This window comes from Bacillus siamensis KCTC 13613 (genome assembly GCF_000262045.1).
GTDB lineage: Bacteria > Bacillota > Bacilli > Bacillales > Bacillaceae > Bacillus > Bacillus siamensis.
Genome location: NZ_AJVF01000013.1, coordinates 403,344 through 461,014, shown reverse-complemented (window position 1 = coordinate 461,014; position 57,671 = coordinate 403,344). Strand labels below are relative to the sequence as shown.

Genomic DNA, 57,671 nt, shown 5'->3' with positions numbered 1-57,671 from the left:
AAAGCTTGTATGATAATGAAAAGAATTCGCACGTCAGATTCCCTCCTTAATGCTTTCATTTCTTTTATTGTTGAATTAACCTTCTATCTTTATTCACCAAATCATATATTTTAGCAGGCATCCCCGTTTTTCACGAAAAGAGAAGCACACGCTGGGCTTTGATCCTTATTTTTCAGGAGGCTGAGACTTGAGTAAAATTTATGTGTTAGATACGAATGTACTTTTGCAGGATCCTAACGCCATTTTTTCTTTTGAAGAAAACGAAGTTGTCATCCCCGCCGTCGTGCTGGAAGAGGTCGATTCAAAAAAGCGGTATATGGACGAGGTCGGGAGGAATGCGAGGCACGTATCTAAGCTGATAGACGGGCTCAGGGAGAAAGGAAGGCTGCACGAAAAGGTTCCGCTTGAAAGCGGAGGAACGATCAGAATTGAACTGAACCACCGGTCATTTCATCAGCTTCAGGAAATTTTTATCGAAAAAACAAATGATAACCGCATTTTGGCGGTGGCAAAAAATTTAAGCCTTGAGGAGGAAACGAAAGAAAACGGCCGCCCCGTCATCCTGGTCAGTAAGGATGTGCTGGTCAGGGTAAAGGCGGATGCCATCGGGCTTTTGGCGGAGGACTTTTTAAACGACAGAGTCGTTGACCATGATGAGATATACAGTGGGTACAAGGATATATTTATGAATAAAGAGCGGTTTGACTTGTTTTATAAAAACAAACAAATTTCAGTCAAGGAGCTTCAGCAGCATCAGGTTTATCCGAATCAATTTGTGCTGATGAAAGATGAATTAGGAGGATCTTCTTCTGCGGTCGGCATGACAGATAAGAAAGGGGAGACCGTAAAAAGACTCGTCTTTGATGATGAGCACGTATGGGGCATCAGGCCGAAAAACGTCCAGCAGACAATGGCGCTTGAACTCCTGCTGAGAGAAGATATCCCGCTTGTCACCCTGATCGGAAAAGCGGGAACAGGAAAAACCTTGCTAGCTCTCGCAGCGGGGCTTCTGCAGACTGAGGATCTCGGTATTTATAAAAAACTGATCGTCGCACGTCCCATCGTCCCGGTGGGCAAGGATATCGGATATTTGCCGGGTGAAAAAGAGGAGAAGCTCAAGCCGTGGATGCAGCCGATCTTTGATAATCTTGAATTTTTGTTCAATGCGAAAAAGCCGGGTGAACTTGAAGCGATTTTAGCGGGCATCGGATCAATTCAGGTTGAGGCGCTGACATACATTCGGGGAAGAAGCATTCCGGATCAGTTTATTATTATCGATGAGGCTCAGAATTTGACGAGGCACGAGGTCAAGACGCTTTTGACACGGGTGGGAGAAGGCAGCAAAATTGTCCTGATGGGTGACCCGGAGCAAATAGATCACCCATATTTAGACAGTTTAAATAACGGACTTGCTTATGTCGTAGAGCGGTTTAAAGGACAAACCGTCTCCGGCAGCGTGAAGCTTATGAAAGGCGAAAGATCCGGCCTTGCACAGCTTGCGGCCGATTTGTTATAGAACTTCGATTTCTGTGACGCCTGTTATCGGTTTTTCAAAGTTTCCGTTCACGTAAAAATGGACCGGACCGCCGTCTTGAAGAGGCTTCCCTGACTCACAGAAATGGGCGATTGCGTCCATCGCCTTTTCAAGCGGCACCTCGGTTCTTTCAGATCCTGAAATAAATACGCAAAGGACAGCGCTTTCTTTCGGCTCGGCATTTGCTAAGACAGCACCGAGCTTCATGGCGAAACTGCCGTTCATTAATCTTTCTTTTTCAAAACGTTTTTCGCTTTTTAAAGTCGGCGGCGAAATGCGCCCTTCTCTGATCACCCGTTCCGGATCGAGTGTATGCTCCTTAGTTTCTGCCGAGCCGTCTGAGTGAACGGGCTGATTGTTTTCAAACGGAAACTTGCGGTCATCGAAAATCCAGACACTCGGATCAATTGTAATCGGGTATGTAACATTGCCTTTAACTTGAATAACGCTCATGGTGAAGCCCCCCTTTACTTAAAGTATAAAAGTTTTCGCATGAATTGTCACTTTGCGTCGCAAATTAGACGTAACCAACGGCAGCAAAGTGAGGGGATCGAAATGGTATGCCGGCATTACCAGGAGCTGGACGCACTCGTTCAAGAAGCGAAAAAAAAGACCGGAGAAGGCAAAGTGGCAGACTATATTCCGGCTTTGGCAGAATCGGGTCAAGACAGCCTTTCAGTCACGATTTATCATGCGGAAAATACATGTCTGACGGCAGGAGACGCTGACCGGACATTTACGCTGCAGAGCATTTCGAAGGTGCTTTCTCTGGCACTCGTCCTGATGGATTACGGAAAGGAAAAGATATTCAGCTGCGTAGGGCAGGAGCCGACCGGCGACCCGTTTAATTCCATTGTGAAGCTTGAGACGGTGAACCCGGGCAAGCCTTTAAATCCGATGATTAATGCGGGCGCTCTCGTCGTTACAAGTTTTATTAAAGGGCATACGCCGAAAGACCGTCTGGATTATCTGCTCGGATTTATCAGAAGGCTTGCGAATAATCAGGAAATTACATATTGCAGACATGTCGCAGCATCAGAATTCGGTTCCTCCATGATCAATCGGGCAATGTGTTATTACATGAAGCAGTATGACATTTTTAAAGGCGATGTTGAAGAGGTCATGGATTTGTATACAAAGCAGTGCGCGATTAAGATGAGCAGTCTGGATTTAGCCAAAATCGGCTGCGTATTCGCACTTGACGGCAAGCATCCGGAGACCGGGGAACAGGTCATAAAAAAAGATGTGGCGAGAATCTGCAAGACGTTTATGGTGACATGCGGCATGTACAATGCGAGCGGGGAATTCGCGATCAAGGTCGGCATTCCCGCCAAAAGCGGGGTTTCGGGAGGAATCATGGGCATTTCGCCATACAATTTCGGAATCGGTATATTCGGCCCGGCGCTTGATGAAAAAGGCAACAGCATCGCGGGTGTGAAGCTTCTGGAAATCATGTCTGAGAAATACAGGCTGAGTATTTTTTGAAACACTTTTTATCATGACATCTGCTTAAATCCTCTTGCAATTTCACCTGATACCCTTTATGATAAATAGAAGAATTAGGTACTCGCCTGGGGAACGGAGGGATACTTTTGGCTTCAGAGATTATAGTTGACCATCAGCAGAAAGCATTCGAACTGTTGAAGTCAGATGCTGAGAAGATTTTGAAGCTGATCCGAGTACAAATGGATAACTTAACGATGCCTCAATGTCCTCTGTACGAAGAGGTCTTGGATACTCAGATGTTCGGACTGTCGAGGGAAATCGATTTTGCTGTCCGCCTGGGATTAGTTGATGAAAACGACGGAAAAGAGCTGCTGGACAGACTTGAAAGAGAACTGTCTGCACTGCATGACGCGTTTACAGGAAAATAAATGATCAAACTCAAACTATTCAACGGTTTGGGTTTTTTTATAACCGTAAACCGTTTTTTTGCATCTTCTTTTCGTGAGACGGTCTATTAATCTGCATTTCATCCGAAAAACTATAAAGAAACTGCGTAAATTGTTTATGAATTATAGTAAAATATAATACGCAATAGGTATTAAACGTAAGCTTTAAGCAGGAAAGAGGATGTTATGTTTAAAAGAATGTTAAAATCTTACGATTATTCATTGATAAGCGCTATTATTCTGCTGTGCAGTTTCGGATTGGTAATGGTATACAGTTCAAGTATGATTACCGCCGTTATGCGTTACGGCGTGAGCAGCGACTATTTTTTTAAACGGCAGCTGTTCGCCGTCATTGCAGGGCTCGTGCTGTTTATCATCGCGGCCGTTTTCCCGTACAAAGTGCTCGCCCATCAGAAGGTCCAGAAAATATTACTGCTTGCGTCAGTGGCTGCGCTTTGCGCGCTGTTTGTTTTCGGACATGTTGCCGGAAACGCGCAAAGCTGGTTTAAAATCGGCGGAATGGCCATTCAGCCGGGGGAATTTGTCAAGCTGACCCTGATTCTGTATCTTGCCGCGGTGTACGCGAAAAAACAAAGCTATATCGATCAGCTTTTGACAGGAGTTGCTCCGCCGGTGATCGTCACCGTAGTCATTTGTGCGCTTATCGCCATTCAGCCTGACTTCGGAACGGCGATGATTATCGGTCTGATCGCGTTTTGCGTCATTATGTGTTCGGGATTCAGCGGAAAGACGCTGCTCAGGCTGGTGATCATGGCGGGAATCGTATTACTTCTTGTCAGCCCGATCATTTATTTGAAATGGGACGATATTTTAACGCCTGGGCGCATGAGCCGGTTTGAAAGCCTTGAAAACCCGTTTAAATATGCCGGCACATCAGGCCTGCAGATTATAAATTCGTATTATGCGATCGGCTCAGGCGGTTTTTTCGGCCTCGGTCTCGGAGAAAGCATTCAAAAATACGGATATCTGCCGGAATCGCATACAGACTTTATCATGGCGGTTATTTCAGAGGAGCTCGGCATTTTCGGCGTCCTGTTCGTCATTGTGCTGCTTGCTTTTGTTGTGTTAAAAGGTTTTTATATTGCGAGAAAATGTGAAGATCCGTTCGGCAGTCTCCTGGCAATCGGGATATCCAGTATGATTGCGATTCAGACCTTCATCAATCTCGGCGGTGTCAGCGGTTTAATTCCCATTACGGGTGTTCCGCTGCCGTTTATCAGCTACGGAGGCTCATCCATGTTTTTATTATTGACGAGCGCCGGTATATTGGTGAACGTCAGTATGCATGTCAAGTACTCAGAAAAGAAGAAAAAGAGGGAACCCGTTCCGTCTAAGGGGGTAAAAAGACGGCAGACGGAAAAATCTGTGTATCTGTAAAAAACAAATGTATACACAGGACGGATATTCCTTTATTATAAACTACATATTTACTAGGCCAAGGGGGAGAGAAATTTGTCACAACAATCCATCCAAAAAGTGTTAGTAGCAAACAGGGGAGAAATTGCGATCCGGATTTTCCGGGCGTGCACAGAATTGAACATCAGAACGGTAGCCGTTTATTCAAAAGAAGATTCGGGTTCCTACCACCGCTATAAAGCGGATGAAGCCTATCTTGTCGGAGAAGGCAAAAAACCGATAGACGCGTATCTTGATATTGAAGGGATTATTGAGATTGCGAAAAGAAACGGCGTTGACGCCATCCATCCGGGTTACGGATTTCTGTCTGAAAATATCCAATTTGCGAGACGCTGTGAAGAAGAGGGCATCGTATTTATCGGACCGACGTCAGCGCATTTGGATATGTTCGGAGATAAGGTCAAGGCCAGAGAGCAGGCTGAAAAAGCCGGCATCCCCGTTATCCCGGGGAGTGACGGGTCTGCTGAAACATTAAAAGATGTCGAACAATTCGCAAAAGTTCACGGGTATCCGTTTATTATTAAAGCGTCGCTCGGAGGCGGCGGCCGGGGGATGAGAATCGTCAGAAGCGAGGGCGAATTGAAAGATTCGTTTGAGCGGGCTAAATCAGAAGCGAAAGCCGCATTCGGAAACGACGAAGTGTATGTTGAAAAACTGATCGAAAATCCTAAGCATATTGAAGTTCAGGTGATCGGAGATAAAGAAGGCAATGTCGTCCATCTGTATGAGCGGGACTGTTCCGTTCAGAGACGCCATCAAAAGGTCATTGAGGTGGCGCCGAGTGTATCCTTACAGCCTGAATTAAGGGACGAGATCTGTGAAGCGGCTGTCGCCCTTGCGAAAAATGTCGGCTATATCAACGCGGGAACCGTGGAATTTCTCGTAGCGGATGGTGAGTTTTACTTTATTGAAGTGAATCCCCGCGTACAAGTGGAGCATACGATTACGGAAATGATTACGGGGGTTGATATCGTACAGACGCAGATTCTCGTTGCGCAGGGCCACGGACTCCACAGCCGTGCCGTCAATATTCCTCAGCAAAAAGACATTTTTACAATCGGGTATGCGATACAATCACGTGTGACCACTGAAGATCCGCTGAATGACTTTATGCCTGACACGGGTAAAATTATGGCTTACCGCTCAGGCGGCGGCTTCGGCGTCCGTCTTGATACAGGGAACAGCTTCCAGGGCGCGGTTATCACGCCTTATTACGATTCACTGCTCGTCAAACTGTCGACATGGGCGCTGACGTTTGAGCAGGCATCGGCAAAAATGGTCCGCAACCTGCAGGAATTCAGAATCAGGGGCATTAAGACCAATATCCCGTTTCTTGAAAACGTGGCAAAGCATGAAAAATTCCTGACCGGGCAATATGATACATCGTTTATCGACACAACGCCCGAACTGTTTGTTTTTCCTAAACAGAAGGACCGCGGAACAAAAATGCTTTCTTACATCGGCAATGTAACGGTAAACGGTTTTCCGGGAATCGGGAAAAAAGAAAAACCTGCGTTTGATAAGCCTCAGGCTATTACGTTAGGTATCGGAGAAAAGCCGGTAAACGGCACGAAACAGATTCTCGATGAAAGAGGCGCTGAAGGGCTTGCTGACTGGGTGAAAGAGCAAAAGTCCGTACTCCTGACTGATACAACGTTCAGGGATGCCCACCAGTCTCTGCTTGCGACCAGAATCAGAACAAATGATTTGAAAAAAATCGCGAACCCCACGGCTGTCCTGTGGCCTGAACTGTTCAGCCTTGAAATGTGGGGAGGCGCGACATTTGATGTAGCGTACCGTTTCTTAAAAGAAGATCCTTGGAAACGCCTTGAAGATCTCCGCAAGGAAGTGCCGAACACATTGTTCCAGATGCTGCTTCGTTCATCAAATGCCGTCGGTTATACCAACTATCCGGACAATGTCATCCAAAAATTTGTCCGGCAGTCAGCAGAGTCAGGTATTGATGTATTCCGGATCTTTGACAGCCTGAACTGGGTGAAAGGGATGACGCTGGCCATCGATGCCGTCCGTGAAACCGGAAAAGTGGCAGAGGCTGCGATTTGTTATACGGGAGATATTCTTGATAAGAGCCGGACGAAGTATGATTTGAAATATTATCTTTCCATGGCGAAAGAACTTGAGGCATCTGGTGCGCACATTCTCGGCATTAAAGACATGGCAGGTCTTTTGAAACCGCAGGCCGCATATGAACTTGTCTCCGCGCTGAAGGAAACGATTGATATTCCCGTTCATCTTCACACGCATGACACGAGCGGCAACGGCGTCTTTCTCTATGCCAAAGCTGTTGAAGCGGGTGTGGATATCGTGGATGTCGCCGTCAGCTCAATGGCGGGGCTGACTTCACAGCCGAGCGCAAGCGGATTTTACCATGCGCTTGAAGGGAACAGCCGCCGTCCTGAAATGGATGTCCGGCAGGTTGAAAGACTGTCACAATACTGGGAATCTGTCCGTCAATATTACAGTGAATTTGAAAGCGGGATGAAGTCTCCGCACACTGAGATTTATAATCACGAGATGCCGGGCGGGCAGTACAGCAATTTGCAGCAGCAGGCAAAAGGCGTCGGCCTGGGTGACCGCTGGAATGAGGTGAAAGAGATGTACAGCGTCGTCAACCGCATGTTCGGCGACGTCGTTAAAGTAACACCTTCTTCCAAAGTCGTCGGAGATATGGCGCTTTACATGGTGCAAAACAATTTAACAGAACAAGATGTTTATGATAAAGGCGAAACGCTTGATTTTCCGGATTCTGTCGTTGAGCTTTTTAAAGGGCAGATCGGCCAGCCGCACGGCGGATTTCCGGAAAAACTGCAAAAGCTCGTGCTGAAAGGGCAGACGCCGATTACGGTAAGACCCGGTGAGCTGCTCGAACCGGTATCTTTCGAAGGCATTAAAGAAGAATGGAAAGAAACGCATCAGATGGAATTGAGTGACCAGGACGCAATCGCGTATGCGCTTTATCCGAAGGTTTTCACTGAATATGTACAAACGGCTGAACGCTTCGGTGATATTTCCGTATTGGACACACCGACTTTCTTCTACGGCATGACGCTCGGTGAAGAAATCGAAGTGGAAATCGAGCGCGGAAAAACGCTGATCGTGAAACTTGTATCTATCGGTGAACCGCAGCCGGACGCGACACGGGTCGTTTATTTCGAATTGAACGGCCAGCCGCGTGAGGTAGTCATTAAAGATGAAAGCATTAAATCGTCCGTACAGGAAAAATTAAAAGCCGATCGGACAAACCCAAGCCACATTGCAGCATCAATGCCGGGAACAGTTATTAAATTGTTAACTGAAACCGGCGCGAAGGTGAACAAGGGCGATCATCTGATGATTAATGAAGCGATGAAAATGGAGACGACGGTGCAGGCGCCGTTCTCCGGGACGATTCAGCAGATCCATGTGAAAAACGGAGAACCGATTCAGACAGGCGATTTACTGATCGAGATTGAAAAAGCGTAAAAGAATGAACATTAAAAAACCTGATCCATGTTTGATCAGGTTTTTTGTATGTAAAAAGACCGAAGCTCTGATGCTTCGGCCTTTTCATGTGCCTCAAATGTTCCGCTGTTTTGATTCATAACGGAAGCGGGCGATTAATAATAAGAAATAGCATAGAACACCGAACAGCCCGGCAATAAAGAGTGAATGGGCAAGTGCAAAACCGGTGGCCATTTCTGAATAAACAACCATGATTCCGGAGAGCGCCTGTAATAAAACAAAGACAAGAGCCGCCGTCCAGCCACCAAGAATCTGTTTTTGGTCTTTGTAGGAGCGCACCGCATGCACGAAAGCGATAAGGACCCATATGAACAGAAGCAGCGCTGCCGTTCTGTGGCCCATCTGCACCCACTCCTGAAATTGGGACGGAAGCCCGTGGTGCAGTCTGCTGCAAAGCGGAACATCAGGACAGGCAAGGCTTGATTGCGTATGGCGTACATAAGCCCCCGTATAAACGACGATATACGTGTAAATCGAAAGGCCGATCATATGAAACTGCATTTTCCTGCCGATTCTGAGCGGCTTGACGAGCTTTTTGTCTGATTTATCCGCTTCAAATATGAGCAGCGTCAAAATCAGAACAGAAGCGAAAGAAATCAGCGATATGCCGAAATGAAGCGCCATAACAAGCGCATTTGATCCGAAAACAACCGCTAATGCGCCGAGAAGCGCTTGTAAAAATAAAAAGATAATGGACATAATGGCGAGAAAGGTTGTTTCACGGAAAACAGGCGTGACTTTTCTCCATGCCCAAAACGCGAGGCTCAGCACGAGAACGATTGAGACACCGCTTGCGAGTCTGTGGCTCCATTCAATGATAGAAGCGGCATTAAGCTCCGGGAAAAAGCGGCCGTGGCAAAGCGGCCACTGTCTTCCGCATCCTAGACCCGACCCTGTCTTTGTGACAAGAGCGCCGCCGATCAGCACGACGAGCATGACGAATGTCGTCAGCACACCGAGTGCTTTTAAAGCTTTATTCATTTTACATTCACCTTCTTAACAAACTGGACAAAATGATATACGTACCAAGTGTAAGCGAATATGTGTTTTGTGGCAATTCTCAATTCTGTTTGTTCACAAAAATATAATAGAATCAGGACTTCTTAGATAATGGGGTTGATTATTCCAGATGGGTCTGATAGAAATAAAGTAACCGCTTTATTATGCAATCGGCGGATGTGGTAAAATTCATAAAACGTTCACAAATAAATTCCTGTTTCTCGTTTAATATTTAAGAGGATGTTTTTTTACAGGTCATTATCTTGTATGATAGAGTTGCAGGTCTTAAAAAACCTGCTTTAGGTTTGTAAGGGAGGTTTACGTTATGGCTAATTCCAGAATTTTAAACGATACAGCTATAGACGGACAGATTGAAGAGACGACGGCATGGAAGGATTTCCTTTCGCTTATTAAAATAGGAATCGTCAATTCGAATTTAATTACGACTTTTACCGGCATGTGGCTTGCGTTACATATATCCGGTCTGAGTTTTTTAGGCAATTTAAACACCGTGCTTCTTACATTAATAGGATCTTCACTGATCATCGCCGGTTCTTGTGCGGTTAATAACTATTATGACCGTGATATTGATCATTTAATGGAACGCACGAAAGTAAGACCGACGGTTACCGGAAAGATTCAGCCGAATCAAGCGCTGTGGTCAGGAATTTTACTCATTGCTTTAGGACTTATCATGCTTTTAATGACCACCGTAATGGCGGCAGTCATCGGTTTTATCGGGGTGTTTACGTACGTTGTTCTTTATACAATGTGGACGAAACGCCGCTATACGATTAATACGGTTGTCGGAAGTGTATCGGGCGCTGTTCCGCCGTTAATCGGCTGGACAGCGGTTGAAGGGCACATCGGTGTTGTCGCATGGGTATTATTCATGATTTTATTCATCTGGCAGATTCCGCACTTTTTAGCGCTTGCGATTAAGAAGACGGAAGATTACAGAGCAGCGAACATTCCGATGCTTCCGGTAGTGCACGGCTTTGAGGTGACGAAAAGACAGATTATCGTCTGGGTCGCATGCCTGCTGCCGCTTCCGTTTTTCCTCGGCAGTCTCGGTCTTCCGATCGTCATTCTCGGCACTCTGCTGAATATAGGATGGCTTGTTCTCGGATTGATGGGTTTCCGTATGAAAAACATTATGAAGTGGGCAACTCTTATGTTTGTCTATTCGCTTAATTACATGACCATTTATTTCGTAGCAATGGTGGTCTTCACGCTGTTTTAATTGAATAATGAGCTTGTTTGATCGCCAAAACAAACAATGACAACTAGTAAACGCCGCCTTGACCTTTTGTTTAATCAGGCGGCTTTGCTTTTATACATAGATGGAATTTTAAGTAAAAAATCTCATATTTTAAGAAATGAGGAAATGAAGTATTTCAGCTGGAAGCAGATTTACTGCTCGTGCATTTTGTACTGATTCAAAAAAGGGGTTGGGTGAAATGTTAAAGCGTTGGCGTCTTTTATCATTATTAGCCTTAGTGCCGCTTTTATTGAGCGGCTGTGGAAAACCGTTTCTGTCCACACTCAAGCCTGCCGGCGAAGTGGCTGATAAACAGTATGATCTGACGGTGCTCAGCACACTTATCATGGTTGTCGTCGTTGCGGTCGTAGCAGTTATTTTCTTTTACGTCATTGTGAGATTCAGACGGTCGCGTGTAGGGGAAGACACGATACCGAAACAGGTGGAGGGGAACCGTTTTTTAGAAATCACCTGGACCGTTATTCCGATCCTGCTTCTGATTATTCTTGTCATCCCGGTTGTCATCCAGACACTGGCGCTGGCGGATACGTCGCCGATGGATAAGAAAAACCGTAAAGCAGAGGATGCGCTCGTGATTAATGTAAGGGCGAATTTATACTGGTGGGAATTCGAGTATCCTGATTACGGGTTTGTGACCAGTCAGGAGCTGATCGTTCCCACAGATGAACGCGTTTATTTCAAGCTGAAGTCCTCAGATGTGAAACACTCTTTCTGGATTCCGTCAGCCGGGGGAAAAATCGATACGAATACGGATAACGACAATACTTTCTTTCTGACCTTCGATTCTAAACGCAGCAAAGAAGCGGGCAAATATTTCTTCGGGAAATGCGCGGAGCTGTGCGGACCTTCACATGCGCTGATGGATTTCAAAGTGAAACCGCTGCCGTCAAAAGAATTTAAACAATGGACGAAAGCGATGAAAAATTATAAGCATACAACAGATTCCGATTTAGCCGCGCAAGGAGAAGAGCTGTTTAAGGAAAAAAACTGCCTGAGCTGTCATGCGGTTGAGCCTAATGATAAGCGGGCTGAAGCAGCAAGAACGGCTCCGAACCTGGCTACCTTCGGCGAACGTGTCAAAGTGGCCGGCATCAAGGATGCGAATAAAGAGAACATAAAAGCTTGGCTGAAAGATCCGGACAGCATTAAACCGGGCAATAAGATGACAGGCACTTATCCGAAGCTTTCGGACTCTGAAACGGATGCGCTGTATGAATATTTAAAAGGGCTGAAAGCGGAGAACAAGTGAGGACAGGGAGATATCAGGGGGGAGGTCGCAAATGATGAATACGCTTACAGGGCAGCAAAGAAAAGGCTCTATGCTTTGGGACTATTTGACGACGGTTGACCATAAGAAAATCGCGATTTTATATATGATCGCCGGGGGATTTTTCTTCGTCGTCGGCGGACTTGAGGCCATGCTTATCAGGATTCAGCTCTTGAGACCGGGAAACGATTTTGTGAATGCGCAGCAGTTTAATGAAATTATGACGATGCACGGCACGACAATGATCTTCCTGGCGGCAATGCCGCTGTTATTCGGGCTGATGAACGCGGTTGTGCCGCTTCAGATCGGGGCGCGTGACGTATCATTTCCGTTTCTGAATGCGCTTGGGTTCTGGCTGTTTTTCTTCGGGGGAATCTTCTTGAATCTGAGCTGGTTTTTAGGAGGCGCTCCAGATGCAGGCTGGACGGCGTATGCGTCGCTTGCGCTGAATTCGAAAGGGCACGGCGTTGACTTTTTCGTGCTCGGCCTGCAGATATCAGGCTTAGGGACGCTGATTGCGGGGATCAACTTTCTGGCAACCATTATTAATATGAGGGCGCCAGGTTTGACGTATATGAGACTGCCGCTGTTTACGTGGACGACATTTGTGGCGTCGGCACTCATTTTATTCGCATTTCCTCCGCTCACCGTCGGTTTAGCGCTGATGATGCTGGATCGTCTGTTCGGGACGAATTTCTTTAACCCTGAATTGGGCGGAAATACGATTATCTGGGAGCACTTGTTTTGGATTTTCGGGCATCCGGAAGTATACATTTTAATTCTTCCCGCTTTCGGGATTTTTTCAGAAATCATTCCTGTGTTTGCGAGAAAGCGTCTGTTTGGTTATTCCTCTATGGTTTTTGCGATCGTGCTGATCGGCTTTCTCGGATTCATGGTATGGGTTCACCACATGTTTACGACTGGACTCGGACCGATTGCCAATGCAATATTTGCGGTTGCAACGATGGCGATTGCGGTGCCTACGGGCATTAAGATTTTCAACTGGCTTTTGACGATTTGGGGAGGAAACGTTAAATTCACGACGCCTATGCTGTATGCCGTCGCCTTTATTCCGTCTTTCGTGCTCGGAGGTGTGACGGGTGTCATGCTGGCGGCCGCAGCGGCAGATTATCAGTTCCATGATACGTATTTTGTCGTAGCGCATTTCCACTACGTCATCATCGGCGGCGTTGTGTTCGGCATCCTGGCGGGCGTGCATTTCTGGTGGCCTAAAATGTTCGGGAAGGTGCTTCATGAAACGATGGGGAAAATTTCCTTTGTTCTATTTTTTATCGGGTTTCATCTTACCTTCTTCATTCAGCATTTCCTCGGCTTAATGGGAATGCCGCGGCGCGTTTACACATATCTGCCCGGCCAGGGGCTTGATACCGGCAACCTGATCAGTTCAATCGGCGCGTTTTTCATGGCGGGCGCGGCTGTATTGCTCGTCGTCAATATTATTTATACTTCTGTAAAAGGGAAATACGTCGGGAATGACCCGTGGCTGGACGGTCGTACGCTCGAATGGGCGGTCTCTTCGCCGCCGCCTGAATATAATTTTAAACAGCTTCCGTTTGTGCGGGGACTTGATCCGCTGTGGATTGAAAAGCAGGCCGGAAATGAAGGGATGTCGCCTGCAGAGCCTGTAGAGGACATTCATATGCCGAACGGCTCCATCATGCCGTTTATCATGTCCTTCGGGCTGTTTGTCGCAGCGTTCGGGTTTTTATACCACTCTGACTATTCATGGGGGCTTCCGGTTATCTTTATAGGCCTCGGCATCACATTCTTTACCATGCTGCTTCGGTCCTTGGTCGATGATTACGGCTATCATATTCACAAAGAAGATCTGCCGAATGATGATAAAGGGGTGAAGGCGTAATGCAGCTACAGGAAAAAATGACGGCTGAAACCTTTCCGGCTTCTCCTGAAAAAGCAACGCTAGAAGGGAAAAATAAGTTTTTAGGATTTTGGCTGTTTCTCGGCGGGGAAACGGTTCTGTTCGCCTCGCTTTTTGCGACATTCCTCGCTTTGCGGGAATCTAAAGCGGGCGGGCCGTCAACGGCTGACATGTTCGAGCTGCCGATCGTGTTTATCGCCACGATGCTTCTGTTAACGAGCAGCTTAACGAGTGTGTATGCAATGTATCATATGAAAAATTTCTCCTTTAAAAAAATGCAGGTGTGGCTTTTGATTACCGTTTTATTGGGAGCCGGATTTTTAGGGGTGGAAATTTATGAATTTAAGCATTACACTCATGAGTTCGGCTTTACCATTACTAGCTCTGCGCTCGGCTCGGCGTTTTACACGCTGGTCGGCACACACGGAGCACACGTGGCGTTCGGGTTATTATGGATCAGCGCACTGATGATCCGGAATGCTAAAAGAGGGCTCAGCCTTTATAATGCGCCGAAATATTATGTGGCCAGTCTATATTGGCATTTCATTGATGTCGTGTGGGTCTTTATCTTTACCGTTGTATATTTGATGGGGATGGTGGGATAACGATGGACGATAACAAAAACAGAGGGACTGTCAGTACGGATCTCGAATATCGGAAAAAGAAAAATGCCGAGGAGATGAAATATCAGGTCATCTCCTTCGGTTTGATGATCGGCCTTACGCTTGTCGCGTTTTTGACGGTGGCTGCAGACGGCATTGCCGGATGGTTTACGATGCCGTTTCTTATCCTGCTTGCGGTCATCCAGGTCATCTTTCAGCTGTTTTACTTTATGCATATGAGCCAGAAAGGGCATGAAGCGCCGTCACTATTTCTGTATTCGGGAATATTTGTCGCGTTTATCACCGTGCTTGCATTTGTCACGATTATTTGGTGGTAATCGGGGCGGCGGGGAGTGAGAGATTTGATTAATTTGGAAATGTTCGGGTTTCGCGCCATGTGGAGCCCTTATCTGTTTTGTATAACTGCCGTGATAACAGGTGTTTACTTTTACTGGTGCAGCCGGCATAAAGGACGTGTGTCGGCTAAAGAGAAGGTGCTGTTTGTGCTTTCTGCGCTGTTTTTTTACGCGGCTGCGGGAAGTCCCGTTGATTTATTGGGCCACGTGATGTTCAGCGCTCATATGGTGCAGATGGCGGTTCTGTTTTTAGTTGTGCCGCCGCTCTTGATTTCCGGAATTCCCGGCTGGGCATGGAAAAAACTGATTTTCCGTCCCGTCGTAAAGCGGCTGTTTTCATTTTTTTCACAGCCGCTTATCGCTTTGCTGCTGTTTAACGGCATTTTTTCACTGTATCACATTCCGTTTATATTTGATTTCGTCAAAACGGATTCGCTGTATCACGCGCTGATGAACGGACTCATCTTCGTAACGGCGTTTTTTATGTGGTGGCCGCTTGTGCATCAGGTGGACGGTCTGCCCCGGCTCAGCGGTTTAATGAAGCTTGGGTACATTATGGCGGACGGGATTCTGTTAACGCCGGCGTGTGCGCTCATTATGTTCAGCGGGGCGCCCATGTATGCCACGTACACAGATCCGGCGGCTTGGGCCGAAGCTATGAAGCTTTGTGTCCCTTTAGACTTGGCGGAGAAGATCCCTTTATCCGGTCCGGAGATATTTAACACGCTTCCTCCTTTGGAAGATCAGCAGCTTGGGGCAGTGCTGATGAAAATCATACAAGAGATTGTTTACGGAACATATTTGGCTGTCGTCTTTTTTCAGTGGGTCAGAACGGAACGGGAAAAAGATACGCTCTCAGAGCCGCCGTATATCGAGCATACCGTCTCATAAAAAAAGTACAGCATATTCTGCTGTACTTTTTTATTACATTTGCACTGTTTTTAAAGACTCTGCCAATTCAAGCAGTAATGCCTTGCTTTTTGCGACGACATGTTCCGGAAATTCTTCATCGCTGCCGTATTCTACGCCGTGCGGATAATAATGCTTTCCTAAAAGAGGGGCCTTCAGCTGAATCACGGCACGGCTGCCGCCTACATCGCCCTCTTTTGCCGTTCCTTGAATCCGCAGATAAAATGTCCCCTCAGCAACTGAAAACTTTTTGTCGTAAGTCACTCTTTCATAATCCCATTGTCCGGCCAGAATGAGCCCTTTGCTTTCCATCAGATCATTCAAGCGGCTGAGCTCCGCAGTTACCCCTTCAAGACCGCTGTTTTCAAACTTCAAACCTTCCCCCTCCTTTTAAAATTTACCTTTCCTGACAATCATAGTATGAAAGCGTTGCACATTCAATGATTCATACGGTGAAAGTATGCAAAAAGAAAAATTTGACGACAATAGTAGCAGAAAAAAGGAGGAATTCCGCAATGACAAAGATCAATAAGCTCATGACGTCAGACTTGCAATATTGTACAGTATTAGATAATGTATATGAAGCTGCGGTGAAGATGAAAGACGCGGATGTCGGCGCTATTCCGATAGTGGATGAGGACGGAGCGACCCTTGTCGGGATCGTGACAGACAGAGATCTCGTATTACGGGGAATTGCTTCTAAAAAGCCGAACTCTCAAAAAATAACCGACGCAATGACAGAGCGGGTTATCAGTGCAGAAGAAGACGCTTCTGTGGAAGAAGTGCTCCATATGATGGCTGAACATCAGCTCAGAAGAATCCCCGTCACAAGGGATAAAAAACTGGTCGGCATTGTCACGCTCGGCGACCTTTCCTTGGCTGAGCAATCAAATGAGCAAGCAGGCCGGGCGCTGTCTGACATTTCTGAAGACGAAGGTCCGGAAGGGTTTATCCATTAAACATAAATGACGGACGCTGCAAATAGGCTGTACTGTATAAGAAAAACAATAATAGAACGGTTTGATTTCATGGGGGTGAGAGGTTGAAAAATATCGCCAGGGCTCTCGTTATCCTTTTGCTTATTTACGGAGCGTATGTTCTGTTTATACAATATGGATCGGCTCCTCAGAAAAAAACGAATCAGGAGGAGCCTCAGGTTTCCAATGAGGAGGCGAGCGGAAAACGGCTGAAAATACCGTCATCCGGACTGCTTTCTCTCATGGGGAAATCTGCTGCCGATGTGAAAAAGAAACTCGGGGAACCGTCCCGGAAAGATCCTTCTGCTTATGATTATGAATGGTGGGTGTACAACCAGGGGAAAGACCAATATGTACAAGTCGGTATTCTGAATGATAAAGCCGTGACTTTATACGCTTCAGGAAGCGGCATCAACGCAAAACCGTTTAAGATCGGCGAATCGACGGGCGAAGTCTTTAAAACGACGCAGGTTGCTCCGTTTGTCAATGTGACGGATAAGGGTAACACGTACCGGTTTGAGTTTTCTGAAGAAGATATCAATACCCGTCCAACTGTCAAGATCGGCGGTATGTATGTTCAGCTGTACATGGACAAATTTGACGGGAATCTGTCAAGCATCAGGGCATTTGATGCGGAAACGCTAGTAAAACAAAGGCCGTACGAGGTTATGTACAGAGGAAGACTCACAGAACCCGAGCCTGTTTCCGATAAAAAATGGGACAGCATTGAACGGGCGAGCGAACAGCAGATTCTCGATATTACAAATGTCATCCGCGTGAAACACGGACTTGCAAGGCTGAAATGGGACGAAGGCGCTGCAAAAGTGGCATTCGGCCACAGCCAGGACATGAAGGACAACAAGTATTTCTCCCATGTCTCAAAGAAATACGGGACTTTGAAGGACCGCTTGGAAAAAGGCGATGTGAAATACCGTGAGGCCGGTGAAAATATTGCATACAACTATGTGGACGGTCCGGCAGCAGTGGAAGGCTGGCTGAACAGCGAAGGACACAGAAAAGCGCTGTTAAGCCCTGATTACACACACCTCGGGGTCGGCGTGGACCGGAAATATTATACGCAAAACTTCATTAAGCCTTGGCAGTAAAAACCGCAGAGGGGCGCGGCCCCCCGCGGTTTTTTTATGTTTTTTCGCGAGCGGGCTCCTGCCGGGAAAAATTATTTTTGCATATACCTGCTTTTTTTCGCAATTTAGGCGAACATTAAGGCGCCTGAACCGATACATTATAGCAGGCAAAACTTTTCAGAGGGGGTGAGAATTGTGGCGAATCAGCAATCACGGCAATCAATCGATGATTTTAAACAATTCGTAAAAAAGCATCCCAAACTGATCCAAAATGTTCGCAAGGAACAAAGAAGCTGGCAGGAAGTCTATGAAAATTGGGTTCTCCTCGGCGAGGACGATTCGATGTGGGACCCATTTAAAGATGAGGCCGTTCAGTCTGCTCCTGAAGCGGAAACCAAACAGGAACCAGCTGAAAAGAACGATTTCGTTTCAAAAATGGTCACTGCCGTCAAAAAAATGGATATCAACCAAATGAATGAGCAGATCAATAAAATGAGCCAGTCTATTTCATCATTGCAAAGCCTTTTAAGCCAATTTTCGAGCAGCGATACGAAGCAGCCCCGGCAAGGCTCCGGACAACATCCTTTTTCGTTCAGGAAGGATTAAAGAAGGGGATCGTGTATGCGAAAAGAGGTTCAGGAATTCATATCTGCAGATGAGGAACGGAAACGGTTTATACGGCAGCGCCCCGTCTGGTACCGAAGACTCGCGAGAAAGCCGGACGATCTCAATTCATTTCAGCTGGACATGATGAATTTTTATGAAAAAACGATACCGCACCGGGTAAGCCAATTCTCAAACGGGATTCAGATGGCGCAGATGATGATGCAGATGGTTCACGCCATGCGTTCGCAGGATTAAAAAAGCATTTAAACGCCGCATTTTCCAATTGGCAGGTTTCGTGGTAAACTAACAACTGGAGGTGCGTATTAATGTATGCAACAATTGAGTCCGTCCGGCTTCAAAGTGAAGCGGAGCAGCTTGCCGGCATGATTCTGCAGTCTGAGACGGCTGAAAATTACCGTGATTGTTACAAGCGTCTCCATGAAGATGAAGAGGCAGGGCGGATTATTCGTTCTTTTTTGAGCATTAAAGAGCAGTATGAGGATGTGCAGCGCTTTGGCAAATACCATCCTGATTATAGAGAAATTTCCCGCAAAATGAGAGAGTTGAAGCGGGAGCTGGATTTAAATGATAAGGTGGCCGAATTTAAAAAAGCGGAGACTGAGCTTCAGTCGCTGCTTGACGAGATCAGCATCGAACTCGGCACGGCCGTTTCGGAGCATGTAAAAGTTCCGACGGGGAATCCTTATTTTGACGGCCTGTCATCCTGCGGCGGCGGCTGCGGTTCCGGCGGCGGCTGCGGATGCAAAGTTTCCTGACGAGACGGCCGTCTCGTCTTTTACATAAAATGAACAGAGAGTCAGGCGGTGATCATGATGGAAAGCAAGCGCCAAGGCATAATCGTATATCTGCATTCTTTAAAACACAGTAAAATGCTGAGAAAATTCGGCAACGTTCATTATGTTTCCAAGCGGCTGAAATACGCAGTGCTGTATTGCGATATGGGCCAAATCGAAAAAACGATGGAAAAGATTTCTTCTTATTCATATGTGAAGAAAGTAGAGCCTTCATATAAGCCCTTTTTAAAGCTGGAATTTGAATCAAAGCTTGATAAAGCAAAAGAGTACGATTATAAGATCGGCATATAAAAAAATCCCCGCAGAAACCTGCGGGGTCCTTCTATTCCTTAACAAGTTAAGGAGAAGGCAAAGGGAGAGGAGAAACCGGAGGAAGAACTTATGGGGAAACGTAAGTCTTCTCCGCGGTTGGCAACAACATCATTTATTGATGCTGTTACACGTAGTTTTGACAAGAATGTGAGCATGTATACATGATTTCACGCTCATTGTTTGAAAGAATGCTTTATGATAAGATAGGGATTGTTTTTGTACATAACGGCTCAGCCGATGCGAAACATCAAAGTTTTCAGAAAAAGTGGTGTGAAAAATGAGAGTAATTTCCGGTTCAAGAAAAGGACGAGCCTTAAAGGCTGTGCCGGGCACATCAACAAGGCCGACGACGGATAAAGTAAAAGAGTCTATTTTTAATATGATCGGCCCGTATTTTGACGGAGGAACGGGGCTGGATTTGTTTGCGGGGAGCGGCGGTCTCGGAATTGAAGCGCTGTCGCGCGGATTTGACCGCTGTATCTTTGTGGATCGTGATTTCAAAGCTATCCAAACGGTAAAAGCGAATTTAAAAGCGCTGGATCTGCTGTCTTCAACGGAAGTATACCGCAATGATGCAGAGCGGGCCCTCTATGCCGCGGCGAAACGGGAAAAAGGTTTTGACGGAATTTTCTTAGATCCTCCGTATAAGGAACAAAAGCTGAAAGCGCTTATCGAAATGATTGATGAAGAGAACATGCTGAATGAAGGCGGTTTTGTCGTAGCCGAGCATGATAAAGCGGTTGCGCTTCCTGAAGCCGTCGGCACGCTTACTGTAACAAGAAGGGAAATTTACGGGCTTACAGGAGTGACGATATACCGAAATAGGGGGTAATGATGTGGCAAGTATAGCTGTATGTCCCGGAAGTTTTGATCCCGTCACCTACGGACACATGGACATTATCAGGCGGGGAGCAAACGTGTTTGAGCATGTGTACGTATGCGTGCTTAACAATTCTTCCAAGCAGCCGCTGTTTACAGTCGAAGAACGCTGTGAGCTATTGCGGGAAGTGACAAAAGACATACCGAATATTACGGTCGAGACGTCAGGGGGACTGTTGATCGACTACGCCAAAAAAAAGCAGGCGAATGCGATTATCAGGGGACTCAGAGCTGTTTCTGACTTCGAATATGAGATGCAGGGAACCTCTGTCAACCGCGTGCTTGACGAGTCAATAGAAACCTTTTTTATGATGACGAACAATCAGTACTCTTTTTTAAGTTCAAGCATTGTAAAAGAGGTCGCAAAATATAACGGGCCTGTTTCAGAGTTTGTTCCTCCGGAAGTCGAACAGGCGCTGCAGCAGAAATTTAAAGGATGAGAAGCGCGTTTGGCGTCTCATCCTTTTTTTATCCGTGCTGACAGCCTGTAACAATAAATCAGTGCGTATACGGCGAGGGCAGCCAGGGTTACGGCGGGGCCGGCTTCAACAAGTGTGTTCCATCCGCTGACGGCAGCCGAGGCCGCACTCTGATCGCGGAGCGGAAGGAATACGGACTGGTAAGGTTCGTCCAATGCAAGATAAAGCGGCTTCCACAGTAAAAGAATAAAAAGGGCGGCATAAATGCCTTGAAGGATACGCGCCGCAAAAAACGGTTTAAAGCGGATATCTGTTTCCGATAAAATGCCGGCCACTTGGGCCTGTACGGAAAGGCCGCTGAAACCGAGAATAAAACTCACAATCATCGCTTTCGGCAGCAAGGCGGCATCCGCTTCACTGACCAGCTTGCTCCCGAGCGTAATCTCAAACATTCCGCTGATAAGAGGAATGTCCAGACTTACGGGAAGATGGAAGAGCGAAAGAAGCGCGTTCGAAAATACAGAAAGCACATCCATGACTTGTACGATTGATAATAACCGGCTGAAAACCGAAAACAATATAATAAAACCGCCCACCATCAGCAAGGTTTGTACAGAAGACGTGACGGCGTCGCTTAAAATTTTCCCGAGCGGCCGCTTCTCCGAAAGCCGCGCTTTGTGCAGCGCCAGAAATGCTTCTTTCAGTGAAGGAAGAGCGAGCGTCTTTTTCCCGGTATACGCCGATTCTTCTTTCCGTCCGTATGAACGCATCGTCAGGCCGACGGCGATGTTTCCGAGATAGTGAGCCGATGCTAAAAGAATGCCGAGAGAGGCGTTATGAAAAAAGCCGACCGCCACAGCCGCGAATATAAATAACGGATTGGATGAATTGGTAAAAGAGACGAGTCGTTCAGCCTCCACTCTGGAGATCTGTTTCTCCTGGCGCAGCCGTGCAGTCAGTTTCGCGCCGGCCGGATTTCCTGAAGCCATGCCCATAGCCAGTACAAATCCGCCGACCCCCGGCACTCTGAAAATGGGGCGCATAAAGGGTTCGAGTAAAAGGCCGACAAACCTGACAATGCCGAATCCGATTAAAAGCTCAGATAAAATAAAAAACGGAAGCAGCGAAGGAAAAACTACCTCCCACCACATGGAAAGGCCGGTTTTGGAGGCTTCGAATGAGGCCTGCGGGTGTGAAATAACCGTCGCCGTCAAAAAAATAAAAAACAATGAAATCAAAAATGTATGAAACTTAGACAAGTTCATTCTTACCTCCCCGATGCTAAAATTGCACACTGACATTTATATCATGATAAAATATAGAGCAGACCTTAAGGACGGCCGGGCAAGTACCTATTTGTCATCCTGTACTAATATACGAGCATAGGGGTTCAATTTAGACCATAGAATTCATGTATAGGATGTCTATAGGGGGTTCGTCGCGTTGGCCAAACCTACAATCGGGTTAGCGTTAGGTTCGGGAGGGGCAAGAGGCATTGCCCACCTCGGAGTGTTATCCAGTTTACATAAGCATCAGATTCCAATTGATATGATTGCCGGCAGCAGCATGGGAGCGTTAGTCGGAAGCTTTTATGCGGCCGGGCATGACGTGGCCACGATGAAAAAAGTCGCCAAAGCATTTAAGCGGCGGCTGTATGCGGATTATACGATGCCGCGTCTCGGATTTTTGAAAGGGGACCGCATCAGGCAGCTCGTACATGCGTATACGTACGGCAAGCCGATAGAAGAACTGCGGATCCCGCTCGGCATCGTGGCATGCGACCTCCAGACCGGAGAAAAACTCGTTTTTACAAAAGGCTCCGTATCCGAAGCCGTCCGCGCGAGCATCAGCATACCCGGCGTTTTCGTCCCGCAAAAAATGAACGGGCGCATGTTGGTGGACGGCGCGGTAGTCGACAGAATCCCGGTTTCCGCCGTAAAAGATATGGGTGCTGATATCGTTATCGCCTCTGACGTATCGCGGGTGAAAAAAACGGAAAAAGCGGCACATATTTTTGATGTAATCATGCAAAGTATGGATATACTGCAAAATGAATTGGTCCGTCACCAGACCATTGCCGCAGACGTCATGATCCGCCCTTCTCTTGAATCATTCAGTTCAAGCTCTTTTGCCAACATTGATCATATGATCACAGCGGGCGAAGAAGCCGCAGACCGCATGATCGGCCGGATTAAACAAGAAATAGAGAACTGGGAGGGCTAACTCATATGAAAGCAAAACATTTTCGCTGGGTGTTTATCATCCTGATCTTATTAATCGCTGTTACATTTATTAAGCTTCCGTTTTACATCACACAGCCGGGAGAAGCATCAGAGCTGAGGCCGCTGATTAAGGTGGACGGAGGATATCCTGAAAAAGGAAGCCTTTCCTTGATGACTGTCAAAGTAGGCCCAGCCAATCCGTATACATATCTTTGGGCGAAAGTGCATCCTTACGATGAAATCGTCCCGGATGAAAGCATAAAAGAAGAGGGCGAAACAGATTCAGACTATATGAAGCGCCAGCTGCAGATGATGAAAAGCTCTCAAGAAAACGCGGTCATTGCCGCTTATCAAAAAGCCGGCAAACAGGTAAAATACTCATTTAACGGCATTTACGCCAGCTCAGTCGTTTCCGGCATGCCGGCAAAAGGAAAAATAGAGGTCGGTGATAAAATCATCAGCGCGGACGGAAAAAAATACGAATCCGCTGAAAAGCTGATTGATTATATCAGCAGCAAAAAAGCGGGGGAGAAAGTCACGTTTCACATTGAACGGGACACGAAAGAAAAGACCGTTGACATTGGGTTGAAATCATTCCCGGATGACCCGAAAAGAGCGGGTATCGGTGTCGCGTTATATACGGACCGGAACGTGAAAGTGAAGCCCGATCTACATTTCAGCATTGAAAACATCGGCGGGCCTTCTGCAGGTCTCATGATGTCTTTAGAAATTTACAACCAGCTGACAAAACCTGACGAAACAAAAGGCTACAATATAGCCGGAACGGGAACAATCGACGTTGACGGCAAAGTCGGGCCGATCGGCGGAATCGATCAGAAAGTCGTCGCCGCAGACAAAGCGGGGAAAGATATTTTCTTTGCGCCGAACCAAAACGGTGCTGAAAACTCTGATTATAAAAATGCGGTAAAAACGGCAAAAGCTATCAAGTCCGATATGAAGATCGTTCCGGTCGACACCATGCAGGACGCACTTGATTATTTGGATAAGCTGAAAGTAAAAAGCACCTGATACAGTCAGGTGCTTTTTTTACGCATTCAAAAAACGTTTTTCGTCTTCATCATAGCGGATCGGCGCTTGTGAAAATTCCTGTTTCTCAAACCATGTGCGTTCAGGTTCTTTTATCGGCAGGCTGTAAACCCGTCCCGCCGATATGTCCAGATCCAGAGCGGGATGGGAGAAAGAGGAGAGCTTGCTGACGAGCGGCGCGGTAAGCTCTTTTTTCTTTGCCGACAGGTATGCCTGTCCTTTTTTCGTCATTCCGAGAAGACGGATATAAGGTGCGCTTGCAGGATTTAAAAGCCGGTGCATGTCTTCTTTCTTCGTTCGTGTCAGAATGTGCGTATTCATCCGCTGCAGCCTCGTCCACGTGTATCGTTTTGTTTTCAATAGTTCCATCATTTCCTGGTAGGAGCGGGCTTGTCTGATGGTGCGCAGAATTCTGTGCTCAAGGCCTTCTTCCACTTCATAGATTCGGCTTAATTCTTCAGCAGACAGAGTGCTGAGACTGTATTTTATATATGAAAAATAGTCTTCCGTGCTATGCCATAATCCGTATGAGTTTCTGTATGCGTCCAGCTCGCGCACAGACGCTTCCGGGAGAAAGCTCTTTGCGGCCTCCGTTCCCTCTTCTATCAGCGCTTTTCTGATGCTTGTGGCGCTGGCTATCCGGCTGTCATCCCCGGGAAGCTCGGCGTCATGATACCCGGAAGCGACCCTGGCTGTCGTATAAGGCTTCATGGCGGAACCGGAGGCATGTATTGCTTTGACATAGTGAAAACCGAGAATATTATTCGGCTTAGACAAATCAAGCATGTCCTGTCCTTTGAATATGTGTGAAAAAGCTTTTGAGGCGGCGGCCGGATAGCTGAGCCCCTTTTTCAGCTCCTCTTTCAGAATCTGGCTGCAGTCAGATTCCTTTCGGCTGAACGCTTCAGCGGCTTCAATAAAGGGGTCAATCCGTCCGTTTTCACTGCCGAAAAATAAGCTGCTGCATCCTAATTGGTGAAGAAGCGAAATACTGCCGCGCGCGAATAATTCCGCTTTTTGTACGGCATACATATAAGGGAGCTCAATGACGATATCCACGCCGTTTTCCAGCGCCATTTTTGTCCGGGCCCACTTTGAGACGGCGGCCGGTTCCCCGCGCTGCAAAAAAGGGCCGCTCATCACCGCCGCCGCGACGCTGCTGTCTGTCTTGATTTTTGCTTGTTCCGCATGATAGCGGTGTCCGTTATGAAAGGGATTATATTCAACAACCAGGCCGACTGCTTTCATATTTGTTCCGCCTTTCTTGCTATGTTTTGCTTCGTATGGTACATTTGCAAATGAAGTGCATATTTTCGTCCGTTTCGTTTAGTGTATGATTAGCCTATCCGGCTGTCAACGATTGCATGACGGCGGCATTATGCTGTAAAGAAAAAATATTGACAAAAACATTCTGAAAAGCTATAATCATGTTTGTTGCTTTCCTGAGGTGATACAAATGAAATGGACGATTTATCAGCTTCATCAAATGGCGAAAAAGAGCTTTGAATTTGATGAAACAGTTGAGTTGAATGAGCTGACAAAATTGAATTCTGATATCCGACGCATTTCTCCCGTCCGGGTGAAGGGCCGCGCGGAGATTGAATCCAAGCAGGTTTCGTTTGACTTTACGATTTCAGGCGAAATGGTTTTGCCGTGCTCAAGAACTTTAGTTGATGTGCCGTATCCATTTACAATCGCGACAAAAGAACTGTTTAGATTTCATAAGACGGATGATATAGAAGATGAGGACGTTCATATTGCTGAAGACGATACCGTCGACTTGACTCCGATCGTAAAAGAAGAGATTCTTTTAGAAATTCCTATGCAAATCTTTTGTGAAACTGAACAAAAAGAAGGGGCCGCTCCCCAAGTGGGAAAGGATTGGCAAGTGATTTCTGAGGAAGAGAAGAAAAATCAGATCGACCCCAGACTTGCGGATCTGAAAAAGCTCTTAACACAAGATGATGAATCTTAACTCTTTAAGGAGGTGGGAATAATGGCTGTACCTTTTAGAAGAACTTCTAAAATGAAAAAAAGATTGCGCCGTACACATTTCAAACTAAATGTACCTGGTATGACAGAATGCCCGTCATGCGGAGAGATGAAATTGTCTCACCGTGTATGTAAAGCATGCGGATCATACAACGGCAAAGACATAAATGTAAAAAGCAATTAATGTATGAAGAAAAGCGCGGGAATTTCGGTTCCTGCGCTTTTCTTTTTTTCTCCCTCCGGCCTGCTGCCGCCGAAAAAATTGTGAGCGCCAATAGTCTATCTAATCTATCAGCGGCATATGTATGAGGTAAATGAGCAAATATGGAGGGAGATACGATTGACGATTACGAGACAAGATGCGTGGACGCAAGATGAAGATTTGCTGCTGGCCGAGGTGGTGCTCAGGCACATACGGGAAGGCGGGACCCAGCTTTCCGCTTTTGAAGAAGTCGGCAGAGCGCTGACGAGAACGGCTGCCGCCTGCGGCTTCAGATGGAACTCTTATGTTAGGAAACAATATCAGTCAGGGATAGAACTGGCGAAAAAACAGCGGAAGGAATTAAGAAAGCAAATCGGGGTGCATTCCGCCAATCTGCCGGGAACCGTCAAGCAGCCCCCGATCCGCAGGGCGGAAGGAGAAAAAGAGCTGTCCATTGATGATGTGATTTTGTTTCTGCAGCAATTTAAAGAGTCGCCGGCCGCAGCGGATGTGCGTCATGAAAAAGAAAAACTCACAGAACAGCTGACCGCGCTGCAAAAAGAAGTCGAGGATCTGCGTGAGGAAAACGAAAGCCTGAGAAACAAGCTGGAGATGACGGAAGAAGATTACAAAGCGTTAATTGATATTATGGACAGGGCGAGAAGGATGGTCAATTTGAAAGATGATGAAAGAAAATCGGCGCAGAGCCTGTAAAATCAACCGGCCTGAGGGCGTTGTCCCGGCCGGTTTTTTATTATGCCGTTTCCCCGGATGTCATTTCACCGTCCATATCAGGATGCCAGATGTAAGGGTTTTCTCCTTTGTCACGCGCCATATCATATTTAACGGGCTCGAAATTCATCTTATCCCAGAATTCTGCTGATTTCATGCGTGAATTCGTCCTGATCGGCATTCTGAAGGATTTTGCAAAATCGACAAGCGCTTTGCCGTATCCGTTGTTTTGATAGCCAGGAAGAACCTCAAGCTTCCATAGTTCCAAAAAGTCCTGACGCTGATCAAAATACGGATTCGTGCTTCCGCTTACCTGATATAAACTCATTCTCGCCACTAGTTTATCCCCGAAGTAAATCCCGTAAAAAGGCGAGGTGCTGTCATTTTCAATGATATTATCCTGCAGATCTTCAAGCATGGACAGCTCCTGCATCCCGTATTCTTTAAACCTTTTAAATTCTTCGAGTGTCTTAAAGTTGATGAGCAGGCGCTCTATTTTCAACACAAACTCCCCCTTTGTTGTGTTCTACTTATTATTGTAAACGCTTTAATTGAAAATTCCAACTATAATATGTTCGTCTGTCATTTTGTTCAAAACGAAATTGAAGTAATTTGCGGCGGCTTCTGCTATGATAATATGGAAAAAAGCAGATATAGGGTGTGAAAGTGTGAAAATCGGAATTATCGGCGGCGGAGCGGTGGGCCTTTTATGTGCTTACTACTTATCGTCCCGCCATCAGGTAACGGTCATCACGCGGCGGACGGAGCAGGCTGATGCGATTAACTCAGGCGGTATACGGCTGGTGAAAGACGGAAAAGAATTTACGGCGTCATGCAGAGCGCAAACTGGCATCACTTCCGGATTCGATCTCTTAATCGCAGCTGTTAAACAGCACCAGCTCAGCGATGTTTTGCCGGATCTTAAGACAATAAAAGGGACGAATGTGTTGTTTTTGCAAAACGGCATGGGACACATACACGACATCAAAGATTGGCATACAGATCATTCGCTTTATGCCGGCACGGTTGAGCACGGGGCAAAAAGGATATCAGATCATGCCGTTGAACATACTGGGACCGGTGCCGTAAGATGGAGTGTATTCCGCGCATCCCGGCCGGAAACGCTCATCAACATCTTTTCCGGCATGCACCGGGATTTTCCCGTATATGATGAAAACGACTGGTATCAGCTGTTAACGGGAAAACTGATCATAAATGTATGCATCAACCCGTTAACTGCATTGCTGCGCGTGAAAAACGGAGAGCTGTTAACAAATGCCGCTTACAAAAAATATATGAGAAACGTGTTTGAAGAAGCGGAGACAATTCTTGGACTCACGGATAGAGAGGAAGCGTGGAACAGGGTTTGCGACGTTTGCAGCCGGACGGAAAAAAATCATTCTTCCATGCTTGTCGATATCTTGGCGGGAAGACGGACGGAGGCCGATGCGATTATCGGCTACCTTGTGAAAGAAGCGGAGAGCCGGGGATTGCCGGCCGTTCATCTCCCGTTTTTATACCGCAGCATAAAAGCGTTAGAAAGAAACTGAAACAAAGTCTTTTGAGGTTTTCCGGTAACATGCTATACTCATTTCGGAAACCTAACTATTTATTGGAGAAAGGAAGTTCCAGACAGATGCAGCTAACTGAACTTTCCATCAAAAGTCAAAATACGTTTGTGCAGCACTATATAGATGGAGAAAACATGTCTTCATTTTTTGATTATGATATTCATTCTGAGGATGTATGGCAAAAGCGGCTTCATGACCTGTCTTCAAGGCCGTTTGCCAGAGAGGAATTAGCCGATTACCTATCCTCGTATCACGAAAAATTTAACTCCGCCGCCATGCAGGCCTCCATCAAAAAACTGAGAGATCCAAAAAGCGCAGCAGTTGTAGGCGGACAGCAGGCCGGTCTTTTAACAGGACCCCTTTACACCATACATAAGATTATCTCCATTATCGTACTTGCCAGACAGCAGGAAGAGGCGCTCCGGATTCCTGTCGTTCCGATTTTCTGGGTGGCGGGTGAAGATCACGATCTGGAAGAAATCAATTATGTGCATACGTCAACAGAGAAAAAAGGCCCGGTGAAACAGAAGCTGCCGCAGTCTTACTGGAAAAAAACATCGGCGGCCAATACCTCTCTTGATCAGGAAAAATGTGCGGCGTGGATTGATGAAGTGTTCGCTTCTTTTGAGGAAACGGATCACACAAACGCACTCCTTCAAAATGTGAAGCGATGTTTACGCTCATCAGAGACATTTACGGACTTTTTCGAACTGTTAATTGCCGGCTTGTTTCAAGAAGAAGGACTTATTCTGATGAATTCCGGAGATCCCGGGATTAAAAAGCTGGAAACGGTAATGTTTCAGCAGATTTTAAAGCACAATAATGAACTTGCCGAAGCAGTGTCAAATCAGCAGCGTCTTATGCGGGAAGCCGGTTATCACCCGATTATTGAGTCGGACAAAGAACAGGCCAACTTATTTTACGAGTATGAGGGAGAGCGCTTCTTAATTGAAAAAGAAAATGGCGTTTTTGTCATTAAGGAGCTAGACCTCGAGTGGACGGACGACGAACTTCATACTCATATGGAAGAAAAACCGGAATGTTTCAGCAATAACGTTGTGACAAGGCCGCTGATGCAGGAGTTTCTCATCCCGACTCTTGCGTTTATCGCAGGGCCGGGGGAAGTCAATTATTGGGGCGAGCTGAAGCAGGCTTTCTCATTAATGGGCTTTTCTATGACTCCGGTAGTGCCGAGATTAAACATTACGATTCTTGAGCGCCATATTGAAAAGAAGCTTTCAGAACGGAATATCCCGCTTCAGGAAGCGATCGAACACGGCACCGGACATCTGAAGGAGACTTATTTTAACGAGCAGATTCCTGAAGAATTTTCTTCTGTGATGGAACAGGCGAAGTCGCAGATTGAAGCTGCCCATAAAAAAGCAAGGGACGAAGCGCTTAAAGTCGATTCAAGCCTTGAGCCGCTCTTACAGAAGAATGCCGCCTTCATTCAAGATCAGCTCTTGTTTCTAGAACGGACGGTAACAAAAAGAATTGAAGAAAAAGAAGGTTTTGTGCTTCGTGACTATGAAAGAATCCAAAACAGCATCAGACCGCTCGGCGCTCCGCAGGAACGGATCTGGAATGTAATGTATTATTTGAACCGTTACGGTCCAAAATTCTTCACAACCTTCAAACATCTGCCATTTTCTTTTCAAAACCAACATCAGATTGTCAAACTTTGAAACAAAGTTTTAAAGAACCCTGAATAGTTCAGGGTTTTTTTTTATGTTTAAACAGTGTAAAATGAGGTTGTGGAGAGAAGTGGCGGATAGTGGTGAGTTTAGGGGAGAAAGTGGGGGTCCTTATCATGTTTATGGGTGAATACCAGCATACAATTGATGCAAAGGGCCGCATGATCGTACCCGCAAAATTCAGAGAAGGCCTCGGTGAGCAGTTTGTGCTGACAAGAGGACTTGACCAATGTCTTTTCGGCTACCCGATGAATGAATGGAAGCTGATCGAAGAAAAGCTGAAGGCGCTGCCGCTCACCAAAAAAGACGCCCGCGCATTTACCCGTTTCTTTTTTTCCGGTGCGACCGAATGCGAACTGGACAAGCAGGGAAGGGTTAATATTGCGTCATCTCTTCTGAATTACGCAAAACTGGAAAAAGAATGTGTTGTCATCGGGGTTTCCAATCGAATTGAATTGTGGAGTAAGGTAATCTGGGAACAATACACAGAAGAGCAAGAAGATTCATTCGCTGAAATTGCTGAAAACATGATTGGATTTGATATATAATGGATCTTCGTGCATCACAGCAACTGACAATTCAATTCATTCCTGATAAAGGTGGGACCGACACAAATGTTTCAGCATAAGACAGTACTTCTACGTGAAACCGTCGACGGTTTAAATATCAAACCGGACGGAACCTATGTGGACTGCACCCTGGGAGGCGCCGGGCACAGTACATATTTATTGCAGCAATTATCGGAAAAAGGGCGTTTAATCGCCTTTGACCAAGATGACACGGCGCTTGAAAACGCAAAGCAAACATTGTCTGAGTACAAAGGACAGCTCATTTTGGTGAAAAGCAACTTTCGTTATTTAAAAGAATGTTTACACGAACACGGCATTACGAGTGTCGACGGAATTTTATTTGATTTAGGAGTATCCTCACCGCAGCTTGATACACCGGAACGGGGATTCAGCTATCATCATGACGCACCGCTGGACATGAGGATGGACCAGTCGGCCGCCCTTACGGCGAAAGAGGTCGTAAATGAATGGCGGTATGAGGATCTTGTGCGGATTTTCTTTAAATACGGAGAAGAAAAATTCAGCAAGCAAATCGCCAGAAAAATTGAAGAGGCAAGAGAGAAATCGCCTATTCAAACAACCGGCCAACTGGTCGATCTAATAAAGGACGCGATACCGGCTCCGGCGAGAAGAAGCGGCGGTCATCCGGCCAAACGCGTATTTCAGGCGATTCGAATCGCCGTAAACGATGAGCTTCAAGTATTTGAAGAGGCTCTCTTGCAGGCGATAGAGATGCTGAAGCCGGGCGGAAGGGTATCTGTGATCACTTTTCACTCACTGGAAGACAGAATGTGCAAGACGACATTCAAGGAAAAATCATCACTTCCCGAACTGCCTCCGGGTCTTCCTGTGATACCGGAAGAATTTGAACCGGAATTAAAACTGATTACGAGAAAACCCATTACGGCATCAAAAGAGGAGCTTGAAGAAAATAACCGCGCCCGCTCAGCGAAGCTCCGCATTGCGGAGAAACGAAAATAACGGGCAGCAAATGACAACATAAAGGAGGTCATCAGCCTATGAGCAACTTAGCTTACCAGCAGGAAAAACAACAACGGCCAGTGATAAGTCCCGAAAAAAAGGTGATTGTCAAAAAAAGGGCTTCCATTACACTCGGGGAAAAGGTGCTGCTCGTCCTGTTTGCCATTGCCGTTCTCTCCACTTCAATGTTTATCGTATCAAAGGCATACGCGGCGTACCAATCCAATATTGAGGTGCAAAAACTGGAGGAGAAAGTATCAGAGAAGAATAAGCAGATCGGTGATCTCCAAAAAACGGCGGGTGATTTAAGCCAGCCGCAGCGATTGATGGATATCGCTAAAAAGCACGGTTTGAACCTGAAAGATAAAAAAGTGAAAAACATACAGGAATGATAACCCATGCCTAAAAAAAATAAGTTTATGAACAGAGGAGCAGCGATACTGAGTATTTGTTTCGCTCTCTTTTTCTTTGTCATTCTCGGGAGAATGGCGTACATTCAATTAACCGGTAAAGCTAACGGGGTGGAACTTGCAACAAAAGCGACCGAGCAGCACGAAAAAAAGCGGACGATAGAAGCGAGCCGCGGCTCCATTCTTGACCGGAACGGCAAAGTGCTCGCTGAGGACACGGCGACTTATAAGCTCATTGCCATACTTGATAAAAAGATGAAGCCTCAGTATGTCAAGGATAAAGAGAAAACAGCGGAAAAGCTTGCGAGTGTTATTAAACTTGACAAAAGCGAGATTCTGGACATCTTAAACAGGAATGGCGCGAAGCAGGTGGAATTCGGTTCAGCCGGCCGCGATATCTCTTATGCGAAAAAGCAAAAGATCGAAAAAATGAAGCTTCCAGGTATTTCTTTCTTAAGAGATACGAAGCGCTACTATCCGAACGGTGTGTTTTTATCAAATGTTCTCGGCTATGCCGATGTAAATGAAAAAACAAACCAGATACAAGGATCTTTAGGGCTGGAAAAAATACTGAACAGCTATCTGACGGAACGCGACGGATCCGTCACGTATGAAAGTGATAAATCCGGCTGGAAACTTCCGAACAGCAAAGAAAAAATCACCGCACCTAAAAACGGTGACAATGTATATTTAACCATTGATCAGAAAATTCAAACCTTTTTAGAAGACAGCATGACGAAAGTGGCGGAAAAGTATAAACCGAAAAAAATCATGGCGGCTGTCGTAGAACCGAAAACAGGCAAAGTGCTTGCGATGGGGCAGCGTCCGAGTTTTGATCCGAATCTCAGAAACGTCACCAATTATTACAACGACTTAGTGTCGTACGCGTATGAACCGGGATCGACGATGAAGATCTTTACGCTTGCCGCGGCGATTCAGGAAAACGTGTTTTCTGCAAACGAGAAATATAAATCAGGAACATATAAAGTAGGCGGCGGAACAGTACGAGATTGGAACGATGGAGCCGGCTGGGGCATGACAAGCTTCCATGACGGCCTCATGAGGTCGTCAAATGTTGCTTTCGCCAAACTGGCAGACAAAAAACTCGGGTTTGACCGGTTTAATGAGTATCTGCACAAATTCGGGCTCTATCAAAAAACAGGGATTGATCTGCCCGGTGAAGTATCAAGTAAAATTAACTTCAAATATGATTTTGATAAAGCGTCCACGGCTTACGGCCAAGCATCGGCGATAACGCCGATTCAGCAGCTTCAGGCAGTCACGGCGATTGCCAATAACGGCAAAATGATGAAGCCTTACGTCATTGACCATATCGTCGACCCTGATACGAAAAAAGTCGTCAAGCAGACAAAGCCCGAACAAGCAGGCACGCCGATTTCGGCTGATACGGCCAAACAAGTCCGGGACCTGCTCGGAGAAGTTGTGACGTCAGACATCGGAACGGGAAAACCTTATAAAATTGAAGGTTTTGATGTTGCGGGGAAAACGGGAACCGCGCAAATCGCGGGGACGGGCGGATATTTAAAAGGAACGAGCAACTATGTGTTTTCATTCATGGGCATGGCACCGAAAAATGATCCTAAGCTCGTCATCTATGTAGCCGTGCAGCAGCCGCAATTAAAAGCCGGCCAAAGCAGTTCCGATCCTGTCGCGGAAATCTTTAACCCGACGATGAAAAACAGTTTGCATTATCTGAACATCGAGCCGACGGAAAAGTCAGATTCCGGCCAGGAAGAAACGAAAAGCCAAAAGATCCCTGACCTGACAGACAAGACGGTTACGAATGCTGAGAAGGAAGCGAAAAATGAACATCTCACACCGATTGTCATCGGCAGTGATGTTGCCGTAAAAGAGCAGTATCCGAAAGCCGGGGAAGATGTGATTACCAATCAGAAAATCTTCTTAAAAACAGACGGAAAGATGATAATGCCTGATATGTCCGGATGGTCGAGACGGGAAGTGCTTCAATTCAGCAAGGTATCAGGCATTCACATTGATGTGAGCGGCGAAGGTTACGCTGCCAGCCAAAGTGTCAAAAAAGGCAAAGAACTGAAGGGAAATACCGTGATCAAGGTGAAATTTAAAAATCCTGATTAACGGGACAGAGAAGTCCGCGGATGCCCGCGGGCTTCTTTTTTATGCGCGCCGTTCTATGTATCCAAGCTGAGGCATAAAATGAAACAAGCCTAAATAAGGAGTGGACGGTCCCTTGCGCGTTTCAAATGTAACGGTTCGAAAACGTTTATTACTGGTTTTGCTTTTTGGCGTGATCATTTTTTTGATCATTGACAGCAGATTAGGCTATGTCCAATTTGTAATGGGGGAAAAGCTGACTTCGCTGGCTAAGGATTCCTGGAGCCGGAATTTGCCGTTTGAGCCTGAGCGGGGAGAGATCCTTGACCGGAACGGCGTGAAGCTGGCTACTAATAAAAGCGCGCCGACCGTCTTTGTCGTACCGCGCCAGATTCAAAATCCCATAAAAACGGGCAAGCTTCTCGCGTCAGTTTTAAATATGTCGGAAGAGAAGGTCTATAAACACATTACAAAGAAAACTTCCATAGAAAAAATCTCACCCGAGGGCCGGAAAATTTCAAATAAAAAAGCGAAAGAAATCAAAGCGCTCGATTTAAAAGGGGTTTATGTAGCTGAAGACAGCATCCGTCATTATCCGTACGGAAGCTTTTTGTCCCATGTTCTCGGTTTTGCCGGTATTGATAACCAGGGCCTTCTCGGACTGGAGGCTTATTATGATGATGACTTAAAAGGTGTAAAGGGCTCCGTGAAATTTTATACGGATGCCAAGGGGAAGAAAATGCCTGATGAAGCGGATGATTACACCCCTCCGAAAGACGGACTTGATATGAAATTGACGATTGATGCTAAGGTTCAGACGATTATAGAACGAGAGCTCGACAATGCAGCAGCGAAATACAACCCGGACGGAATGATTGCGGTCGCAATGAATCCGAAAAACGGAGAAGTGCTGGGAATGTCAAGCCGTCCTGATTTTGATCCGGCTGACTATCAATCAGTGGATCCGTCCGTTTACAACCGGAATCTGCCGGTATGGAGCACGTATGAACCAGGTTCGACCTTTAAGATTATTACGCTTGCGGCGGCGCTCCAAGAGCAAAAAGTAAACTTGCAAAGAGATCACTTTTATGACAAAGGATTTGCCGAGGTGGACGGCGCCCGCCTCAGATGCTGGAAAAAGGGCGGCCACGGTTCGCAGTCTTACCTTGAAGTCGTTCAAAATTCCTGCAACCCTGGGTTTGTACAGCTTGGGGAACGGCTCGGAAAACAAAAGCTGTTTCAATATATTAAGGACTTCGGATTTGGAAAGAAAACAGGCATCGATCTGCAGGGGGAAGGAACGGGAATCTTATTTCCGCTTGACAGAGTCGGCCCGGTCGAACAGGCGACAACCGCTTTCGGACAAGGGGTTTCCGTCACGCCGATTCAGCAGGTGGCAGCAGTATCCGCAGCAATAAACGGCGGAACGCTTTATACTCCGTTTATCGCCAAAGAGTGGGTTGATCCCGTTACGAAAAAAACCGTTAAGAAACAATCGCCGATTGCGAAAAGACAAGTTATTTCCCAGGAAACGTCAAAGCAGATCAGATACGCTTTAGAAAGCGTCGTCGCGCAAGGAACGGGGCGGAATGCCTTTGTAGAAGGATATCGCGTCGGCGGAAAAACAGGAACGGCGCAAAAGGTCAAAGACGGCAAATATCTCGAAAACAATCATATCGTCTCCTTTATCGGTTTTGCGCCGGCTGATGACCCGAGCCTTGTCGTATATGTCGCGGTTGATAATCCGAAAGGCACGATTCAATTCGGGGGAACCGTCGCCGCGCCGATTGTCGGAAATATTATGAGAGACAGTCTGCCGGAGCTCGGCGTCAAACCGCGAAAAAATCAAATCGAGAAAAAATATCAATGGAACGACACAAAAACAATAGAGGTTCCGAATGTTGTAGGGATGTCTGTCTCTGATCTTGAGTCGCTGCTTGTCAATTTAAATATAGACTCCTCAGGAAAAGGAAGCAAAATTGTGAAACAATCACCTGCAGCCGGAACGAAAGTAAAAGAAGGCTCGAAGATCCGTGTTTACTTGAGTGAAGAATGAGTCTTTTTGAGGCAGCCGATTGTTTTCGGCTGCCTTTTATCATAAAGAGAAAAAAAGAAGATAACTTTTAAGATTAACTGGATGTATCCTTTTATTTACGCTAAAATATGAACTGTATGTTTAAAAGCCATTCTGACTTTTATAAACAATTATCATGATAAAAGAATGAATAGAATTTCTGAGAGGTTTGATACAATGAAACTTACAAAGCTGCTTACATATTTAATGGCCGAACCTGTTCAAAATGACTTTCATGACCCTGATATAACTTCAATTGAGATGGACTCCAGGGAAGTGAGAAAAGGGAGTCTTTTTGTGTGTATAAAAGGGTATACGGTGGACGGACATGATTTCGCCCAAAAAGCCGCAGAAAACGGCGCAGCTGCCATCGTCGCCGAGAAAGAGCTTGACGTCGATATTCCTGTCATTATCGTCCGCCGGTCACAGCGGGCGCTCAGCGTTCTTTCTGACGCGTTTTACGGGCAGCCGACAAAGAAACTTCAGCTTATCGGCATCACCGGCACAAACGGCAAGACATCAACGACGCATATGGTGGATGAGATTTTCAAAAAAGCGGGAAGACAGACCGGTTTAATCGGAACGATGTACATTAAAATCGGTGATGAGACATTCCCGGTCAAAAATACAACACCCGAAAGCGTCACACTGCAAAAAACGTTCAAGAAAATGAATGACGAGCATGTTGATACAGCTATTATGGAAGTATCTTCTCACGCTCTGTCACTCGGCAGGGTTCACGGCTGCGATTATGATATCGCCGTGTTCACGAATCTGACGCAGGACCATTTAGACTATCACAAGACGATGGAAGACTACAGACAGGCTAAAAGCCTCCTGTTTTCGCAGCTGGGCGGCTCTTTCAACCATGAAAAGCCGAAGCGGGCCGTTTTAAACGCAGATGACAAAGCCAGCGCTTATTTTGAAAGAGTGACGGCGGCGCACATCCTTACATACGGAATCGAAAATGATGCCGATGTCATGGCGAAACAAATTGAGATCTCTGCGCAAGGCACAAGCTTTGAACTCGTTACGCCAAAAGGAACAAAGCAGATCACGGTTTCACTCGTCGGCCGGTTCAACGTGTATAACGTACTGGCTGCAGCGGCGACAGCGATCGCAGCGGGTCTCCCGTTCGATACGATCACAAGCGCTCTTGAAGAGCTGCAAGGTGTCAGGGGCCGGTTTGAACTGGTGAATCACAATCAGCCGTTTCCTGTCGTCGTCGATTACGCGCACACGCCTGACAGTCTGGAAAACGTCCTGAATACATGCAAAGACATGACAGAAGGCAAGCTTTTCGTCGTCGTAGGCTGCGGCGGTGACCGGGACAAAACAAAACGCCCGAAAATGGCGGAAATTGCGGTGCGGATCGCCGACGAACCGATCTTTACCTCAGATAACCCTAGAAGCGAGGACCCGCTGGCCATATTAAGAGATATGGAAAGAGGAGTAGAAGGAACTTACTATCACAGTATCGCCAACCGCGAGCAGGCCATCTTTTTTGCCATTGCCAACGCAAAAAAGGGTGATGTGGTCCTGATTGCCGGAAAAGGGCATGAAACCTATCAGCAGATCGGCAATGAAACATTCGACTTTGATGACGCCGAAGTAGCGGGAAGAGCTATCGTTGAGCTGAATAAAAAGTAAAACAGGAAAGAGTGTTAGAATGAGGGAAATGAAAAGAATTACGGGGAAACAATGTGAATATGATAAATACGTATGTCGTTTGAACGAAACGGGAGGAGAAAAGAGCAATGCTTGAGCAAGTGATTTTATTTACAATAATAATGGGATTTTTAATCAGTGTTCTGATATCTCCGATTCTTATCCCGTTTTTAAGACGTTTAAAATTCGGCCAGAGCATCAGGGAAGAAGGGCCGAAATCACATATGAAAAAATCAGGGACGCCGACGATGGGCGGGGTCATGATTATCGTATCCATCGCCATTACGGCGATTGTCATGACGCAGAAATTTTCGCATTTGAGCGCGGAAATGTTTCTTCTGCTGTTTGTCACGATCGGATACGGCCTGCTCGGCTTTTTGGATGATTATATTAAAGTGGTGATGAAACGGAATCTCGGATTAACGTCGAAGCAGAAATTGATCGGCCAGATCATTATCGCCATTGTATTCTACGGAGTATATCATTACTGCCATTTTTCAACCGGCATCAGGGTGCCGGGAACACATCTGTCAATCGATCTCGGCTGGGGATACTTTATCCTCGTTCTCTTTATGCTTGTCGGAGGTTCAAACGCCGTCAACCTGACAGACGGTCTGGACGGTCTCTTGTCCGGTACTGCTGCTATTGCATTCGGCGCTTTCGCGATCCTTGCGTGGAACCAGTCACAATATGACGTTGCGATTTTCTCGGTTGCCGTTGTCGGCGCCGTTCTCGGTTTTCTTGTATTCAACGCCCATCCCGCCAAAGTATTTATGGGGGATACCGGGTCGCTTGCGCTTGGAGGAGCGATCGTGACCGTTGCCATTCTGACGAAGCTTGAAATTCTGCTCGTCATTATCGGCGGAGTTTTTGTGATTGAGACCTTATCTGTTATCTTACAAGTCATCAGCTTTAAAACGACAGGAAAACGAATCTTTAAAATGAGTCCGCTTCACCACCATTACGAATTGGTCGGATGGTCTGAATGGAGAGTTGTCGTCACATTCTGGACTGCTGGACTGCTGCTTGCCGTTTTAGGAATTTACATCGAGGTGTGGTTATAAGTGGAAAACGAACTTTTTTTGCAAAAACAAAACTTTCTGGTCCTCGGACTGGCGAAAAGCGGATATGCGGCTGCGTCAATTCTTCATGAAAAAGGCATTAACGTCGTCGTAAATGATCAAAAAGCCTTTGAAGAAAACGAACCTGCCCAAAGGCTTTCAGAAAGAGGAATTGAGGTTATCTGCGGTGAACATCCGACATCACTTTTTGATCAGCATGATATAACCATTCTGATCAAAAATCCCGGAATCCCGTATGAAAATATTATGGTGGAGGAAGCGCAAAGAAGAGGCATCCCGGTTTGGACGGAAATCGAGCTTGCGTATTATATCACCAATGCAAAATTCATCGGCATTACAGGCTCGAATGGGAAAACGACAACGACGACCCTGGTCTACGAAATGCTGAAGGCTGACTCGATAAAGGCGCTGATCGCGGGGAATATCGGCACTGTCGCCAGTGAAGTGGCTTATCGTGCTGACGGTGATGAATGGATCGTCACGGAGCTTTCTTCGTTTCAGCTGATGGGGACTCATGCGTTCAGACCTGAAATCGGCCTGATTTTAAATGTATTTGACGCTCATTTGGATTATCACCACAGCCGTGAAAATTACGAAAAAGCCAAGCAGAAGGTGTATCTGCATCAGCTTGAGAGCGATACGGCCATCGTAAACCAAAGCGATGAAACAGTCGTGCGGCTTGCTGAAGGCGGAAAAGCCGGCACCGTTCCGTTTTCAGTTCATCAGGAACTGTCCGGCGGCGCATTCATTAAAGACGGAATGCTGATGTTCGGCGATGAAGCGATTCTGCCTGTTGATGACATCGTATTGCCGGGCGCGCACAATTTAGAAAATATTCTAGCTGCTGTAGCCGCTGCAAAAACGGCGGGCGCATCCAATAAAGCGATTCAGAAGGTGCTGACAAGCTTTACCGGTGTTAAACACCGTTTGCAGTATGTGACTGCGATTCAGAATCGTAAATTTTATAATGACAGCAAAGCGACGAATATTTTGGCCACAAGCAAAGCGCTCTCCGCGTTCAAAGCTCCGGTTATACTGCTTGCAGGCGGACTTGACCGCGGCAACGGCTTTGACGATCTGAAACCGTATATGGACAATGTCAAAGCGGTCCTTACGTTCGGCCAGACGGCGCCGAAGATAGAAAAACTGGGCAATGAGCTGGGAATACAACATGTCAAACGTGTCGATAATGTTGAACAAGCAGTATCTGCGGCGTTTGCGCTCTCAAATGAAGGAGACGTCATCCTCTTGTCACCTGCGTGTGCAAGCTGGGATCAGTTCAAAACATTTGAAGAACGCGGTGACATGTTTATAGATGCCGTGCATATGCTTAAGTAAGGGCTTGTCTCTGTTCATCGGCAGCCCTAAATGACTTATGCTTGGGGTGTCGATTGCTTTGACTACTAAAAAAACAGCGCCTGATTTGTTATTAGTTATCATTACGTTATTGCTTTTAACAATAGGATTAATTATGGTTTACAGTGCAAGTGCGGTTTGGGCGGATTATAAATTTGACGACTCGTTTTTCTTTGCGAAACGGCAGCTGCTGTTTGCGGGAATCGGCGTCATTGCCATGTTTTTCATTATGAATGTGGATTATTGGACATGGCGCACATGGTCGAAGCTGCTTCTGATCATTTGTTTTTTCCTGCTTGTGCTTGTACTGATTCCGGGAGTCGGAATGGTGCGGAACGGTTCAAGAAGCTGGATCGGAGTGGGCGCGTTCAGCATTCAGCCTTCGGAGTTTATGAAACTCGCGATGATTGCGTTTCTGGCTAAATTTCTTTCTGAAAAACAGAAGAACATTACGTCATTCAGACGCGGATTCGTTCCCGCGCTCGGAATCGTGTTTTCTGCATTTATTATTATCATGTGCCAGCCCGACCTTGGAACGGGGACGGTGATGGTGGGCACGTGCATCGTGATGATATTTGTTTCCGGTGCGCGAATCGCTCATTTCGCGTTTCTCGGACTCATCGGTTTAAGCGGATTTGCGGCGCTTGTTCTGTCCGCTCCTTATCGGATTAAACGGATCACCTCCTACTTAAACCCGTGGGAGGACCCGCTTGGAAGCGGATTTCAGATCATTCAGTCGCTCTATGCCGTAGGTCCGGGCGGTCTGTTCGGAATGGGGCTCGGCCAAAGCCGGCAAAAGTTTTTTTACCTGCCGGAGCCGCAAACCGATTTCATTTTTGCTATCTTATCTGAGGAACTCGGCTTTATCGGCGGATCGCTCATATTGCTGCTGTTCAGTATTTTATTATGGCGGGGCGTCAGGATTGCGCTCGGCGCTCCGGATTTATACGGAAGCTTTGTCGCCATCGGCATTATTTCTATGATTGCTATTCAAGTCATGATTAATATCGGTGTTGTGACGGGGCTGATCCCGGTAACAGGAATTACGCTGCCGTTTTTAAGCTACGGAGGGTCATCATTGACGCTGATGCTTGCAGCGGTCGGCGTGCTTTTAAATGTCAGCCGGTACTCGAGGTATTGATCTGTATCTTGCCTCATCACTCATGATATATTCGTCATTTATAAAAAAACAGACAACATCAATAACCCTGTCCTAAAAAACAGGGTTATCGCTATGTGATTAAGGGGGACATACGAATGCGTATTGCAGTAAGCGGGGGCGGAACCGGAGGACATATTTATCCGGCTTTGGCCTTTATTAAAGAAGTTCAGCGCCGGCACCCGGACGTGGAATTTTTATATATCGGAACAGAGAACGGTCTTGAGAAAAAAATTGTTGAAAGGGAAAATATTCCGTTTCGCGCCATTGAAATTACAGGTTTCAAACGAAAACTTTCTTTTGAAAATGTAAAAACCGTCATGCGTTTCTTAAAAGGCGTGAAGAAAAGCAAATCGTATTTAAAAGAGTTTAAACCGGATGCCGTTATCGGCACAGGCGGCTATGTATGCGGTCCAGTTGTATACGCGGCGGCAAAAATGGGAATTCCGACGATCATTCATGAGCAAAACAGCCTTCCGGGCATCACGAATAAGTTTCTCTCGAAATATGTTAATAAGGTGGCGATTTGCTTTGAAGAGGCAAAATCGCATTTTCCTGCTGAAAAAGTTGTTTTTACGGGAAACCCGAGAGCCTCTGAAGTCGTCTCAATTAAGACAGGCCGCTCGTTAACTGAATTCGGGCTGAAAGAAGATCAAAAAACGGTGCTCATTTTCGGCGGAAGCAGAGGTGCGGCTCCTATTAACCGTGCCGTTATTGATATGCAGGAAGAATTGAAAACGAGACCTTACCAAGTGCTTTATATTACCGGGGAAGTGCATTATGAGAAGGTAACGGCTGAGCTGAAAGGCGGAAAAGCCGCTGATAATATGGTGACAAAACCGTTTTTGCACCAAATGCCGGAGTACTTAAAATCAATCGATGTTATTGTGGCCAGAGCCGGGGCGACAACGATTGCGGAAATCACCGCACTCGGCATTCCGAGTGTGCTCATTCCGAGCCCGTACGTGACAGCCAATCACCAGGAAGTCAATGCGAAGGCGCTCAGCCAGCATGACGCTGCAATCGTACTGAAAGAAACCGAGCTCAGCGGAGAAAAACTGATCGCTGCGCTGGACAAAATCGTAATGAATGACGAAACGCTAAAAGACATGAGTGAGCGGACAAAATCACTCGGTGTTCCCGATGCGGCAGCCAGACTGTACAGTATCATGGAAGACATTAAAAAATAGAGCAAATGGAATGCGGAGGTTTACGATGGAGAACGTAATTCAGGAATTAAGAGACCGCGAAGTCGGCAAAGTGCTGGAACAAGAACCGCTCGCGAATCATACAACGATGAAAATTGGCGGTCCGGCGGACATTTTAATCATCCCCAACCGTGTGGAAGCGGTCAAAGATATTATGGATATTGTGAAAAAACATGACCTGCCATGGACGGTTATCGGCCGCGGTTCAAATCTGCTCGTGCTTGATGAAGGCATAAGGGGAGTTGTTATTAAGCTGGGAGCGGGTCTCGATCATTTGGAGATTGACGGCGATCAGGTGACGGTCGGAGGCGGTTATTCAGTCGTCCGTCTTGCGACTTCGATGAGTAAAAAAGGAATGTCCGGACTCGAATTTGCAGCAGGCATTCCGGGATCAATCGGCGGAGCCGTCTATATGAATGCGGGGGCGCATGGATCTGATATGAGTGAGATTCTTGTGAAAGCCCGTATCTTATTTGAAGACGGCACGATCGAATGGCTGACGAACGAAGAGATGGACTTCAGCTACAGAACGTCTGTATTGCAGAAAAAACGTCCCGGCGTGTGTCTTGAGGCAATTCTAAAGCTTGAGCAAAAGGAACGGGAAGCCATCACGGCGCAAATGCAGCAAAACAAAGATTACAGAAAAAATACTCAGCCGTACTCAAGCCCCTGCGCGGGAAGCATATTCAGAAATCCGCTGCCGGATCATGCCGGAAACCTCGTTGAAAAAGCGGGATTAAAAGGATATCAGATCGGCGGAGCGAAAGTGTCCGAAATGCACGGGAATTTTATCGTCAATGCCGGCGGGGCGACTGCTAAGGACGTCCTTGACCTGATTGAGTATGTGAAAAAGACCATCCGTGAGCAGTATGATGTTGACATGCATACAGAAGTTGAAATCATCGGCGGGAATCGCTAAAAGGTTCTCTGATTTCCGTGAGCTCATGTGATATACTTTTAACAAATGTCAAACGGCATCACAGCATGCCGTTTGTTTTTCAATCAGACGAATGTCAAGCTGTTTCATTCTTAGCGAGGTGGACAGGCAGTGAACCCGAATCATGAAAGAGAAAAAATCGTAAATATTGAAGAACGGATTCCGAAAATCAAAGAGCAGCGGAAACAAAAAGCAAACCGCCGGCTGATTTCATTCATTGTGCTCTTTTTTATGATGGTTTTAATCATCGTGTATTTGCAGATGCCGATCAGCAAAGTCTCTTCTGTCACCGTATCCGGAAACGAAAACGTGTCTGTAAAAGAGATCAGCGCGCTTTCTGATATACATAACGGACAGACCGAGTTCTGGAGTCTGAACAAGAAAAAAACAGAAGAAAAGATTGAGCAGAATAAGCTGGTGAAAAAGGCGGAGCTTTCAAAAGCATTTCCTAACAAAGTCAGAATTCACATTGAAGAATATAAGACTATCGCGTATCTGCAGCGGAATGATGTGTATTATGAAGTGCTGGAGAACGGCACCGTGCTGCCGAATGAAGTCACGCCCGATGACGCGGGTCCGATTTTGGTAGACTGGACAAACGCGAAAAAGCGGGTCAAAATGGCAGATCAGCTTGATAAGCTTTCAGGTTCGTTAAAGCAGTCGATTTCTGAAATCTACTACACTCCGGTAAAAATGGATCAGGACCGGATTAAGCTGTATATGAACGACGGATATGTGGTGACCGCTTCAATTAAAACGTTTGCCGCCCGGATGAAGACCTATCCTTCTATCGTTTCTCAGCTGGACGGCGGAAAAAAGGGAATTATCCACTTAGAAGTCGCTACATATTTTGAAGAATTTAAAAAAGGTAAATCCGGCAAGAAAAAAGAAACTGATCAATAGTTCTAAAGAACTAATTTTAAGGTGATTCAAAAGGGACTGTTACAATTAGCATGGCAGCCGATATAACCGATAGCGGAATAGTTATGACTATGTTTGTTTTTTGCCGGGGATTCCGGCTGCCGGACAAGCGGAAAATTCTTAATGCAATGGGCGTGTCTTCTGCAGTGATCATTGCATTTGGAATTTTCCTCCTGTTTCTTCTTTTTTCGGATGTTTCTGGCAATATCTATCGCTTTTCTGAAGGTTCATCTTAGTGTAGACTAATGGAAAGCGGGTATATTTGCATCTGGATTGCACAGGATGACCCCGTGACAAGAAATCTTACGGTAAGGTGGGCCATCTCCAAAAAAAATAAAAAAAATGCGATATAAAAGAGGATATACATAGAATATAACGAATAGTTTCATTAAACATAAATTGTGAGAAATCAGATGAAAATTTGTTGATGCTGTTGTTTTTGTTACACACTTGTAAAGCCACATCCATTGTATTGTTGTTCCGCAAATAATAGAATAGAATTTGATCGAAATGTGAGGAGGTGCCATAGAATGAACAACAATGAACTTTACGTCAGTCTTGACATCGGTACGTCCAATACAAAAGTGATCGTCGGAGAAATGACAGATGATTCCCTTAACATTATCGGAGTGGGAAATGTACCGTCTGAAGGGTTGAAAAAAGGCTCAATCGTTGATATAGATGAAACCGTTCATTCTATAAGAAAAGCGTTTGACCAAGCTGAAAGAATGGTAGGTTTTCCGCTGAAAAAAGCCATTGTCGGCGTTAATGGAAATTATATTCATATTCAAGATACGAACGGCGTTGTCGCTGTTTCCAGTGAAAACAAAGAAATTCACGTTGAAGACGTCCGCAGGGTAATGGAAGCGGCACAGGTCGTGTCAGTTCCGCACGAGCAGCTGATCGTTGACGTCGTTCCGAAACAGTTTATCGTTGACGGAAGAGACGAAATTACCGATCCGAAAAAAATGCTCGGCGTGCGCCTGGAAGTAGAAGGCACGCTGATTACCGGCTCCAAAACGATCTTACATAATTTGCTTCGCTGTGTGGAGAGAGCGGGCGTCGAAATTACAGATATCTGCCTGCAGCCGCTTGCGGCCGGTTCAGCGGCTTTGTCAAAAGACGAAAAAAACCTCGGAGTCGCCATGATTGATATCGGCGGCGGTTCGACGACGGTGGCGGTATTTGAACAGGGGCACCTGAAGGAGACAGCCGTCATTCCGCTCGGAGGCGAAAACATCACGAAAGATGTATCGATCGGATTGCGCACTTCCACCGAAGAGGCTGAAAGAGTAAAAAAACAATTCGGACATGCATTCTACGATGAGGCTTCAGAAGATGAAGTATTTGAAGTCACCGTCATAGGAACGAATCAAAAGCAATCTTTTACACAGCAGGAAATTGCCAATATTATTGAAGCAAGAGTGGAAGAGATTCTTGAGATTGCCGCAGCCGAAATTGAGCATATGGGAATTACAGATCTGCCCGGCGGCTTTGTGCTGACCGGCGGACAGGCCGCAATGCCCGGCGTGCTTTCATTGGCACAGGAAGTGCTGAGGCACAATGTCAGGGTCGCAAGCCCGAATTATATCGGTGTAAGAGACCCTCAATATATGACGGGTGTCGGCTTGATACAATTTGCCTGCCGAAATGCCAGAATTCAGGGAAGAAAAATAGGCTTTCATATGCCGGAAGAAGCCGTGCAGGAAATCGCGGTCTCTCACGAAGAAGAACATCATCAGCGGCCTGAGGCGCAGCAGCGTCCAAAAGCAAAACAAAAAACACAAGCCGAACACAACAAACCGAGCAAAATGAAAAAACTATTAAGCATGTTTTGGGAATAGATTGATAGTCATTCGGCAGATTAGGAGGATTTAGCATGTTGGATTTCGAAACAAACATAGACGGCTTAGCATCAATTAAAGTAATCGGAGTAGGAGGCGGCGGTAATAACGCGGTCAACCGAATGATTGAAAACGAAGTACAGGGTGTAGAGTACATCGCGGTAAATACGGACGCGCAAGCTCTTAACCTGTCAAAAGCAGAAGTGAAAATGCAGATCGGAGAAAAGCTGACCCGCGGTCTCGGAGCGGGAGCAAATCCGGAAGTCGGCAAAAAAGCCGCTGAAGAAAGTAAAGAACAAATCGAAGAAGCGTTAAAAGGCGCTGACATGGTGTTCGTTACAGCCGGAATGGGAGGCGGTACCGGAACGGGAGCCGCACCGGTTATTGCGCAAATCGCAAAAGACTTAGGCGCTTTGACTGTCGGAGTCGTAACAAGACCGTTTACATTTGAAGGACGAAAACGCCAGCTGCAGGCTGCAGGCGGTATCACGGCGATGAAAGAAGCCGTTGACACGCTGATCGTTATTCCGAATGACCGGATTTTAGAAATTGTCGATAAAAACACACCGATGCTTGAAGCATTCCGTGAAGCTGATAACGTGCTTCGCCAAGGGGTGCAAGGTATCTCAGACCTTATCGCGACGCCCGGTTTAATCAACTTGGATTTTGCCGATGTTAAAACCATTATGTCCAACAAAGGTTCAGCATTGATGGGTATCGGGATCGCTACAGGCGAAAGCCGTGCTGCCGAAGCCGCTAAAAAGGCCATCTCCAGCCCGCTCCTTGAAGCGGCAATCGACGGAGCGCAAGGTGTTTTAATGAACATTACGGGAGGTACAAATCTGAGCCTCTACGAAGTGCAGGAAGCAGCCGATATCGTCGCTTCTGCGTCTGATCCTGATGTGAATATGATTTTCGGTTCAGTTATCAATGAAAATCTGAAAGATGAAATCGTCGTTACCGTCATCGCGACTGGTTTTATCGAACAGGAGAAAGACGACTCAAAACCGCAGCGTCCGAGTTTAAACCAAGGCTTGAAGTCTCAAAGCCAGCCTGCTGCGAAACGTGAGCCGAAACGAGAAGAAACACAGCATCAAAACACGGTAAACCGCCATACTTCACAGCCGGCGGATGATGCCCTTGATATTCCTACATTTTTAAGAAACCGCAACAAACGCGGCTGATGCAAAAAGGACAAAACCACATGGTTTTGTCCTTTTTCTTTTTTCGCTCAGTCTTCCTGCCTATCCCCATGATCTATACAACGAAAATAGAAACTTTATACCTATGACCAATTGATTGTTTTCTAGTTTCGTCCGGCTTTCTGACAGAATGTGACAATATCTGAATAGAAGATTGTCTACATTTAACGTGCAGCATCGAAATGACAAACCATTCCAATTGAGAGGGGAGGAATACAAATTTATATTGCGTTTCCAAATAAGGAGGGATACGATTGAAGAAAAAAATGAGAAACAGATGGACAGGCTCCGTTTTAAGCGCGATTGTCGTCAGTTCACTGCTGTTTCCGGGTGCAGCCGCAGCGGAGACCACACCGGGAACAGTTTCTGCCACCAAAGATCTTTCTTCCTCTAAGAGCGTTCAGCATAAGATTTCCGATTCAGTCAAGAAGCGTTTTGAGAAAAATGATAAAGTCACATTTCTCATCAAATTTAAAGAGAAAGCCGATACGAAAAAAGCGGTTAAAGAAGCAGAGAAAAATGCCAAGTCCCAATCGCTTTCGGCAGCAAAAACAGAATATCAAAAGCGGTCAGCGGTCGTCTCTTCTTTAAAACTGGCGGCTCATGATGCCCAGCAGAATATAAAAACATATTTGGAAAAACAAAAAAAGAAAGGCAAGGCGGACCGCATCCATTCCTATTATATTGTCAACGGAATGGCAGTCACGGCTTCGAAAGAGGTAATGGAGAAAGTTGCCTCATTTCCTGAAGTAGAAAAAGTTCTCCCGAATGAAAAGCGACAGCTTACTCAATCAAAAGCTCCTTTTCAATTGAAGAAAAAACAAAAAGAGATCAAGGCAAAGGGAGGCGTTGAATGGAACATCAGCCAAATTGATGCGCCGAAGGCCTGGGCCTCTGGTTACGACGGCACCGGTACGGTTGTCGCCTCGATTGATACAGGGGTTCAGTGGGATCACCCGGCGCTTAAGGAAAAATACCGGGGGTACGATCCTGAAAATCCCGCAGCGCCGAACCATGAAATGAACTGGTATGATGCCGTGTCTAAAAAAGACGCGCCCTACGATGATCTTGAACACGGCACTCATGTAACAGGCACGATGACGGGTTCAGAACCTGACGGCTCAAATCAAATCGGTGTCGCTCCGGGCGCGAAATGGATCGCAGTAAAAGCATTTTCAGATGACGGAGGAACCGATGCCGATATTTTGGATGCCGGTGAGTGGGTGCTCGCGCCAAAAGATAAAAACGGCACTCCGCATCCCGAGATGGCGCCGGATGTTGTCAATAATTCCTGGGCAGGCGGTTCAGGAATGGACGAGTGGTACCGCGATATGGTGAATGCATGGAGAGCAGCCGAGATTTTTCCGGAATTCTCTGCGGGAAATGAAGATTTATTTACACCGGGAGGACCTGGTTCAATCGCAAATCCGGCCAATTATCCGGAAGCATTTGCGACAGGCGCGACTGACATCGACAAGAAACTTGCTGATTTCTCACTTCAAGGCCCCTCACCGTATCATGAAACTAAGCCGGATATTTCGGCTCCGGGAGTGAATATCCGTTCCTCTATTCCTGGGGGAACATATGAAGGCGGCTGGAACGGAACTTCAATGGCCGGGCCGCATGTGGCGGCGACGGCGGCTTTGTTAAGGCAGGCGAACGCTTCTATTACGGTTGATGAAATGGAAGACGTTTTGACGCGCACCGCTGAAAAGCTGACAGACTCCGTTTTTCCGGAATCACCGAATAACGGCTACGGCCACGGTTTAGTCAATGCTTTTGACGCCGTTTCTGCCGTAACAGACGGAATCGGAAGCGTAGAAGGCAAAGTATCTTCTGCGGGCGAAGATCACAATCCGCCCAGCTGGCATCATGAACCCGTCCAAGTAGCTTACAAAGGGGCAAATCTGCCGTTAACGGTTACAGCAGAAGACGATGTAAGCGTGACTGAGGTGTTACTTTCCTATCAATTTGATAAAGGAGAATGGAAAACGATCGCCGCCGTTCAAAAAAGCGGTGATGAAAAAAAGGGGCTCTACCAGGCAGAAATTCCGCACGTAACGGGCAGCACGGTAAGTTATAAATGGACAATAAAAGATTTCGGGGGTCATTCTGCAGAATCTGATACGTACCGGGCTGACGTAAAACCGAGCATTACGGCGGGGTACAAAGAAGATTTTGAATCACAGCCGGCCGGCTGGTCCAGTTACGGGACACATGACCAATGGGAATGGGGGATTCCGAGTTCAGGCCCCGGCGCTGCATTTTCCGGAGATAAAGTGTATGCGACGAATCTGTCCGGACCGTATGCCGATTCGGCCAATATGAATTTAGTGATGCCTCCGATCCAGGTTCCAGATTCAGGACGGTTGTTTTTGCAATTTAAAAGCTGGCACAAGCTCGAAGAATTTTTTGATTACGGGTACGTGTTCGTTCTGCCGGAAGGAAAATCGAATTGGGAGCAGGCAGCTGTTTACAATGGTGACTCCGCAGGATGGAATGATGAAGAAGCAGACTTATCCGCGTATAAAGGCCAAAATATAAAGCTTATGTTTAATATGCAGTCAGACGAAGTACTCAATGAAGACGGATGGTATATTGATGACGTCCGGCTTTCAAGCAGCCCTCTCGGCAAGGCGGCCAAAAAAAGTAAACACAATAGACAAACACCGCCCGGACATCTGAAGAAAAAAGCCGTCAGTCCGAAACTGGCCAAACCGGCGGTGAAATCATCCGGAAAACCGGTGAAACGTGAAACGAATCTCCTGCCGCTCAGAGCGCAAATCAGTGTCGCCGAGACGGGGAAATCCGTGTATTCCGACCCCGCAACCGGAAGCTACAGCCTGTCTCATAAAGCGGGAAACTATACGCTGAAAGCCGAGGCATACGGATTTAAACCCGCTGCAAAACAAGTTTCTGTTCAAGCAGACAAAACCGCACAGGCAGACTTTACACTGGAACAAATGCCGTCCGGCACGCTAAAAGGAACCATCACCAATCAGTCGACAGGCGAACCGGTGGAAGGGGCCGCGCTTTATGTAGTGGAGGACGCTGCAATTGAGCCTGCGGTGACAAATGACAAGGGTGAATATTCGCTTCGGGCGTACGAAGGCTCATACACCATTAAAGTAGCCGCAAAAGGCTTTTACAACAGCGAATTTTCTGTTGACATCAAAGGGGATGCTGAAAAAAACGCCAAGCTTAAGCCGTATATCGGCTATGAAGGGGAAATTGCTTATGATAACGGGACTGAAGAAGCCGGACTGTCCTATTTTAAGGCAGGCAGCAAATCTGCCGTTAAGATGACGCTTAAAGACGGAAAAGAACACGGTATGCTGACAGGAGGCCTCTTTAAATTTTGGGGCGCGGACTGGCCTGATCCGGGCGGTACCGAATTTCAAGCAGAAGTATATGATGCATCCGGCCCTGACGGGAGCCCGGGCAGCAAAATTGCCGGCCCGTTCCAAGCTGAAGCGCTTCGAAACGGAAAATGGACCAAAGTGGATCTCAGCTCAAAAGGAATCGAGGTCGGAAAGGATTTTTATCTTGTGCTCCGCCAGACGAAACCCGATCCTTATTCACCTGCCCTGTCATCTGACGACGGCAGTCCATATTCGAACAGAAACTGGCAATACCTCGACGGCAGCTGGTCAAAAGCCGATAAATCAGACGGAAACTTTATGATCAGGGCTTTAGTCGACTACGAAGCTTCCGTGCCTGACATCACGTCGCCTGTTGACCGGTCATTTACAAACAAGAAGTCAATCACGGTGCAAGGAACGGCTTCGCCAAGAACCGCAGTCCGCCTGACCAATAACGGTAAAACCGCCGCTGAAACGAAAGCAGATGCAGACGGCCATTTCCAGGCTGATGTCACACTGCGTAAAGATGCCAATCGGCTGACGGCGGCATCTGTGACGGACAAGGGATCAACCGATGAGTCACGCCCTGTCACGGTCATACTCGATCAGGATAAGCCGGATGTGACGATTGACAGTCCGGCAAACGGAGATAAAACAAATAAAGAAGCGGTGACTGTAAAAGGAAAAGCTTACGACGCCCATTTAAAATGGGTGAAGGTGAACGGCAAAAAGGCCGAGGTGAGTGACGGCTCTTATCAAGCAAGAATCCTTTTGGAAAACGGCAGCAACGAAATCAAAGTCACGGCCTCAGACGAAGCGGGTAACAAAACAACGAAAAAGACGGTGATTGATGTCAATTATCACGCTCCCGTCATCTCCGGATTGGTTCCCGGAGCGGATAAAAAATTAAAAGCCGGAGAATCAGTGAAAATCGCTTTTTCAAGCGGGAAGAAATTAGACGCCTCATTCGTGATCCGTATGCCTCTGACAAACGCCCGGGCAGGGACCCAAAACGCGACGGAGCTTCCGCTGAGAGAAATTTCTCCGGGACGATATGAGGGTTACTGGACGGCGACTTCTTCCATCAAAGCAAGCGGAGCAAAAATTGACGTTATTGCAAGAGATGATTATGGAAATGAAACGAGACAGACAGCAAAAGGAAAACTTTATATCAATGAGTAAAACAGAGCGCTGCCGGGACACGGCAGCGCTTTTTTGGCTGAGACGGTCAATAGGAAATCAATCTCTTCGACCCTCGACAAATAAAACGGTTATCCCTTAAAAATTGTACTTTCCCCTCAACATTAATTGACAGACTTTCCCACAGAGCTTGCTTTATACTTATGAAACAAGAGAGAGAAACAGATATGTAAGACAAAAGAGGAAAGGGGTCAGATGTGAAAATCTATCTGGATGTCATTTGGCTGTTGAACTTTTGTTTTGATTCTCTTTTGCTTTTATTAACCGCCTTTATTTTAAAACGCCAGGTAAAAAAAAGAAGAGTGGCCGCCGGCGGTTTCATCGGATCAGCCATTGTGCTTCTGATGTTTACGCCTGTTTCTCCCTTTGTAGAGCATCCGGCGGGAAAAATGGCATTTTCAGTTGTCATCGTGCTTACGGCTTTTGGCTTTAAACGGTTTCGGTACTTTTTTCAAAATTTGTTCGCCTTTTATTTCGCGACCTTTCTCGTCGGCGGGGGAATGATCGGCGTACATTCCCTGCTGCAGACAGAATCAATTGTAAAACACGGCGCCATGGTTACGAGCCAGACCGGCTTCGGCGATCCGATCAGCTGGATATTTGTTGTCATCGGATTTCCGGCCGTATGGTTTTTTTCGAAAAAGAGAATCGAAGACATCGAGACGAAGTCCATTCAGTACGATGAACTTGTCATGGTTCAGGCAGAATTCAGCGGACAGACAATCCGCGCAAAAGGCCTGGTGGATTCCGGGAATCAGCTGTATGACCCGCTGACAAAAACGCCGGTCATGATCCTTCACATTGACAAATTCGCTCCGATTCTCAGTGAAAAGGAAACGGACATCATCAAATCTGCCAGTCCGCTTGAAGTGATAGAGCAGCTTGATGATTCGTTCCGTCATGCGGATAAGCTGAGGCTCATTCCATACAGGGGCGTCGGCCAGGACAATCAATTTTTACTCTGTTTAAAGCCGGATTACGTCACGATTATAACGAAAGACGAGATGATCGCATGTGAAAAATGTCTGATCGGCATCAGCGCGAAACAATTATCAGCGGACGGTGAATTTGACGGAATCGTTCACCCGAAGATGCTGACCGGGAAGGCTGTGAAGCATGTATCCTGACGAAAAGTCTGTTATTCATCATACTCAAAACGCATTGTATTTAGAAGGGGGAGGAAGATGAAAAAACTTAAGCTGCGTCTGACATATTTGTGGTATAAATGGCTGATGAAACTCGGACTGAAAAGTGATGAAGTATATTACATAGGAGGAAGCGAAGCGCTGCCGCCGCCTTTGTCTAAAGAAGAGGAGCAGGTGCTCTTATTAAAGCTGCCGAGCGGGGATCAGGCGGCGCGGGCCATCCTGATTGAGAGAAACTTACGCCTTGTCGTTTACATTGCCCGCAAATTCGAAAACACCGGCATCAATATCGAGGACTTAATCAGCATCGGCACAATCGGTTTGATCAAAGCGGTAAACACGTTTAATCCGGAAAAGAAAATCAAACTCGCAACCTACGCGTCGCGATGTATTGAAAACGAAATTTTGATGTACTTGCGCCGAAACAATAAAATCCGTTCAGAGGTGTCCTTTGATGAACCGCTGAACATTGATTGGGACGGAAACGAACTGCTGCTTTCGGATGTGCTCGGCACAGATGATGATATTATTACAAAAGACATTGAAGCCAATGTGGATAAAAAACTTTTGAAAAAAGCGCTTGAGCAATTAAATGATAGAGAAAAGCAGATCATGGAACTGCGATTCGGGCTTGTCGGTGAAGAAGAAAAAACACAAAAAGATGTAGCCGATATGATGGGGATTTCACAATCTTATATCTCCCGGCTCGAAAAGCGGATTATTAAAAGACTGAGAAAAGAGTTTAACAAAATGGTGTAAAATTTTTTCCATCTGACGGTCCTTACTGCTGCAAGGATTGCCGGCGCCGGATGTTTATTTCTGTAAAATAGCGGTGCATATTTTTCCCACCCGAGGAGATACTTAACGTTGTACAGCAGCTCCTAGTGGGAGGGAAAAACGTGTCAAGAAATAAAGTCGAAATTTGCGGGGTGGATACCTCCAAATTACCGGTGCTCAAGAATGAAGAGATGAGAAAGCTGTTTAAGCAATTGCAGGATGAGGGCGATGATTCAGCGAGGGAAAAGCTTGTAAACGGCAATCTGCGCCTTGTCTTAAGCGTCATTCAGAGGTTTAACAACAGAGGAGAGTATGTTGATGACTTATTTCAGGTCGGCTGCATCGGACTAATGAAATCCATTGATAATTTTGACCTAAGCCATAATGTTAAGTTTTCAACATACGCTGTACCGATGATTATCGGAGAAATCCGCAGATATTTGCGGGATAACAATCCGATCCGCGTCTCGAGGTCGCTTCGCGATATCGCATATAAAGCGCTTCAAGTAAGGGAGCGGTTAATCAGTGAGACAAGCAGGGAGCCGACAGCAGAGGAAATCGCCAAAGTTCTTGAAGTGCCCCATGAAGAAATTGTGTTTGCCCTTGACGCCATCCAAGATCCGGTATCACTGTTTGAGCCGATTTATAATGACGGCGGCGATCCGATTTACGTGATGGACCAGATTAGCGATGAGCGCAATAAGGATACACAATGGATTGAGGAGCTCGCTCTGAAAGAAGGCATGAGAAGACTGAACGAACGGGAAAAAATGATTTTGCGAAAGCGCTTTTTCCAGGGGAAAACCCAAATGGAAGTCGCAGAAGAAATCGGCATATCCCAAGCTCAGGTCTCAAGGCTTGAAAAGGCAGCCATTAAACAAATGAATAAGAATATCCATCAATAACGGAGAAAGCCTTTAAACATTGTTTTAAAGGCTTTTTTCGTGCGCCGGTTTACGTTTGTGAAAAAGTGATGTATTCTAATGTGTAAAAGTTTTAAGAAAATTGAAACAATAAATAAACGGGGGAACTGCAATGATTTTACAACTGGACAATGTCTCATTAAAAAGAAACGGCCAATGGATTTTGAAAGATATCAACTGGCGCGTTGAGAAAAACGAAAATTGGGTGCTGTTCGGACTGAACGGAGCCGGAAAAACAGCCTTGCTGAATATGTTATGTTCTTATTACTTTCCCACTTCAGGAGAGATGCAGGTGCTCGGTCATCAATTCGGCAAAACAGAGCTCGGTGACAGGCTCAGAAAAAAAATCGGTCTTGTTTCAGCGGGTCTGCAGCACAAATTATATGCCGCGGATTCCGCTTTTGAAATCGCCCTCAGCGGCGCGTACGCTTCAATCGGGCTTTATGAAACACCGAGTGAACAAGTGAGGGAAAAAGCGATCGGTCTTCTGAAAGATTTAGGCGCCATTAGTTTCGCGGACAGACGGTATGAAACGTTGTCTCAGGGGGAAAGGCAAAGAGCGCTGATTGTGCGGGCGCTTATGGCTGATCCGGAACTGCTGATTTTGGATGAGCCCGTGACGGGTCTCGATTTTATGGCAAGAGAGCAGCTGCTGGACACGATAACGTCGATCGCTGAAAAAGAAAATGCGCCGTCCATCCTTTATGTCACTCATCATGCTGAAGAAATTCTGCCGGTATTTGATCAGGCGCTGCTTTTAAAACAAGGCGAGGTGTTCGCTGCCGGGAAAATCAAGGACATGCTTTCTGACGAGCGGCTTACAGCGTTTTTCGATATGCCTGTCAATGTCTTATGGAACAACGGCCGTCCATTTTTAACGCGTGCAAAAGCGGCATCATCCGTCAAATAAAATCAATTCACCCTGGGGGTGCTGCTGACATGCAGCTGAGAGAGACGTTGGTCTCAACCCTTAACGGACCTGATCCGGATCATGCCGGCGGAGGGAAGCGGTGAAAAAAGCGGAGGAAAATCCGTTTTTACCCGTTTCATTTGATGAAACGGGTTTTTTTAATACAGCAAAAGGAGAGATGTTCAATGAACCAGCTTGACATGCTGCTGCAGCAGGCGGATAAACGGCGGGACGATTTAATACATATTGCTGAAAGGTTGATTGCCTTTCCGACACCGGCTCCGCCTGCAAGAAATACAGCAGAAGCTCAGAAGTGGGTGGCCGGATTTTTAAAAGAAATGGGCTGCTCGGTTGATATGTGGGATGTGTACCCGGAAGACCCGAACGTAGTCGGTGTTTTTAAAGGGACAGATTCAAGCGGGCATCAAAGCCTGATTTTAAACGGACACATTGACGTAGCCGAAGTCAGGGATGAAGACTGGGACTCTGACCCGTTTCAGCCGCTCGTTAAAGCCGGCATGCTGATCGGAAGAGGCGCCGCTGATATGAAAGGCGGATTGGCGTGTGTTCTATTTTCTCTGAAGCTGATACATGATGCAGGCATTGAGCTTGCGGGCGACCTCATTGTACAATCTGTGATCGGAGAAGAAGTCGGCGAGGCGGGAACGCTGGAATGCTGCAAACGCGGCTATCACGCGGATTTTGCGGTTGTCGCGGATACGAGCAGCCTGCATATTCAAGGGCAGGGCGGAGTCATCACCGGCTGGATAGAATTGAAAAGCAAACAAACATTTCATGACGGCATGAGGCGCAATATGATTCATGCGGGCGGAGGCACATTCGGAGCGAGCGCAATCGAAAAAATGGCGAAAATTATCACTGCCTTGGGAGAGCTGGAACGCCACTGGGCGGTAACGAAAAGCTATCCCGGCTTTGCGCCAGGCACCAATACGATCAACCCCGCCGTTATTGAAGGGGGAAGGCACGCAGCGTTTGTCGCCGATGAATGCCGATTATGGATTACCGTCCACTTTTACCCGAACGAAACGCACGAACAAGCTGCTGCAGAAATCGAAGACTATATCAATCGTGTCTCTGACGGTGATCTGTGGCTCAGGGAAAACAGGCCGGTGTTCAAATGGGGCGGATCTTCCATGATTGAAGACAGAGGAGAGGTGTTCCCGGCGCTGGAAATCGACCCGGACCATCCGGCCGTTTCTGTTCTGGCGGAATCGCACTCAGCCGTCAAACAACAGGAGCCCGTCATTGATGTTTCCCAAACCGTAACAGACGGAGGATGGCTTTATCATGCCGGGATTCCGAGCGTCATATACGGACCCGGCGATTTAAAAAACGCCCATTCCGTAAACGAGGAAGTGTCCGTCGATGAACTGATGGACTATACGAAAATCATGCTGAGATTTATCCTCACCTGGTGCAGCCGCAAAAAAGATTGCCCGATGTGACAAGGTTCAGCCCGGCCGCTCATATAATAGGAAAAAGAACGGGCAAAGGGCGTGATACAAATGATCAGCATATCTGAATTTCAAATAAAAGATGTAGTCAACGTGTCGAACGGAAAAAAACTCGGAAGCA

The 57,671-nt window shown here is 46.5% G+C and carries 54 protein-coding genes and 1 riboswitch (2 of these 55 cut by a window edge); of the genes, 47 read left to right on the top strand and 7 right to left on the bottom strand.

Annotated elements, in window-relative coordinates:
• On the bottom strand, positions 1 to 32 hold the 5' end (the start) of the coding sequence (locus Y79_RS0102325; RefSeq protein ID WP_016936242.1) for a YhcN/YlaJ family sporulation lipoprotein. It extends 595 nt beyond the left edge of the window; only the first 32 of its 627 coding nucleotides appear in the window; its start codon is at positions 30 to 32; the stop codon falls past the left edge of the window.
• Between the two features lie 155 nt (positions 33 to 187).
• On the opposite strand from Y79_RS0102325, the gene Y79_RS0102320 reads away from it, so the two are divergent.
• On the top strand, positions 188 to 1,516 hold the full coding sequence (locus tag Y79_RS0102320) for a PhoH family protein (protein ID WP_016936241.1): 1,329 nt from the start codon (positions 188 to 190) through the stop codon (positions 1,514 to 1,516).
• Here Y79_RS0102320 and Y79_RS0102315 read toward each other — a convergent pair.
• A complete protein-coding gene (locus tag Y79_RS0102315) occupies positions 1,511 to 1,987 on the bottom strand; it encodes a hypothetical protein (RefSeq protein WP_016936240.1) in 477 nt (158 codons plus the stop codon). The genes Y79_RS0102320 and Y79_RS0102315 overlap by 6 nt on opposite strands.
• A 102-nt stretch (positions 1,988 to 2,089) precedes the next feature.
• Between Y79_RS0102315 and glsA the strand changes: the two genes are divergently transcribed.
• The 4 genes from glsA (at position 2,090) to pyc (ending at position 8,346) form a co-directional block, all read left to right on the top strand.
• Entirely contained in the window at positions 2,090 to 3,019 is a 930-nt protein-coding gene (gene glsA / locus Y79_RS0102310; protein WP_016936239.1) for a glutaminase A, read from the top strand.
• A 107-nt stretch (positions 3,020 to 3,126) separates the two neighbouring features.
• A complete protein-coding gene (locus tag Y79_RS0102305) occupies positions 3,127 to 3,408 on the top strand; it encodes an Fpa/YlaN family protein (protein ID WP_016936238.1) in 282 nt (93 codons plus the stop codon).
• A gap of 204 nt (positions 3,409 to 3,612) precedes the next feature.
• A complete protein-coding gene (locus tag Y79_RS0102300) occupies positions 3,613 to 4,824 on the top strand; it encodes an FtsW/RodA/SpoVE family cell cycle protein (protein ID WP_016936237.1) in 1,212 nt (403 codons plus the stop codon).
• Positions 4,825 to 4,899: 75 nt separating this feature from the next.
• The gene (pyc, locus tag Y79_RS0102295) at positions 4,900 to 8,346 is read left to right on the top strand and encodes a pyruvate carboxylase (RefSeq protein WP_016936236.1); all 3,447 of its coding nucleotides are present in this window, start codon (positions 4,900 to 4,902) and stop codon (positions 8,344 to 8,346) included.
• Positions 8,347 to 8,439: 93 nt separating this feature from the next.
• Here pyc and ctaA read toward each other — a convergent pair whose 3' ends face one another.
• Complete coding sequence (gene ctaA / locus Y79_RS0102290; RefSeq protein ID WP_016936235.1) at positions 8,440 to 9,366, bottom strand: heme A synthase CtaA; 927 nt, start codon at positions 9,364 to 9,366, stop codon at positions 8,440 to 8,442.
• A gap of 343 nt (positions 9,367 to 9,709) precedes the next feature.
• On the opposite strand from ctaA, the gene cyoE reads away from it, so the two are divergent.
• The 6 genes from cyoE (at position 9,710) to ctaG (ending at position 15,682) form a co-directional block, all read left to right on the top strand.
• Entirely contained in the window at positions 9,710 to 10,627 is a 918-nt protein-coding gene (gene cyoE, locus Y79_RS0102285) for a heme o synthase (RefSeq protein WP_016936234.1), read from the top strand.
• Positions 10,628 to 10,844: 217 nt separating this feature from the next.
• Entirely contained in the window at positions 10,845 to 11,915 is a 1,071-nt protein-coding gene (gene coxB / locus Y79_RS0102280) for a cytochrome c oxidase subunit II (protein WP_016936233.1), read from the top strand.
• A gap of 31 nt (positions 11,916 to 11,946) precedes the next feature.
• Entirely contained in the window at positions 11,947 to 13,815 is a 1,869-nt protein-coding gene (gene ctaD / locus Y79_RS0102275; RefSeq protein ID WP_016936232.1) for a cytochrome c oxidase subunit I, read from the top strand.
• Entirely contained in the window at positions 13,815 to 14,438 is a 624-nt protein-coding gene (gene ctaE, locus Y79_RS0102270; RefSeq protein WP_013352146.1) for a cytochrome c oxidase subunit III, read from the top strand. The genes ctaD and ctaE overlap by 1 nt, the downstream gene beginning before the upstream one ends.
• 2 nt (positions 14,439 to 14,440) lie before the next feature.
• Positions 14,441 to 14,773 (top strand): cytochrome c oxidase subunit IVB, encoded by a 333-nt coding sequence (gene ctaF, locus Y79_RS0102265; protein WP_007409686.1) that lies wholly within the window; start codon positions 14,441 to 14,443, stop codon positions 14,771 to 14,773.
• 24 nt (positions 14,774 to 14,797) lie between these two features.
• Complete coding sequence (gene ctaG, locus Y79_RS0102260) at positions 14,798 to 15,682, top strand: cytochrome c oxidase assembly factor CtaG (protein WP_016936231.1); 885 nt, start codon at positions 14,798 to 14,800, stop codon at positions 15,680 to 15,682.
• A gap of 33 nt (positions 15,683 to 15,715) precedes the next feature.
• On the opposite strand, the gene Y79_RS0102255 is transcribed toward ctaG, so the two are convergent.
• Complete coding sequence (locus Y79_RS0102255; protein WP_016936230.1) at positions 15,716 to 16,075, bottom strand: YugN family protein; 360 nt, start codon at positions 16,073 to 16,075, stop codon at positions 15,716 to 15,718.
• Positions 16,076 to 16,215: 140 nt separating this feature from the next.
• Here Y79_RS0102255 and Y79_RS0102250 point away from each other — a divergent pair, with 140 nt between their 5' ends.
• From Y79_RS0102250 to coaD, 8 genes are all read left to right on the top strand, one after another.
• Positions 16,216 to 16,659: a CBS domain-containing protein gene (locus tag Y79_RS0102250; RefSeq protein ID WP_016936229.1), complete on the top strand. Its 444-nt coding sequence runs from the start codon at positions 16,216 to 16,218 to the stop codon at positions 16,657 to 16,659.
• Between the two features lie 83 nt (positions 16,660 to 16,742).
• Entirely contained in the window at positions 16,743 to 17,783 is a 1,041-nt protein-coding gene (locus Y79_RS0102245; protein WP_016936228.1) for a CAP domain-containing protein, read from the top strand.
• A 174-nt stretch (positions 17,784 to 17,957) separates the two neighbouring features.
• A complete protein-coding gene (locus tag Y79_RS0102240) occupies positions 17,958 to 18,368 on the top strand; it encodes a YlbD family protein (protein WP_016936227.1) in 411 nt (136 codons plus the stop codon).
• Positions 18,369 to 18,383: 15 nt separating this feature from the next.
• Positions 18,384 to 18,623 carry a YlbE-like family protein gene (locus Y79_RS0102235; protein WP_003154475.1) on the top strand — a complete coding sequence of 80 codons (240 nt, stop codon included), beginning with the start codon at positions 18,384 to 18,386 and terminating at the stop codon, positions 18,621 to 18,623.
• A gap of 71 nt (positions 18,624 to 18,694) precedes the next feature.
• The gene (ricF, locus tag Y79_RS0102230; RefSeq protein WP_016936226.1) at positions 18,695 to 19,144 is read left to right on the top strand and encodes a regulatory iron-sulfur-containing complex subunit RicF; all 450 of its coding nucleotides are present in this window, start codon (positions 18,695 to 18,697) and stop codon (positions 19,142 to 19,144) included.
• 57 nt (positions 19,145 to 19,201) lie between these two features.
• Entirely contained in the window at positions 19,202 to 19,474 is a 273-nt protein-coding gene (locus tag Y79_RS0102225; RefSeq protein ID WP_016936225.1) for a YlbG family protein, read from the top strand.
• A 298-nt stretch (positions 19,475 to 19,772) separates the two neighbouring features.
• On the top strand, positions 19,773 to 20,327 hold the full coding sequence (rsmD, locus tag Y79_RS0102215; RefSeq protein ID WP_016936223.1) for a 16S rRNA (guanine(966)-N(2))-methyltransferase RsmD: 555 nt from the start codon (positions 19,773 to 19,775) through the stop codon (positions 20,325 to 20,327).
• Positions 20,328 to 20,331: 4 nt separating this feature from the next.
• Positions 20,332 to 20,814, top strand: coding sequence for a pantetheine-phosphate adenylyltransferase (coaD, locus tag Y79_RS0102210; protein ID WP_016936222.1), 483 nt, complete (start codon positions 20,332 to 20,334; stop codon positions 20,812 to 20,814).
• 17 nt (positions 20,815 to 20,831) lie between these two features.
• Here coaD and ylbJ read toward each other — a convergent pair whose 3' ends face one another.
• On the bottom strand, positions 20,832 to 22,058 hold the full coding sequence (gene ylbJ / locus Y79_RS0102205; protein WP_016936221.1) for a sporulation integral membrane protein YlbJ: 1,227 nt from the start codon (positions 22,056 to 22,058) through the stop codon (positions 20,832 to 20,834).
• 178 nt (positions 22,059 to 22,236) lie between these two features.
• Here ylbJ and Y79_RS0102200 point away from each other — a divergent pair, with 178 nt between their 5' ends.
• Positions 22,237 to 23,016, top strand: coding sequence for a patatin family protein (locus tag Y79_RS0102200; RefSeq protein ID WP_014304961.1), 780 nt, complete (start codon positions 22,237 to 22,239; stop codon positions 23,014 to 23,016).
• Positions 23,017 to 23,021: 5 nt separating this feature from the next.
• Complete coding sequence (locus Y79_RS0102195) at positions 23,022 to 24,044, top strand: SepM family pheromone-processing serine protease (protein WP_016936220.1); 1,023 nt, start codon at positions 23,022 to 23,024, stop codon at positions 24,042 to 24,044.
• Positions 24,045 to 24,062: 18 nt separating this feature from the next.
• Here Y79_RS0102195 and Y79_RS0102190 read toward each other — a convergent pair whose 3' ends face one another.
• On the bottom strand, positions 24,063 to 25,310 hold the full coding sequence (locus Y79_RS0102190) for a nucleotidyltransferase (RefSeq protein ID WP_016936219.1): 1,248 nt from the start codon (positions 25,308 to 25,310) through the stop codon (positions 24,063 to 24,065).
• A 208-nt stretch (positions 25,311 to 25,518) separates the two neighbouring features.
• Here Y79_RS0102190 and Y79_RS0102180 point away from each other — a divergent pair, with 208 nt between their 5' ends.
• From Y79_RS0102180 to gerR, 3 genes are all read left to right on the top strand, one after another.
• Positions 25,519 to 26,037, top strand: a complete 519-nt coding sequence (locus Y79_RS0102180) for a YceD family protein (RefSeq protein WP_016936218.1) — start codon at positions 25,519 to 25,521, stop codon at positions 26,035 to 26,037.
• Between the two features lie 21 nt (positions 26,038 to 26,058).
• Positions 26,059 to 26,238 carry a 50S ribosomal protein L32 gene (rpmF, locus tag Y79_RS1000000120540; RefSeq protein WP_003154457.1) on the top strand — a complete coding sequence of 60 codons (180 nt, stop codon included), beginning with the start codon at positions 26,059 to 26,061 and terminating at the stop codon, positions 26,236 to 26,238.
• A gap of 156 nt (positions 26,239 to 26,394) precedes the next feature.
• Positions 26,395 to 26,970: a sporulation-specific transcriptional regulator GerR gene (gene gerR, locus Y79_RS0102165; RefSeq protein ID WP_016936217.1), complete on the top strand. Its 576-nt coding sequence runs from the start codon at positions 26,395 to 26,397 to the stop codon at positions 26,968 to 26,970.
• A 40-nt stretch (positions 26,971 to 27,010) separates the two neighbouring features.
• On the opposite strand, the gene Y79_RS0102160 is transcribed toward gerR, so the two are convergent.
• Positions 27,011 to 27,493: an N-acetyltransferase gene (locus Y79_RS0102160; RefSeq protein WP_016936216.1), complete on the bottom strand. Its 483-nt coding sequence runs from the start codon at positions 27,491 to 27,493 to the stop codon at positions 27,011 to 27,013.
• A gap of 163 nt (positions 27,494 to 27,656) precedes the next feature.
• On the opposite strand from Y79_RS0102160, the gene Y79_RS0102155 reads away from it, so the two are divergent.
• From Y79_RS0102155 to Y79_RS0102035, 23 genes are all read left to right on the top strand, one after another.
• Positions 27,657 to 28,538 (top strand): 2-dehydropantoate 2-reductase, encoded by an 882-nt coding sequence (locus tag Y79_RS0102155; RefSeq protein WP_029575209.1) that lies wholly within the window; start codon positions 27,657 to 27,659, stop codon positions 28,536 to 28,538.
• An 86-nt stretch (positions 28,539 to 28,624) separates the two neighbouring features.
• Positions 28,625 to 30,244: a bacillithiol biosynthesis cysteine-adding enzyme BshC gene (gene bshC / locus Y79_RS0102150; RefSeq protein WP_016936214.1), complete on the top strand. Its 1,620-nt coding sequence runs from the start codon at positions 28,625 to 28,627 to the stop codon at positions 30,242 to 30,244.
• A 125-nt stretch (positions 30,245 to 30,369) separates the two neighbouring features.
• Positions 30,370 to 30,801, top strand: a complete 432-nt coding sequence (gene mraZ, locus Y79_RS0102145) for a division/cell wall cluster transcriptional repressor MraZ (RefSeq protein ID WP_013352164.1) — start codon at positions 30,370 to 30,372, stop codon at positions 30,799 to 30,801.
• Positions 30,802 to 30,867: 66 nt separating this feature from the next.
• Complete coding sequence (gene rsmH / locus Y79_RS0102140; RefSeq protein WP_016936213.1) at positions 30,868 to 31,803, top strand: 16S rRNA (cytosine(1402)-N(4))-methyltransferase RsmH; 936 nt, start codon at positions 30,868 to 30,870, stop codon at positions 31,801 to 31,803.
• 38 nt (positions 31,804 to 31,841) lie between these two features.
• The gene (gene ftsL, locus Y79_RS0102135; RefSeq protein WP_016936212.1) at positions 31,842 to 32,195 is read left to right on the top strand and encodes a cell division protein FtsL; all 354 of its coding nucleotides are present in this window, start codon (positions 31,842 to 31,844) and stop codon (positions 32,193 to 32,195) included.
• A gap of 6 nt (positions 32,196 to 32,201) precedes the next feature.
• Entirely contained in the window at positions 32,202 to 34,331 is a 2,130-nt protein-coding gene (gene pbpB / locus Y79_RS0102130) for a penicillin-binding protein 2B (protein WP_016936211.1), read from the top strand.
• 112 nt (positions 34,332 to 34,443) lie between these two features.
• Positions 34,444 to 36,363: a stage V sporulation protein D gene (locus tag Y79_RS0102125; protein ID WP_016936210.1), complete on the top strand. Its 1,920-nt coding sequence runs from the start codon at positions 34,444 to 34,446 to the stop codon at positions 36,361 to 36,363.
• 195 nt (positions 36,364 to 36,558) lie between these two features.
• On the top strand, positions 36,559 to 38,031 hold the full coding sequence (locus Y79_RS0102120) for a UDP-N-acetylmuramoyl-L-alanyl-D-glutamate--2,6-diaminopimelate ligase (RefSeq protein ID WP_016936209.1): 1,473 nt from the start codon (positions 36,559 to 36,561) through the stop codon (positions 38,029 to 38,031).
• A gap of 107 nt (positions 38,032 to 38,138) precedes the next feature.
• Entirely contained in the window at positions 38,139 to 39,113 is a 975-nt protein-coding gene (gene mraY / locus Y79_RS0102115; protein ID WP_007409707.1) for a phospho-N-acetylmuramoyl-pentapeptide-transferase, read from the top strand.
• A complete protein-coding gene (gene murD / locus Y79_RS0102110) occupies positions 39,114 to 40,469 on the top strand; it encodes a UDP-N-acetylmuramoyl-L-alanine--D-glutamate ligase (RefSeq protein WP_016936208.1) in 1,356 nt (451 codons plus the stop codon).
• 58 nt (positions 40,470 to 40,527) lie between these two features.
• Positions 40,528 to 41,628: a stage V sporulation protein E gene (gene spoVE / locus Y79_RS0102105; protein WP_003154430.1), complete on the top strand. Its 1,101-nt coding sequence runs from the start codon at positions 40,528 to 40,530 to the stop codon at positions 41,626 to 41,628.
• 116 nt (positions 41,629 to 41,744) lie between these two features.
• Positions 41,745 to 42,836: an undecaprenyldiphospho-muramoylpentapeptide beta-N-acetylglucosaminyltransferase gene (murG, locus tag Y79_RS0102100; protein WP_016936207.1), complete on the top strand. Its 1,092-nt coding sequence runs from the start codon at positions 41,745 to 41,747 to the stop codon at positions 42,834 to 42,836.
• A gap of 25 nt (positions 42,837 to 42,861) precedes the next feature.
• Positions 42,862 to 43,773: a UDP-N-acetylmuramate dehydrogenase gene (gene murB, locus Y79_RS0102095; RefSeq protein ID WP_016936206.1), complete on the top strand. Its 912-nt coding sequence runs from the start codon at positions 42,862 to 42,864 to the stop codon at positions 43,771 to 43,773.
• A gap of 129 nt (positions 43,774 to 43,902) precedes the next feature.
• On the top strand, positions 43,903 to 44,694 hold the full coding sequence (locus tag Y79_RS0102090; protein ID WP_016936205.1) for a cell division protein FtsQ/DivIB: 792 nt from the start codon (positions 43,903 to 43,905) through the stop codon (positions 44,692 to 44,694).
• Between the two features lie 548 nt (positions 44,695 to 45,242).
• Positions 45,243 to 46,556 (top strand): cell division protein FtsA, encoded by a 1,314-nt coding sequence (gene ftsA, locus Y79_RS0102080; RefSeq protein WP_003154425.1) that lies wholly within the window; start codon positions 45,243 to 45,245, stop codon positions 46,554 to 46,556.
• A 35-nt stretch (positions 46,557 to 46,591) separates the two neighbouring features.
• Positions 46,592 to 47,740, top strand: a complete 1,149-nt coding sequence (gene ftsZ, locus Y79_RS0102075) for a cell division protein FtsZ (RefSeq protein ID WP_016936203.1) — start codon at positions 46,592 to 46,594, stop codon at positions 47,738 to 47,740.
• Between the two features lie 272 nt (positions 47,741 to 48,012).
• The gene (locus Y79_RS0102070) at positions 48,013 to 52,302 is read left to right on the top strand and encodes a S8 family peptidase (protein WP_016936202.1); all 4,290 of its coding nucleotides are present in this window, start codon (positions 48,013 to 48,015) and stop codon (positions 52,300 to 52,302) included.
• A gap of 215 nt (positions 52,303 to 52,517) precedes the next feature.
• Positions 52,518 to 53,447 carry a sigma-E processing peptidase SpoIIGA gene (spoIIGA, locus tag Y79_RS0102065; protein WP_016936201.1) on the top strand — a complete coding sequence of 310 codons (930 nt, stop codon included), beginning with the start codon at positions 52,518 to 52,520 and terminating at the stop codon, positions 53,445 to 53,447.
• Between the two features lie 57 nt (positions 53,448 to 53,504).
• Positions 53,505 to 54,224: an RNA polymerase sporulation sigma factor SigE gene (gene sigE / locus Y79_RS0102060; protein WP_016936200.1), complete on the top strand. Its 720-nt coding sequence runs from the start codon at positions 53,505 to 53,507 to the stop codon at positions 54,222 to 54,224.
• A gap of 140 nt (positions 54,225 to 54,364) precedes the next feature.
• Positions 54,365 to 55,147 (top strand): RNA polymerase sporulation sigma factor SigG, encoded by a 783-nt coding sequence (gene sigG, locus Y79_RS0102055; protein WP_013352181.1) that lies wholly within the window; start codon positions 54,365 to 54,367, stop codon positions 55,145 to 55,147.
• Positions 55,148 to 55,277: 130 nt separating this feature from the next.
• Positions 55,278 to 56,075, top strand: coding sequence for an ABC transporter ATP-binding protein (locus tag Y79_RS0102050; RefSeq protein WP_016936199.1), 798 nt, complete (start codon positions 55,278 to 55,280; stop codon positions 56,073 to 56,075).
• A gap of 4 nt (positions 56,076 to 56,079) precedes the next feature.
• Positions 56,080 to 56,188, top strand: a riboswitch (TPP riboswitch).
• A 72-nt stretch (positions 56,189 to 56,260) separates the two neighbouring features.
• Positions 56,261 to 57,541, top strand: a complete 1,281-nt coding sequence (locus tag Y79_RS0102040; RefSeq protein WP_016936197.1) for an acetylornithine deacetylase — start codon at positions 56,261 to 56,263, stop codon at positions 57,539 to 57,541.
• Between the two features lie 60 nt (positions 57,542 to 57,601).
• Positions 57,602 to 57,671 carry the start of a YlmC/YmxH family sporulation protein gene (locus Y79_RS0102035; protein WP_003154415.1) on the top strand. The gene runs 182 nt beyond the window's last position, so the window shows 70 of its 252 coding nt (coding positions 1-70); its start codon is at positions 57,602 to 57,604; the stop codon falls past the right edge of the window.

What these genes read in the sequence shown, in the direction of transcription:
- Y79_RS0102315 (WP_016936240.1), bottom strand. Translation starts at nt 1,987, where the DNA reads ATGAGCGTTATTCAAGTTAAAGGCAATGTTACATACCCGATTACAATT.
- glsA (WP_016936239.1), top strand. Translation starts at nt 2,090, where the DNA reads ATGGTATGCCGGCATTACCAGGAGCTGGACGCACTCGTTCAAGAAGCG.
- Y79_RS0102300 (WP_016936237.1), top strand. Translation starts at nt 3,613, where the DNA reads ATGTTTAAAAGAATGTTAAAATCTTACGATTATTCATTGATAAGCGCT.
- ctaA (WP_016936235.1), bottom strand. Translation starts at nt 9,366, where the DNA reads ATGAATAAAGCTTTAAAAGCACTCGGTGTGCTGACGACATTCGTCATG.
- cyoE (WP_016936234.1), top strand. Translation starts at nt 9,710, where the DNA reads ATGGCTAATTCCAGAATTTTAAACGATACAGCTATAGACGGACAGATT.
- coxB (WP_016936233.1), top strand. Translation starts at nt 10,845, where the DNA reads ATGTTAAAGCGTTGGCGTCTTTTATCATTATTAGCCTTAGTGCCGCTT.
- ctaD (WP_016936232.1), top strand. Translation starts at nt 11,947, where the DNA reads ATGATGAATACGCTTACAGGGCAGCAAAGAAAAGGCTCTATGCTTTGG.
- ctaE (WP_013352146.1), top strand. Translation starts at nt 13,815, where the DNA reads ATGCAGCTACAGGAAAAAATGACGGCTGAAACCTTTCCGGCTTCTCCT.
- ctaF (WP_007409686.1), top strand. Translation starts at nt 14,441, where the DNA reads ATGGACGATAACAAAAACAGAGGGACTGTCAGTACGGATCTCGAATAT.
- Y79_RS0102250 (WP_016936229.1), top strand. Translation starts at nt 16,216, where the DNA reads ATGACAAAGATCAATAAGCTCATGACGTCAGACTTGCAATATTGTACA.
- Y79_RS0102235 (WP_003154475.1), top strand. Translation starts at nt 18,384, where the DNA reads ATGCGAAAAGAGGTTCAGGAATTCATATCTGCAGATGAGGAACGGAAA.
- ricF (WP_016936226.1), top strand. Translation starts at nt 18,695, where the DNA reads ATGTATGCAACAATTGAGTCCGTCCGGCTTCAAAGTGAAGCGGAGCAG.
- Y79_RS0102225 (WP_016936225.1), top strand. Translation starts at nt 19,202, where the DNA reads ATGGAAAGCAAGCGCCAAGGCATAATCGTATATCTGCATTCTTTAAAA.
- rsmD (WP_016936223.1), top strand. Translation starts at nt 19,773, where the DNA reads ATGAGAGTAATTTCCGGTTCAAGAAAAGGACGAGCCTTAAAGGCTGTG.
- ylbJ (WP_016936221.1), bottom strand. Translation starts at nt 22,058, where the DNA reads ATGAACTTGTCTAAGTTTCATACATTTTTGATTTCATTGTTTTTTATT.
- Y79_RS0102195 (WP_016936220.1), top strand. Translation starts at nt 23,022, where the DNA reads ATGAAAGCAAAACATTTTCGCTGGGTGTTTATCATCCTGATCTTATTA.
- Y79_RS0102190 (WP_016936219.1), bottom strand. Translation starts at nt 25,310, where the DNA reads ATGAAAGCAGTCGGCCTGGTTGTTGAATATAATCCCTTTCATAACGGA.
- Y79_RS0102180 (WP_016936218.1), top strand. Translation starts at nt 25,519, where the DNA reads ATGAAATGGACGATTTATCAGCTTCATCAAATGGCGAAAAAGAGCTTT.
- rpmF (WP_003154457.1), top strand. Translation starts at nt 26,059, where the DNA reads ATGGCTGTACCTTTTAGAAGAACTTCTAAAATGAAAAAAAGATTGCGC.
- bshC (WP_016936214.1), top strand. Translation starts at nt 28,625, where the DNA reads ATGCAGCTAACTGAACTTTCCATCAAAAGTCAAAATACGTTTGTGCAG.
- mraZ (WP_013352164.1), top strand. Translation starts at nt 30,370, where the DNA reads ATGTTTATGGGTGAATACCAGCATACAATTGATGCAAAGGGCCGCATG.
- rsmH (WP_016936213.1), top strand. Translation starts at nt 30,868, where the DNA reads ATGTTTCAGCATAAGACAGTACTTCTACGTGAAACCGTCGACGGTTTA.
- ftsL (WP_016936212.1), top strand. Translation starts at nt 31,842, where the DNA reads ATGAGCAACTTAGCTTACCAGCAGGAAAAACAACAACGGCCAGTGATA.
- pbpB (WP_016936211.1), top strand. Translation starts at nt 32,202, where the DNA reads ATGCCTAAAAAAAATAAGTTTATGAACAGAGGAGCAGCGATACTGAGT.
- Y79_RS0102120 (WP_016936209.1), top strand. Translation starts at nt 36,559, where the DNA reads ATGAAACTTACAAAGCTGCTTACATATTTAATGGCCGAACCTGTTCAA.
- mraY (WP_007409707.1), top strand. Translation starts at nt 38,139, where the DNA reads ATGCTTGAGCAAGTGATTTTATTTACAATAATAATGGGATTTTTAATC.
- murG (WP_016936207.1), top strand. Translation starts at nt 41,745, where the DNA reads ATGCGTATTGCAGTAAGCGGGGGCGGAACCGGAGGACATATTTATCCG.
- murB (WP_016936206.1), top strand. Translation starts at nt 42,862, where the DNA reads ATGGAGAACGTAATTCAGGAATTAAGAGACCGCGAAGTCGGCAAAGTG.
- ftsA (WP_003154425.1), top strand. Translation starts at nt 45,243, where the DNA reads ATGAACAACAATGAACTTTACGTCAGTCTTGACATCGGTACGTCCAAT.
- ftsZ (WP_016936203.1), top strand. Translation starts at nt 46,592, where the DNA reads ATGTTGGATTTCGAAACAAACATAGACGGCTTAGCATCAATTAAAGTA.
- sigE (WP_016936200.1), top strand. Translation starts at nt 53,505, where the DNA reads ATGAAAAAACTTAAGCTGCGTCTGACATATTTGTGGTATAAATGGCTG.
- Y79_RS0102050 (WP_016936199.1), top strand. Translation starts at nt 55,278, where the DNA reads ATGATTTTACAACTGGACAATGTCTCATTAAAAAGAAACGGCCAATGG.
- Y79_RS0102040 (WP_016936197.1), top strand. Translation starts at nt 56,261, where the DNA reads ATGAACCAGCTTGACATGCTGCTGCAGCAGGCGGATAAACGGCGGGAC.